50 protein-coding genes and 1 tRNA gene (2 of these 51 cut by a window edge) are annotated in these 57,212 nt (G+C 62.1%); 19 read left to right on the plus strand and 32 right to left on the minus strand.

Going from position 1 to position 57,212, the window contains the following annotated elements; translation table 11 throughout:
* Positions 1-1,038: the 5' portion of an NAD(P)-dependent alcohol dehydrogenase gene (locus I7X12_RS00595; protein WP_198061959.1), read on the minus strand. It extends 3 nt beyond the left edge of the window; the window shows 1,038 of its 1,041 coding nt (coding positions 1-1,038); its start codon is at positions 1,036-1,038; its stop codon lies beyond the left edge, outside the window.
* 112 nt (positions 1,039-1,150) lie between these two features.
* Here I7X12_RS00595 and I7X12_RS00600 point away from each other — a divergent pair, with 112 nt between their 5' ends.
* Together I7X12_RS00600 and I7X12_RS00605 are read left to right on the plus strand one after the other, a co-directional pair.
* The gene (locus tag I7X12_RS00600; RefSeq protein WP_198061960.1) at positions 1,151-1,492 is read left to right on the plus strand and encodes a 2Fe-2S iron-sulfur cluster-binding protein; all 342 of its coding nucleotides are present in this window, start codon (positions 1,151-1,153) and stop codon (positions 1,490-1,492) included.
* A 332-nt stretch (positions 1,493-1,824) separates the two neighbouring features.
* Positions 1,825-4,557 carry a valine--tRNA ligase gene (locus I7X12_RS00605; protein WP_198061961.1) on the plus strand — a complete coding sequence of 911 codons (2,733 nt, stop codon included), beginning with the start codon at positions 1,825-1,827 and terminating at the stop codon, positions 4,555-4,557.
* Between the two features lie 31 nt (positions 4,558-4,588).
* Here the strand turns inward: I7X12_RS00605 and I7X12_RS00610 are convergent, their stop codons facing one another.
* From I7X12_RS00610 to I7X12_RS00620, 3 genes are all read right to left on the minus strand, one after another.
* Positions 4,589-5,434 (minus strand): phytanoyl-CoA dioxygenase family protein, encoded by an 846-nt coding sequence (locus I7X12_RS00610; RefSeq protein ID WP_198061962.1) that lies wholly within the window; start codon positions 5,432-5,434, stop codon positions 4,589-4,591.
* Between the two features lie 93 nt (positions 5,435-5,527).
* Positions 5,528-6,301: a DUF1405 domain-containing protein gene (locus I7X12_RS00615; RefSeq protein ID WP_198061963.1), complete on the minus strand. Its 774-nt coding sequence runs from the start codon at positions 6,299-6,301 to the stop codon at positions 5,528-5,530.
* Positions 6,302-6,373: 72 nt separating this feature from the next.
* Positions 6,374-6,733, minus strand: coding sequence for a hypothetical protein (locus I7X12_RS00620; RefSeq protein WP_198061964.1), 360 nt, complete (start codon positions 6,731-6,733; stop codon positions 6,374-6,376).
* A 124-nt stretch (positions 6,734-6,857) separates the two neighbouring features.
* Between I7X12_RS00620 and pdxS the strand changes: the two genes are divergently transcribed.
* A complete protein-coding gene (pdxS, locus tag I7X12_RS00625) occupies positions 6,858-7,766 on the plus strand; it encodes a pyridoxal 5'-phosphate synthase lyase subunit PdxS (protein WP_198061965.1) in 909 nt (302 codons plus the stop codon).
* A 225-nt stretch (positions 7,767-7,991) separates the two neighbouring features.
* Positions 7,992-9,155 (plus strand): mechanosensitive ion channel family protein, encoded by a 1,164-nt coding sequence (locus I7X12_RS00630; RefSeq protein WP_198061966.1) that lies wholly within the window; start codon positions 7,992-7,994, stop codon positions 9,153-9,155.
* 79 nt (positions 9,156-9,234) lie between these two features.
* Here the strand turns inward: I7X12_RS00630 and I7X12_RS00635 are convergent, their stop codons facing one another.
* Together I7X12_RS00635 and uppS are read right to left on the minus strand one after the other, a co-directional pair.
* Entirely contained in the window at positions 9,235-9,552 is a 318-nt protein-coding gene (locus I7X12_RS00635) for a hypothetical protein (protein ID WP_198061967.1), read from the minus strand.
* Positions 9,553-9,696: 144 nt separating this feature from the next.
* A complete protein-coding gene (gene uppS / locus I7X12_RS00640) occupies positions 9,697-10,623 on the minus strand; it encodes a polyprenyl diphosphate synthase (RefSeq protein ID WP_198061968.1) in 927 nt (308 codons plus the stop codon).
* A gap of 125 nt (positions 10,624-10,748) precedes the next feature.
* On the opposite strand from uppS, the gene I7X12_RS00645 reads away from it, so the two are divergent.
* Positions 10,749-11,672, plus strand: coding sequence for a metallophosphoesterase (locus I7X12_RS00645; protein WP_198061969.1), 924 nt, complete (start codon positions 10,749-10,751; stop codon positions 11,670-11,672).
* A 260-nt stretch (positions 11,673-11,932) separates the two neighbouring features.
* On the opposite strand, the gene I7X12_RS00650 is transcribed toward I7X12_RS00645, so the two are convergent.
* A complete protein-coding gene (locus tag I7X12_RS00650) occupies positions 11,933-13,009 on the minus strand; it encodes a tyrosine-type recombinase/integrase (RefSeq protein ID WP_198061970.1) in 1,077 nt (358 codons plus the stop codon).
* A gap of 249 nt (positions 13,010-13,258) precedes the next feature.
* Between I7X12_RS00650 and I7X12_RS00655 the strand changes: the two genes are divergently transcribed.
* Entirely contained in the window at positions 13,259-13,705 is a 447-nt protein-coding gene (locus I7X12_RS00655) for a winged helix-turn-helix domain-containing protein (RefSeq protein ID WP_198061971.1), read from the plus strand.
* A gap of 26 nt (positions 13,706-13,731) precedes the next feature.
* Here the strand turns inward: I7X12_RS00655 and I7X12_RS00660 are convergent, their stop codons facing one another.
* The 6 genes from I7X12_RS00660 to cmk form a co-directional block, all read right to left on the minus strand.
* On the minus strand, positions 13,732-14,292 hold the full coding sequence (locus tag I7X12_RS00660) for a TATA-box-binding protein (RefSeq protein ID WP_198061972.1): 561 nt from the start codon (positions 14,290-14,292) through the stop codon (positions 13,732-13,734).
* A 48-nt stretch (positions 14,293-14,340) separates the two neighbouring features.
* A complete protein-coding gene (locus I7X12_RS00665; RefSeq protein WP_198061973.1) occupies positions 14,341-17,265 on the minus strand; it encodes an N-6 DNA methylase in 2,925 nt (974 codons plus the stop codon).
* A 164-nt stretch (positions 17,266-17,429) separates the two neighbouring features.
* Positions 17,430-19,271: a hypothetical protein gene (locus tag I7X12_RS00670; protein ID WP_198061974.1), complete on the minus strand. Its 1,842-nt coding sequence runs from the start codon at positions 19,269-19,271 to the stop codon at positions 17,430-17,432.
* A 506-nt stretch (positions 19,272-19,777) separates the two neighbouring features.
* Positions 19,778-19,848 (minus strand) — tRNA-Pro (locus tag I7X12_RS00675).
* A gap of 50 nt (positions 19,849-19,898) precedes the next feature.
* Positions 19,899-20,768: an RNA-guided pseudouridylation complex pseudouridine synthase subunit Cbf5 gene (locus I7X12_RS00680; protein WP_198061975.1), complete on the minus strand. Its 870-nt coding sequence runs from the start codon at positions 20,766-20,768 to the stop codon at positions 19,899-19,901.
* A complete protein-coding gene (gene cmk, locus I7X12_RS00685) occupies positions 20,768-21,346 on the minus strand; it encodes a (d)CMP kinase (protein WP_198061976.1) in 579 nt (192 codons plus the stop codon). The genes I7X12_RS00680 and cmk overlap by 1 nt, the downstream gene beginning before the upstream one ends.
* Positions 21,347-22,292: 946 nt before the next feature.
* Here cmk and I7X12_RS00690 point away from each other — a divergent pair.
* A complete protein-coding gene (locus I7X12_RS00690) occupies positions 22,293-23,543 on the plus strand; it encodes an orc1/cdc6 family replication initiation protein (protein WP_198061977.1) in 1,251 nt (416 codons plus the stop codon).
* Positions 23,544-23,594: 51 nt separating this feature from the next.
* Here I7X12_RS00690 and I7X12_RS00695 read toward each other — a convergent pair whose 3' ends face one another.
* Positions 23,595-24,566, minus strand: coding sequence for a DUF106 domain-containing protein (locus I7X12_RS00695; RefSeq protein WP_198061978.1), 972 nt, complete (start codon positions 24,564-24,566; stop codon positions 23,595-23,597).
* A 65-nt stretch (positions 24,567-24,631) separates the two neighbouring features.
* Positions 24,632-25,276 carry an adenylate kinase gene (locus I7X12_RS00700; protein WP_198061979.1) on the minus strand — a complete coding sequence of 215 codons (645 nt, stop codon included), beginning with the start codon at positions 25,274-25,276 and terminating at the stop codon, positions 24,632-24,634.
* 118 nt (positions 25,277-25,394) lie between these two features.
* On the opposite strand from I7X12_RS00700, the gene I7X12_RS00705 reads away from it, so the two are divergent.
* Positions 25,395-26,090 (plus strand): class I SAM-dependent methyltransferase, encoded by a 696-nt coding sequence (locus I7X12_RS00705; RefSeq protein ID WP_198061980.1) that lies wholly within the window; start codon positions 25,395-25,397, stop codon positions 26,088-26,090.
* A gap of 34 nt (positions 26,091-26,124) precedes the next feature.
* Here the strand turns inward: I7X12_RS00705 and I7X12_RS00710 are convergent, their stop codons facing one another.
* Positions 26,125-27,231: a DUF354 domain-containing protein gene (locus I7X12_RS00710; RefSeq protein WP_198061981.1), complete on the minus strand. Its 1,107-nt coding sequence runs from the start codon at positions 27,229-27,231 to the stop codon at positions 26,125-26,127.
* Positions 27,232-27,567: 336 nt separating this feature from the next.
* On the opposite strand from I7X12_RS00710, the gene wecB reads away from it, so the two are divergent.
* Together wecB and I7X12_RS00720 are read left to right on the plus strand one after the other, a co-directional pair.
* Positions 27,568-28,674, plus strand: coding sequence for a non-hydrolyzing UDP-N-acetylglucosamine 2-epimerase (wecB, locus tag I7X12_RS00715; protein ID WP_198061982.1), 1,107 nt, complete (start codon positions 27,568-27,570; stop codon positions 28,672-28,674).
* 300 nt (positions 28,675-28,974) lie between these two features.
* The gene (locus tag I7X12_RS00720) at positions 28,975-29,943 is read left to right on the plus strand and encodes a glycosyltransferase family 2 protein (RefSeq protein WP_394355620.1); all 969 of its coding nucleotides are present in this window, start codon (positions 28,975-28,977) and stop codon (positions 29,941-29,943) included.
* A 173-nt stretch (positions 29,944-30,116) separates the two neighbouring features.
* On the opposite strand, the gene I7X12_RS00725 is transcribed toward I7X12_RS00720, so the two are convergent.
* Positions 30,117-30,977: a CheF family chemotaxis protein gene (locus I7X12_RS00725; protein WP_198061984.1), complete on the minus strand. Its 861-nt coding sequence runs from the start codon at positions 30,975-30,977 to the stop codon at positions 30,117-30,119.
* Between the two features lie 350 nt (positions 30,978-31,327).
* Here I7X12_RS00725 and I7X12_RS00730 point away from each other — a divergent pair, with 350 nt between their 5' ends.
* Positions 31,328-31,918, plus strand: coding sequence for a metal-dependent hydrolase (locus I7X12_RS00730; protein ID WP_198061985.1), 591 nt, complete (start codon positions 31,328-31,330; stop codon positions 31,916-31,918).
* 39 nt (positions 31,919-31,957) lie between these two features.
* On the opposite strand, the gene I7X12_RS00735 is transcribed toward I7X12_RS00730, so the two are convergent.
* Positions 31,958-32,827 (minus strand): CheF family chemotaxis protein, encoded by an 870-nt coding sequence (locus I7X12_RS00735; protein WP_198061986.1) that lies wholly within the window; start codon positions 32,825-32,827, stop codon positions 31,958-31,960.
* Positions 32,828-33,093: 266 nt separating this feature from the next.
* Between I7X12_RS00735 and I7X12_RS00740 the strand changes: the two genes are divergently transcribed.
* The 3 genes from I7X12_RS00740 to I7X12_RS00750 are packed head-to-tail and all read left to right on the plus strand — an operon-like array spanning position 33,094 to position 35,845.
* Positions 33,094-34,506, plus strand: a complete 1,413-nt coding sequence (locus I7X12_RS00740; RefSeq protein WP_198061987.1) for a sugar transferase — start codon at positions 33,094-33,096, stop codon at positions 34,504-34,506.
* Between the two features lie 44 nt (positions 34,507-34,550).
* Positions 34,551-35,678 (plus strand): glycosyltransferase, encoded by a 1,128-nt coding sequence (locus I7X12_RS00745; protein WP_198061988.1) that lies wholly within the window; start codon positions 34,551-34,553, stop codon positions 35,676-35,678.
* Positions 35,675-35,845, plus strand: coding sequence for a hypothetical protein (locus tag I7X12_RS00750; RefSeq protein WP_198061989.1), 171 nt, complete (start codon positions 35,675-35,677; stop codon positions 35,843-35,845). Before I7X12_RS00745 ends, I7X12_RS00750 begins: the two co-directional genes overlap by 4 nt.
* Before the next feature lie 11 nt (positions 35,846-35,856).
* On the opposite strand, the gene I7X12_RS00755 is transcribed toward I7X12_RS00750, so the two are convergent.
* The 3 genes from I7X12_RS00755 to I7X12_RS00765 form a co-directional block, all read right to left on the minus strand.
* Positions 35,857-36,819 (minus strand): NAD-dependent epimerase/dehydratase family protein, encoded by a 963-nt coding sequence (locus tag I7X12_RS00755; protein WP_198061990.1) that lies wholly within the window; start codon positions 36,817-36,819, stop codon positions 35,857-35,859.
* 157 nt (positions 36,820-36,976) lie between these two features.
* The gene (locus I7X12_RS00760) at positions 36,977-37,951 is read right to left on the minus strand and encodes an NAD-dependent epimerase/dehydratase family protein (protein WP_198061991.1); all 975 of its coding nucleotides are present in this window, start codon (positions 37,949-37,951) and stop codon (positions 36,977-36,979) included.
* A 3-nt stretch (positions 37,952-37,954) separates the two neighbouring features.
* Complete coding sequence (locus I7X12_RS00765; protein ID WP_198061992.1) at positions 37,955-39,139, minus strand: NAD-dependent epimerase/dehydratase family protein; 1,185 nt, start codon at positions 39,137-39,139, stop codon at positions 37,955-37,957.
* Between the two features lie 122 nt (positions 39,140-39,261).
* Between I7X12_RS00765 and I7X12_RS00770 the strand changes: the two genes are divergently transcribed.
* The gene (locus I7X12_RS00770) at positions 39,262-40,464 is read left to right on the plus strand and encodes a hypothetical protein (protein WP_198061993.1); all 1,203 of its coding nucleotides are present in this window, start codon (positions 39,262-39,264) and stop codon (positions 40,462-40,464) included.
* On the opposite strand, the gene I7X12_RS00775 is transcribed toward I7X12_RS00770, so the two are convergent.
* Positions 40,452-41,690 (minus strand): hypothetical protein, encoded by a 1,239-nt coding sequence (locus I7X12_RS00775; protein ID WP_198061994.1) that lies wholly within the window; start codon positions 41,688-41,690, stop codon positions 40,452-40,454. The genes I7X12_RS00770 and I7X12_RS00775 overlap by 13 nt on opposite strands.
* 54 nt (positions 41,691-41,744) lie before the next feature.
* Here I7X12_RS00775 and I7X12_RS00780 point away from each other — a divergent pair, with 54 nt between their 5' ends.
* The gene (locus I7X12_RS00780; RefSeq protein ID WP_198063751.1) at positions 41,745-42,842 is read left to right on the plus strand and encodes a glycosyltransferase; all 1,098 of its coding nucleotides are present in this window, start codon (positions 41,745-41,747) and stop codon (positions 42,840-42,842) included.
* Between the two features lie 34 nt (positions 42,843-42,876).
* Here I7X12_RS00780 and asnB read toward each other — a convergent pair whose 3' ends face one another.
* The 4 genes from asnB to I7X12_RS00800 all read right to left on the minus strand — a co-directional run bounded on the left by asnB (position 42,877) and on the right by I7X12_RS00800 (position 47,745).
* Positions 42,877-44,748, minus strand: a complete 1,872-nt coding sequence (gene asnB / locus I7X12_RS00785) for an asparagine synthase (glutamine-hydrolyzing) (RefSeq protein ID WP_198061995.1) — start codon at positions 44,746-44,748, stop codon at positions 42,877-42,879.
* Positions 44,749-44,787: 39 nt separating this feature from the next.
* A complete protein-coding gene (locus I7X12_RS00790) occupies positions 44,788-45,897 on the minus strand; it encodes a glycosyltransferase family 4 protein (protein ID WP_198061996.1) in 1,110 nt (369 codons plus the stop codon).
* Positions 45,894-46,607: a class I SAM-dependent methyltransferase gene (locus I7X12_RS00795; protein WP_198061997.1), complete on the minus strand. Its 714-nt coding sequence runs from the start codon at positions 46,605-46,607 to the stop codon at positions 45,894-45,896. Before I7X12_RS00795 ends, I7X12_RS00790 begins: the two co-directional genes overlap by 4 nt.
* Positions 46,608-46,707: 100 nt before the next feature.
* A complete protein-coding gene (locus I7X12_RS00800; RefSeq protein WP_198061998.1) occupies positions 46,708-47,745 on the minus strand; it encodes a glycosyltransferase family 4 protein in 1,038 nt (345 codons plus the stop codon).
* Between the two features lie 90 nt (positions 47,746-47,835).
* On the opposite strand from I7X12_RS00800, the gene I7X12_RS00805 reads away from it, so the two are divergent.
* Together I7X12_RS00805 and I7X12_RS00810 are read left to right on the plus strand one after the other, a co-directional pair.
* On the plus strand, positions 47,836-48,678 hold the full coding sequence (locus tag I7X12_RS00805) for a glycosyltransferase domain-containing protein (protein WP_198061999.1): 843 nt from the start codon (positions 47,836-47,838) through the stop codon (positions 48,676-48,678).
* Between the two features lie 59 nt (positions 48,679-48,737).
* Positions 48,738-49,319 carry a methyltransferase domain-containing protein gene (locus I7X12_RS00810; protein WP_198062000.1) on the plus strand — a complete coding sequence of 194 codons (582 nt, stop codon included), beginning with the start codon at positions 48,738-48,740 and terminating at the stop codon, positions 49,317-49,319.
* A 360-nt stretch (positions 49,320-49,679) separates the two neighbouring features.
* On the opposite strand, the gene rfbB is transcribed toward I7X12_RS00810, so the two are convergent.
* The gene (gene rfbB / locus I7X12_RS00815) at positions 49,680-50,603 is read right to left on the minus strand and encodes a dTDP-glucose 4,6-dehydratase (protein ID WP_198062001.1); all 924 of its coding nucleotides are present in this window, start codon (positions 50,601-50,603) and stop codon (positions 49,680-49,682) included.
* Positions 50,604-50,655: 52 nt separating this feature from the next.
* On the opposite strand from rfbB, the gene I7X12_RS00820 reads away from it, so the two are divergent.
* Positions 50,656-51,546: an SDR family oxidoreductase gene (locus I7X12_RS00820; RefSeq protein ID WP_198062002.1), complete on the plus strand. Its 891-nt coding sequence runs from the start codon at positions 50,656-50,658 to the stop codon at positions 51,544-51,546.
* Here I7X12_RS00820 and I7X12_RS20815 read toward each other — a convergent pair.
* From I7X12_RS20815 to glmS, 5 genes are all read right to left on the minus strand, one after another.
* A complete protein-coding gene (locus tag I7X12_RS20815) occupies positions 51,543-51,722 on the minus strand; it encodes a hypothetical protein (protein ID WP_394355621.1) in 180 nt (59 codons plus the stop codon). The two genes, I7X12_RS00820 and I7X12_RS20815, sit on opposite strands and share 4 nt — an antisense overlap.
* Before the next feature lie 2 nt (positions 51,723-51,724).
* Entirely contained in the window at positions 51,725-52,798 is a 1,074-nt protein-coding gene (locus tag I7X12_RS00825) for a glucose-1-phosphate thymidylyltransferase (RefSeq protein ID WP_198062003.1), read from the minus strand.
* 3 nt (positions 52,799-52,801) lie between these two features.
* Positions 52,802-53,266, minus strand: a complete 465-nt coding sequence (locus I7X12_RS00830; RefSeq protein ID WP_198062004.1) for a dTDP-4-dehydrorhamnose 3,5-epimerase family protein — start codon at positions 53,264-53,266, stop codon at positions 52,802-52,804.
* Between the two features lie 248 nt (positions 53,267-53,514).
* Entirely contained in the window at positions 53,515-55,311 is a 1,797-nt protein-coding gene (locus I7X12_RS00835) for an ABC transporter ATP-binding protein (protein ID WP_198062005.1), read from the minus strand.
* Positions 55,312-55,413: 102 nt separating this feature from the next.
* Positions 55,414-57,212, minus strand: the 3' portion of a protein-coding gene (gene glmS / locus I7X12_RS00840) for a glutamine--fructose-6-phosphate transaminase (isomerizing) (protein ID WP_198062006.1). 10 nt of this gene lie beyond the right edge of the window; only the last 1,799 of its 1,809 coding nucleotides appear in the window; the start codon falls outside the window, past its right edge — the gene reads right to left on this strand; the stop codon is at positions 55,414-55,416.

Below are 57,212 nucleotides of genomic sequence, written 5' to 3' on the forward strand. Positions count from 1 at the left end.
CGGTGTGATGACGGCGCGGCCGTCGATCTCGCCGTGTTCGAGCCGCTCGGCGACGGTGTTGATGTCACCGAGGTCGTAGCGACTGGTCGTCAGTTCCACGTCGCCGCGGTCGACGAGCGCGACGAGTTCCTGCAGTTCGGTGTAGCGGCCGACGATGTTGCCCTGGAACGAGAACTCGCCGTTGACGAGCGCCTGGGCTGGCTCGTGGACGTGGCCGCCGTAGCCGATTATCTGGTGGTCGCCGCCGGCGGCGACGATGTCCGGGGCCAGGGCCGTCGTCTCGTCGGCGCCGACGAAATCGAGCACCTGCGCGGCGCCGGTGCCGTCGGTGAAGTCGTCGACGACTGCCGCCACGTCCTCGCTCTCGGGGTCGACTGTGAGCTGGGCGCCCAGGTCGGTCGCGAGCTCGCGAGCGGATTCCTTGAGGTCGACGGCGACGACGTCGGCGGCGGACATCGCGTCGAGACACTGGAGCCCGATGTGGCCGAGCCCGCCGACGCCGATGACGACGGCGGTGTCGCCGGGGGCCAGGTCGCGGACAGACCGCTTCGCGGCGTGGTAGGCGGTGATCCCGGCGTCTGCGTGGGGTGCGATATCGACCGGGTCGACGCCCCCCGGGAGCGGGACGATCGAGCGCTCGCCGGTCAGCAGGTAGTCGGCGAAGCCGCCGTCGACGGTGAGCCCGTTGAAAGACTGGTTCTCGCAGTACATCGTCTCGCCCTCGCGACAGGCTCGGCAGACGCCGCAGGTCTGGACCGGGTGACAGACCACCCGGTCGCCCGGTTCGACCGTCCGCACGTCGTCGCCGACCTCGACGACGGTGCCGGCGTTCTCGTGGCCAAGGGTCATCGGGAGGTCCTGGTCGACGTAGTCGGTCCACATGCCCTCGACGATGTGGTTGTCCGTCTGGCACCAGCCGGCGCCTTCGACCTCGACAAGGACGCCGTCCCCGGAGCCGATCTCGGGGCGGTCGACCTCCTCGACGGTGAGCCCGTTCGCCATGTCGTCGGTGTACTCGTGGAGTCGGGCAGCGCGCATGTCTCGCGGTTGGGCGCTCGAAAGGTTAAATCCACAGTCGGCGAGCGCTACCCGGTCCGAGCGCGACGCTCCGGTCCGAACGGGTAAGCCGGTCGCGCCCCAACGGCGATCCATGCCTACGGTCCGCTACGGCGACCGCGAGATCGACTGCGAGCGGGGCGACGCGCTCCGGGACGTGCTGCTGGACGCGGGGATCGTGCCGCACAACGGCGCCTCGAAACGGGTCAACTGCGGCGGTCACGGCACGTGCGGCACCTGCGCCGTCGCGGTCGACGGCCCGACGAGCGCGCCGACGGCCCGGGAACGCTGGCGGCTGGACTTCCCGCCGCACGACGCGACAGCGGACCTCAGACTCGCCTGTCAGACCCGCGTCGAGGGCGACCTGACTGTCGTGAAGTTTCCGGGCTTCTGGGGACAACACGCGGACGAACCGCCGGTGAGCGAGGGGGACTGAACGGGGCCGCGGCGGACGCGACGCCGCCGAGCAGCCGACGCGATGACGTAAGCGTTATGTTGGCGCCTCGTCCACTCTCTACCGATGACAGGGCCGTTCGACGGGATCGACGCTCGCGTCGCGAACGAGCCCCGGCTCTCGGTAGCCGTCGCCGTACGTGTAGGGGCCCCCTAGCCCCGACACATCTCCATTCTGACCGCGTTCGAACCGCTCGACGACCAGCCGCCAGACACACCGATGTACGATACACCGACACCGACCGACGACACGCATCGACCGACAGCCGCCGCGCTCGGAGCGCGAGCGCGACAGACTCCCGGGAGCGAGTCCCGATGAGCACCGACAGCGACACCGGAGCGACCGACGCCGCGGGAGGCGAGTCCGAGTCCACCGAAACCGAAGAGACGCTCCCCGGAGAGTACGACCCCGCCGACGTCGAGACCAAGTGGCAACAGCGCTGGGTCGAGGCGGACACGTACGCCTACGACCGCGAGGCCGCCGTCGACGCCGACACGGCCTTCAGCATCGATACGCCGCCGCCGACGGTCTCCGGCGACCTCCACATGGGCCACCTCTACCAGTTCACCCTCCAGGACTTCGTCGCCCGCTACCACCGAATGGCCGACCCGGCGGTCTACTTCCCGTTCGGTTACGACGACAACGGCATCGCCTCCGAGCGGCTGACCGAGCGCGAGCTCGGCATCCGTCACCAGAACTTCACCCGCCGCGAGTTCCAGGAGAAGTGTCGCGAGGTCTGCGCCGACTACGAGGACGCCTTCACCGAGGACGTCCAGTCGCTGGCGGTCTCGGTCGACTGGGACAACACCTACAAGACCATCGAGCCGCGCGTCCAGCGCATCTCCCAGCTCTCCTTCATCGATCTGTACGAGCAGGGCCGGGAGTATCGCCAGCGCGCCCCGACGATCTGGTGTCCCGACTGCGAGACGGCCATCTCCCAGGTCGAACAGGAGGACGAGCACAAACACACGAAGTTCAACGACATCGACTTCGAGCTCGTCGAGACGGGCGAGGGCGAAGCCGAGGACGATGCGACGTTCACCATCTCGACGACCCGTCCGGAGCTCCTGCCGGCCTGCGTCTCCGTCTTCGTCCACCCCGACGACGAGGACAACGCCGACCTCGTCGGCGGCACGGCGCGGGTCCCCATCTTCGGTCAGGAGGTCCCCATCATCGAGGACGAGCGGGTCGACCTGGAGACCGGCAGCGGCCTCGTCATGTGCTGTACCTTCGGCGACCAGACCGACATCGAGTGGTACCAGGCCCACGACCTCCCGCTGCGGATCGCCATCGACGAGTCGGGCACGATGACCGACCTCGCCGGCGACTACGAGGGCATGTCCACCGTCGACGCCCGCGCGGCCATCATCGAGGATCTGGACGACGCCGGCGCGCTCGTCGAGAGCCGCGACCACGACCACACCGTCCAGGTCCACGAGCGCTGCGAGACCGAAGTCGAGTACCTCGTCACCGAGCAGTGGTACGTCGAGATGCTCGACAAGACCGACGAGTACCTCGATGCGGGCGAGGCGATGGACTGGTACCCCGAGAAGATGTTCAGCCGCTACCAGCACTGGATCGAGGGCCTGGAGTGGGACTGGTGTATCTCCCGCCAGCGCGACTCCGGCATCCCCATCCCCGTCTGGTACTGCGACGACTGCGGCGAGACGATCATGGCCGCCAAGGAGGATCTCCCGGTCGACCCGCTCGCCGACGACCCGCCGGTCGACGCCTGTCCCGACTGTGGGTCCGCGGAGTTGCGCCCCGAGGAGGACGTCTTCGACACCTGGGCCACCTCGTCGCTGACCCCGCTGGTCAACGCCGGCTGGGACTGGGACGCCGAGGCGGAGGAGTACACGATGGAGCGCCCGGAGCTCTACCAGTACGACCTGCGCCCGCAGGGCCACGACATCATCTCCTTCTGGCTGTTCCACACCGTCGTCAAGTGCTACGAGCACACCGGCGAGGTCCCCTTCGAGAGCGTCATGATCAACGGGATGGTCTTAGACGAGAACCGCGAGGCCATGTCCAAATCGAAGGGCAACGTCATCCCGCCCTCGGAGGTGACCGAGAACTTCCCGGTCGACGCCGCCCGCTACTGGGCCGCCGGCACCTCCATCGGCGACGACTTCCCCTACAAGGAAGGGGACCTCGAAGCCGGCGAGCGCCTGCTCCAGAAGCTCTGGAACGCCTCGCGGCTGATCGACCAGCTCACGCCGGAGCCGGACGCGGTCGAGGAGCCCGACGAATCGGATCTGGCCGCCGTCGACCGCTGGATGCTCGCCGAACTCGACGACGCGGTCGAGTCGCTCACCGAGCAGTTCGAGGCCTACGAGTTCTCGAAGGCGCGCAACGAACTCCGCTCCTTTTTCTGGAACAGCTTCTGCGACGACTACCTGGAGATCGCGAAGCAGCGACTCGACGACGCCGACGGCGGCGCCGACGCCCGCTCGACCGAGTACGCGCTGCTGACGGCCCACCGAACCTTCTTGAAGCTGTTCGCCCCGTTCCTCCCGCACGTCACCGAGGAACTGTGGCAGCGCCTCTACGCGGACGACGGTGAGGATCTGGACTCCATCCACACCACCGACTGGCCGGAGACCCGCGGCTACGAGGCGGATCTGGCGGCCGGCGAGACGGCGATGGAGGTCATCGCCGCGCTGCGCCGCTACAAGACCGACAACGGACTGCCGCTCAACGCCGATCTGGACCGCGTTCAGGTCTACGGCGGGATCGCCGGCTTCGAGAACGCCGTCGCCGAGGCGATGCACGTCGCGGATCTGGAGACGCTGGCGGAGCCGCCCGAGGTCACCACCGAGGTCACCGGCGTCGACCTCGACTACTCGCTGGTCGGCCCCGAATACGGGAGTGAAGTCGGCGACATCGACGCCGCCATCGAGAGCGGTGAGTTCGAAGAAGTCGACGGGAAGTTGCAGGTCGCCGGCGTCGAACTGGACTCGGAGATGTACGAGATCGAAGAGGCGCGGACGTACTCCGGCGACGGCGAGATGATCGAGACCGAGTCGGCCATCCTGATCGTCGGCTGACTACGGGTATTTCGCTTTCCCGTGCGTGGTACTATCTCTTCGAAACGATCGGCTCACTACCCTCGACGAACGGAACGCCGGCCATGGCGGGCCAGTACTCGAAGAGGTTCGCGGCGGCGTCCCGACGAACGTCCTCGACGTCCTCGCGGGCGAAGCGCTCGATGCCGGCCATCCGGACGCGCTCGCCGGTGTTGATCCCGGCCGTGTGGGTCAACAGGCCGTGCCAGAGGACGACCGTGCCGGCCGGCCCCGAGATCTCGTAGGGGTCCCACTGGTCGTGGAGCCGGCGGTCGTAGTCCCACTCGCCCGGTTCCTCCCCCGTCGCGGGCAACTGGGAGTTGTTCGGCTTCCCACCCACGGACTCCAGCGCGTGGTCGGCGAAGTACGCGGCCGCTGCCCGATGCGAGCCGGGCCAGACGGTGAACCCGCCGCCGCGGGGGCCCACGTCGTCGAAGTAGACGGCGGCGCCGAGCTGGAAGGTCGTTACTTCGGGGTTCTCGTCGAAGGCGGCGTAGCCGTCGAGGTGGCCCTCGGCGCGCTTGGGGCCGTGGACCGGGTCGGCCGTGTCCGCGTCGGGGAACTCTAGCGCGACCTGCATCCCGGGGCCGGGCGGTTCGAGGACGCCCTGGCCGACGAGGGCCTCTGCGGCCGGGAACAACGCGTCGGCGAGCGCGGTCAACGGCGCTTCGTCGACGCCTTCCAGAGCCACCTCGTATCCGGCGCCGATCAGCGCCTGGGGGTCGTCGGGGTCGGCGTCCATCGCGTCGACGACCGCCGCGCGAGCGTCGTCGACGGCCTCGGTCGACAGCAGGTCCTCGCGCACGAGGAAGCCGTCGCGCGCGAAGGCCCTGCGCTCCGAGTCGGTGAACGATACCATATCCCAGACAGGGCCGACCCGGGGGAATAGCTTCGGACCGCGGAAGCACGTTCCCGGAGTTCGGGGCGAACGCCCATGCCAGCGGCGGGTCGGTCAGGCCGCGTCGCGTTTGACCTTCTCGACGCGGGTCGCCAGCGCGAGGAAGGTCGCGAGCAGCGTGAGGACGACCGCCCAGGCCGCGGCCAGGTCGTGGGCGGGGACGCTGTGGTCGGGGACCCCGGCCGCGAGGAACGGTTCCGCCCGGAGCCAGGTGTGGTGTGGGCCTTCCAGGATCGGCCAGAAGTAGTCGACCACGTCGTTGAAGCCGTACCACGCGAGCGCGAGTGCGACCGATCCAACCGTGAATCGGGCGTAGCGGTGGATCAGGAACGCCTCGACGGCCATCGCGACGTGGCTGAGGATGAGGAACCAGTAGAGCCAGGCGGCGATGCCGCCGGGGCCGTTGAGCACGAGCTGGACGAACGGCGTCCACAGCCCGAGCTTGATACAGCCGAAGAAGGCCAGCATGTGTAGCGGCCCGGCGTCGATATCGAGCTTCCAGGCGACCAGCGAGAGTCCGATGAACATCGTCGCGACGGGTGAGTCGGGGATGAGCGGGTAGGCGGCCAGCGGCGCGGCGCCGAGTTGCCCCCCGAGCAGCGGCGGGGCGAGGTCGACGGGTTGCCCGGCGTAGTACCAGAAGCCGAAGAGGGTGCCGACGAGGTTGACCAGCGCGATGGGCCACGCGAGTCGGAGGCCCAGGTCCTCCAGCCAGTCGGGCAGCGGCGCGACGTAGGCGGGGAGCCCCTGGGACTCGGGAAGGGCTCCGTCGAAGTAGCGGGCGACGACCCGCTCGATGCGGCGACCCGCGCGGCTGACGGCTGACATGCCCGACCCTGTGGCCCCCGCGCGCAAAACGGTAGCGGTCGGGTCGTCGACGGCTGGGTCCCGTCGGTCGTCTCAGCGGACCTCCGTTCGCAGGTTTCGGACCCGCTCGACTTCGACGTCCAGTTCGTCGAGGGCGTATTCGATCTCCGAGACCGCCGCGCGGAGTATCTTCGTCTCCGACCCGGCGGTGAACTGGAAGATCCCGGTGGCACCGCCGCCGACGAACACCTCGATGCGACAGCCGTCACCGGTCCCGTCGACGATAACGGTCACCTGCATGTTCGAGTTCGTCCGCCAGAACTCGTACTCCTCGGCGACGAGCACGTCGAACCCGCGGCCGTCGTACCGGTGATCCGGTTCGAGCCGGTCGACGACCGCCGTCGCGAGATCCGTCGCGTCCGCGTCCTCGATCTCGTAAGTCCTCCCTTCCATACCCGGAGTTGTTGCACGTGGAACATAACGGTGGTCCCCCGTGTCCGCCCCGCGAGGCCGCCGGCTGGCGTCGGTCTGGGGACGAACGATACTCGTTAAGTGAGTCCGACGCTAAGGCCGGAACATGACCGACGAAACGGACCTGGAGGAACTCCGCCGCGGGACCGACCTGGTCAAGCGCGGGTTCGCCAAGATGCAGAAGGGCGGCGTCATCATGGACGTCGTGAATCGCGAGCAGGCCCGCATCGCCGAGGACGTGGGCGCCGTCGCGGTGATGAACCTCGAAGCCGTCCCCGCCGACATCCGCAAACGCGGCGGCGTCGCCCGCATGGCCGACCCCGCCTCGCTCGAAGCCATCATCGACGAGGTCTCCATCCCCGTCATGGGCAAGTCCCGTATCGGCCACACGAAGGAGGCCCAGATCCTCGAAGCCGCCGGCGCCGACATGGTCGACGAGAGCGAGGTGCTCACGCCGGCCGACGACCGCTATCACATCGACAAGCGCGACTTCACCGCGCCGTTCGTCTGCGGCGCGCGCAACCTCGGCGAGGCGCTCCGGCGTATCGACGAGGGCGCGGCGATGATCCGGACCAAGGGCGAGGCCGGCACGGGCGACGTGAACCAGGCCGTCCACCACCAGCGCAACATCAAGGGTGCCATCCGCAAACTCGAGGGGATGGCCCACGAGGAACGCGAGAAGTGGGCCCGCGAACACGAAGCCCCCGCCGAACTCGTCCACGAGACCGCCGAGATGGGCCGCCTGCCCGTCGTGAACTTCGCCGCCGGTGGTATCGCGACGCCCGCCGACGCCGCGCTGATGATGCACCACGGCTGCGACGGCATCTTCGTCGGCTCTGGTATCTTCGGCGCCGAGGACCCCGAAGCGATGGGGACCGCCGTCGTCGAGGCAGTCAACAACTGGGACGACCCCGAGACGCTCGTCGAGATCACCTCGAACATCGGCGCCGGGATGAAGGGCGACGCCAACGTCGACCTGCCCGAAGAAGAGAAGATGCAAGACCGCGGCGTCTGAACGGCCACGTCCCCCTACTGATTCTCTTCCGACTTCTCGAACCGTTCGAGCGGCCGCGTCGTCGGTCGATCGCAGGTGGAGTCCGACCAGTCCACGGGTCCGCCCGCCGGGGCACCGGGCGCGGCGCTCGACCGACGGCAGGGGTATCCGACCCCGACGTCGGGCCACCACTCGACGGACCGACAAGCGCAACGCCCAAGACTGTCGACTCACGAGTCCCGACGTATGCTACAGGCGACGCCGGTCGACGCCGCCCGGTCGTTCCTCACGGGGTTCGAGACGCTCGGCGCCCGGGTCGGCGTCACCGCGTTGCTCGTCGTCGTCGTCACGGCCTTCGGCTGGCTGCTCCTCCCCCGACTGATCGAGGGAGTCCAGAACTCCGCCCTGCAGTGGGCCGTCAGCGGCGCGATCCTGCGCGCCGCTCAGCTCTCGTTGCTCGTCGGCGGTGGGCTCTCGCTGCTGTACCTCTGGGGGTTCGGCCCGACCCTCTCGACTCTCTCCGAAGAGGTGACCAGCGACTCGGAACTCCGGACGCTCGGGCGAACGCTGGGTTCGGTGGCCGTCTTCTTCGCCGCCTACGCGGTCGCGCGATACCTCTCGAACGCCGTCGCGAACCTCGGTCGACACGCCGACTGGCTGACCGACCACCAGGAGGAGATCCTCTTGCGGACCGCCCAGCTGTTCCTGTTCGGGTTCGCCGGGATCGTCATCCTCGGGATCTGGGACACCAACCTCGGGGGCCTCCTCGTCGGCGCCGGCTTCCTCGGCATCGTCGTCGGCTTCGCCGCCCGCCAGACTCTCGGCTCGCTCATCGCTGGATTCGTCCTCATGTTCTCTCGTCCCTTTACCATCGGCGACTGGGTCGAGATCGGCGGCGAAGAGGGTATCGTCACCGACATCACAATCTTTCACACCAGACTGGAGAACTTCGACGGCGAGTTCGTCATCATCCCCAACGACCGCGTCTCCGACCGACCGATCACGAACCGGAGTCAGAAGGGCCTGTTGCGTATCCGCGTCGACGTGAGCGTCGATTACGAGGCCGACCCCGACCGCGCCAAACAGGTTGCCATCGAGGCCATCTCGAACTGCAGCGAAGTCGTCGACGCTCCGCCGCCGCAGGTGTTCCCCAAGGAGTTCGGCGACTCCGCGGTCGTCCTCGAGATGCGCTTCTGGATCGACCACCCCACCCCGCCGCGCAAGTGGAAGGCCGTCTCGGCGGTCGTCAGCGCCGTCAAGTCCGCCTTCGAAGAGGAGGGGATCAAGATCCCATTCCCCCAGCGGGAACTCACTGGCCGCGCCGAGGCCGGCGGCTTCGACGTTCGCGGCCAACCCGGTTCGAACGGCGCCTCGGAGGACCAACAGGCGGAAGCGCACGGAAACGACTGATACGTCTCGGTCGAGACGGTCGGTCACTGTGGCGCGACAAAACGTTTTCCGACCGAATCGCCCGAAAGCGCAACGGCCGCTAGTCGACGCCGAAGTAGCCTTCGACGACGAGCGCGAAGCCGACGATCCACAGGCCCGCGAGGCCAGTGACCGCGGCCACGTGGAACGCCCACGCGAGGCCGGCCCCGCCGACCAGCGGCGTCGCCATCGCCTCGCCGACCCAGGCGAGCGGCCCTCCCGTCCCCGGCCGAGTCACCGCGACCAGCAACGCCGTCACTACCGCCGGCCCCGCCGCGCCGAGGAGCGCGAGCCCTAACCGGCGACTCGCGCGCGCGACGCTGTGCGGCCGCCTGCCGTGCGTCACGAACGCGTCGGCGTCCGACCCCGAATGTGCCATGATAGATGATGTCACACGTCTGCTCTACTTAAACGTATCGTCACGTGGGTGCGAGTGGCATACGGTCGAATCCGACTGGGGACTACTGGATAGGACGGGTCCGTGAGGTCAGAGAGCGGGACTTTCGGTCGGCGGTTCGTTCGGTCAGTCGGCGGTTCGTTCGAACTCGGCGTCGGTCTCCGACTCGATCGCTTCGCGTTCGGCGCTCGGGAGCGCGTCCTTGAACCGCCGGAGGACGCGTCGGGCGTCGTGTCCCTCGGCGCCGCCGAGCGCCCGTACCAACGCGAGCGCCCGCCGCGCGCGGGTCTTGCGCCAGGACTCCTCGCGGTGTTCGTAGGTCCGGATCGCCCGCAGGAAGTCGACCTTCCGGAACTCCGGCCAGTACGGCGTACAGAAGTAGACCGCCGCCTCGTTGCCGTTGGCGTGCCACGGCAGGAAGTTCGACGTGCGCTCGTCGCCACCGGTTCGGACGATCAGGTCCACGTCGCGGCTCGGTCCCTCGTAGAGCCGCTGTTCGACGGTCTCGACGTCGATTTCCTCGGCGTCGAGTTCGTCTGCGTCGACCGCTCCCGTCACGTCCCGGGCGGCCGAGAGCAACTCCGCGCGACCACCGTACGCCAGCGCGATGTTCAGCTGGAGGTCGTCGTATCCCCCGGTCCGGCGCTCGGCGTAGTCGATCGCTTCGCGGACACGCTCGGGGAGTTTGCCCGTCTCACCGATCGCCCGAATGCACACCTCGGAGTCGTGGACCCGGTCGGCGTCAGCGAACTCCCGAAGCTTCTCACAGAGCAGATCGAACAGCGCTTCGTTCTCCTCCTCGGGCCGCTCGAAGTTCTCCGTCGAGAAAGTGTACAGCGTCAGCTCGTCGACGCCGGTCTCCCGACACCACTCGAGCACTTGCTCTGTCGTCTCTGCGCCCGCGCGATGGCCCTCGGATGCGTCGTCGCCCCGCTGTCGCGCGTATCGCCGGTTGCCGTCCTGGATGACGGCGACGTGACTGGGCGTACCCGACAGCTCCAGTTCGAGCAACCGCTCGTACGCACCGCGTGCCAGCTGCCCCAGTCTCTCCATCTGCTTATGTTCTTTCAGGCCGACGATATGAGTTTTGTGTTTAGAACGAACGGAAGATCCCTCCGAAGCCGTTTTGATGCCCTGTGGTGTATCCATCGGTTGACAGACCGTCGGTCCCGTCCGCCATGATAGACCTCACTCCCGACCACGACGACCCGATGCCTCGCGCCGCACGCGACGGCGTCGGCGCGCTCGACGCCGACAGCCCCCGTATCGTCAGTATCAGCGACATCCACGGCTACCTCGACGCCGCCCGCGCGGCGCTCACAGTCGTCGGCGACCACCCCGACTTCGCCCCGCTCGTCGACGCCGACGAGGACGGCCGGCTCCACTGGGCCGGCGACGACGAGTCGGTACTCGTGTTCAACGGCGATCTGGTCGACCGCGGCCCCGACAACGCCGCCGTGGTCGCCCTCGTCGAACGCCTCGCTCGCGAGGCCCCGCCCGGCCACGTCCGCGTCACGCTCGGCAACCACGAGTGGGGCGTCCTCTTCCGAGACCTGGTCAACTGGGACGCCTGGTTCTCCGGCAGTCGGTCCGACGTGGAGCGCCGACAGCTCTGTGAAGCGATCGTCGACGGCCACCTCGTCGCCGCCTACGACGGCTACGCGTTCACGTACGCCCACGCCGGCCGCGTCAGCGACTACGACACCGCACGGTTGAACGACCGGTTCGCCGAAGCGGCCGGTGATCTCCTCGACGCGATCGGGACCGACGACGACGAGTCGACCCAGAAACGGTTGGTCGAAGACTACCGGGAAGTGCTCGGCATCGGCCGTCGTGGCGGCCGTGCCTTCGGTGCCGGCATCGCCTGGCTCGACTTCAAGTTCCTGAGCGATACGGCGCCACTCCAGGTCGTCGGCCATACACGCCAGGACGAGATCGTCCAGAAGGGTAACGTGATCTGCGAGAACGTGATCCGGGCGAACCTGGAGAACGCGGGTGGGGAGGCTGTGATGGTGGAGACCGAGTCGGAGTTGGTGGCGCTGGAGCGACGTGGGAACGGGAGCGTCCGGAAGCGGACGTTCGAGATCCCCGACGGAGACTGATCGGTCGCGTCGTCGGTCTCGAGTGCCTGCGCTCGACCGGGGCAATGCGGGTCGTCGTGAGTGAACCCCCTCACGACCAAAGCGATAGAACGGAAGGTGACACCGCGCTCGGGCGCGCCGGTTGGATAAGACTCCTCGAGAGAGCGAAACCCTACGGAGAAGCCGCTAGTGGGTATAATGAAGTGGGACCGCCGAGGTGAGCGAGTCGCTTTCGGAGGGAGTCATCCCAACGGTCACAGTGGTGTTCCTGTTCCAGTGGTTCATTCGAGGTAGCTACGTCGCGTTTCCATCCGCTTCAGCAGATCAGGCTGATCGTAGTGAGTGCGAATGACCTCTGGCGTGGCATTCACGCGCTCAGCGAGTACCTCAGGTGGCCAACCTTCGTCACGATGATTTGTGATCGAGCCTGTCCGTATCCGGTGGGGTGAACGAGCTGACGGACAGCGCGACTCATAGCCATGTTCACGGGCTTCGCAATCTTCCGGGTCACGATCGTGCGGGCAAACTCCATATCGGCACGGTTGGGTGATGATATTGAACCGGGAGCGAATCGCTCCCTTCGACATTCGACCCGTTCCCTTCTGACTGGAGAAGAGAGGTTTCCGGCCGAATTCATCTTCTACGTCCGGTCGAGAAACTTCGATGTATTCCCGAAGTAGCTCACCGATCTCTTCGGAAAGGCCAACCGGTCGCTCACCATCTTCCTGATTCTTTAGAGGAGTATCTGAATCCGGACGGTGCCGGAAGTAGATAAACGGAACTTCAACGCTTTCCAGCTCTTCCGGATCGATGTCGTCCTGGTGAGCAAGTCGTTGGAGATCGTCTTCGACGAGATAGCAGTCACGTAGATCTAGCGAGCGTAGCGCGCCGAGGCGTGCGCCCGTGTGCCACGCGAGAGCAAATAGAGCGCGGTCCCGGCTAGCGTATTCGTACCTTCTGAGATTTTCAAGAATATTTTCGGCTCGCTTTGTCGATAATTTCTCTTCATTTGCCCGTTCTGCCTTCGAGAGAGTCGGCACATCCACTTTCGCCGGTAATTCCGGTGGGACAGCCTCAACATCCACACAGAATTCGAGAAAGAGTTTGATAGTCCCGAGTTGATTATTCAACGCGCTCTTGCTGAGATCATCGGCACGGCGGGCTGAATCGTACCGAAAAACATCGCGCCCTGCCAGTTCATTCAGATTTTGGATTCCTTCTTCATCGAGCCAGTCGACGAACTGGCGGACTCGATAAAAGTAGCTTTTTACAGTTTCTTCGGACTTCTCAGCCCGCTGCCGGTCGAGCCACATTTCCATTGCCTCACGAGGGTCGAGAGGTCGGAGATCTTCGCTCATGTATTCACCCCAGGTAACGGGCGGCCGCAGTCGACACAACAGGATTCGAGTATACCCCCTTCCGTCCGAATTTGGCGGGTTTCCAGTGTATCGGGTCGAATCTGTAATTTAGACCGTCTCGTCATATAATACAGCTAAATGGCTGTTACCATAAAGCTATCCCTAATTAGGGAACGTTTTTTGGAGAAGGGCAATCAGTGGGGCTTGAACCGGGGTCACTTTTTAGAGAGAGGGACTGTACTGGAGAATATGGACGACGAACCTGACCGGATAGACTGGCTCACCGACATGGACAAGCAGATATTGGAAGTTCTAAGTAGTGAGCTCATCCTGACCCCCGCAATCATCGCAGAGAACATCGGTCGATCTCGAAAAGGAGTTTCTAACCGTATCAATTCGCTACAGGCAGGTGAGCTAATCGAGAAAATTGACCGCGGCAAGTATCGAATAACCGATGAAGGCCGATCAGTTCTGGAAAGTTTCAACAAAGAGAAGATTCGGGGAATTCGGTTAGATATAACACAGCGAAGGCTAATCGAGGAAGATTTAGGAGTTACCAGAGAGGAATACTTGAGGCAAGCCCGGAAGGAGTACGAGCAGATAAGAAAGGATGAAGATATTGAGGAGCCTTTTGAAGAAGCCTTCGAGCGTGTAGAATCCCGTCTTCGAGAGGATGCAGAAGAAGAATCCAACTAAGTTCACAAATAGCGCTGGATATCTTATTACATATCCAGGTTGATTTTTTCAATAAATACTTCAACTGTCTTTGTGATAGAATCAAGATCGCTGAGTCCGGTGCAGAGAAGTTTTCCACTGGAGAATATGAGAATGACCGCGTTTGACTCAGAGTCACGGTAAATCAGGCCTGGGAACTGCTCCGGTTCATACTCGATGCGTTCCAACCCAAGCTGCAGCGCCAATGCTTCGAGATCCACATTCCTATCGAGCGCCGTTGTTACAACAATATTGCTTACTTCAGACTCAGGTGTAAAATCAAACTTTAGTATATCCTGCATCACTGCATTCACGCGCCCGACTACATTTTCGAAGTGTTCGACAGAATCGACTCCAGTGATTGAGCAACGTCCGGATCGATAGAATGCGACATACGTATCATCCGGAGCAAAATATGTTTGTAGCCAGTGATTCTCTGCGGGTTCATAGGTGGAGTTGGTAATTTCACTTCGGGTAGCCATTGTGTCGGCTAACTCGCCTAGGTCGAGCTCCTGACGATAATGAACCCACCCCACTACGTTGACAACTTCTAAACCCAAGTCATTCATAATAGGATAAGTGTCACCATGAGTATTAACGACGATGGAGAGAGAATCTTATGAGAAATCGTCTAATGTGCTGACTCCGCCCTCATTTTCTCCGCCGAAGTATTCAGATGACCATTCTACTGTAGCATCAAGGTCTTTTAACATGACTTCGGAATCAAATTCACCCTCTAATCGCTGGTGTGTCATCACTTTCCTCATTGTGGATAGCTCTTCAGGAGTGATGGAATCAAGCCCAACTGCATCAAGAACAGCCTGATTCAGCTGTTGTTCTGCATCATCCTCTCCGTTCAATAGAGCATTTGTCGCCGTTTTAATTGACTCTATGTGTTCTTGTTCAAACTCCCGAATATCTGGAACGGGAACGCTCTCTAATTCATACGTCATCAACTGCAATGCGCCGTTCCCCTCTACCCGGCCCCAACATTCGAGTAAAGCTCCGTAGAGGCTCGAATTCATGAGCCCGATGACGACTTTAGAATCAATACCTCCCTTGACATAGACACAGTCTACTGCATTTGTTGTAAGCGCTCTCGCACGATTTGAAACCGTAAAGAGTCTCCATTTGAAGAATTTAGGATGGAATAACTCTGGCGCTTGTTGCTCACCTAAATCGAACCAAACTCCTCTGTTTGCACAGGTGTTTCGTTTATGAATCTCATCATTTTCACCTTCATTAATATACTGGAGTAGAGAATCATATCCATCGCGCTTAAGCGAGGATCGCACGTCTTCTTCTAGTGTCGTATCGGTCCCGAATTTTTTGGTTCGATTTTCCACTTTCGTTACATAGTCATGGACATCAAGAATATATTTATCAGCATCTCCTTGCTCAAATACTTCCGAGTCCATTCCTTTAATGCTCTTTACTACTGGTGACAAGAATCGCTTGTCAATACCTCTTCTCTCTGCTTCATCTTGATCCAGAATAAAGAATTTATTAGCGCCTGTAACCGGCCCACGAGATATGTCTACAAAATTACTAAGGGGGACAAAGTCATCTCGCTCAATAAGGTTAATTAATTTGAGTGGAGCATTCAAGTAGTAGTTGATTTTTTTCGGGCCTGTATCGTGAAGGTATTCTTGTCGAACTCCTAGCATACGATAGTTCGGGCGTTCACGAATGTCTATTGGTTCCTGATCGAGCGACATACCAAACGTCACAGTTTCATAAAGATCGACAGGTTCCATCTCTTCTTGAACACGAATGAATTTCGTTACGGTTTCTCGTCGAGTTTCTTCATCCTCACACCGCTCAATTAGCAATAAGCAGGTATCTACAAATGCATCTTCGAACGCTCGTTCTGCAAATCCGACAACCGCATGGATTTGGTAATGGTCAAATAGGAACTGCTGGAAATCCATTCCATATCGGACACTCAACCATTTCGGCGGAATGACGAACCCGAGCCGTCCTCCGTCTCTGAGGAATTGCGTAGCATGTGTAACGAAGTATACGTACGCATCGCTTTTCTTACTGAGTTTCTTCGACCCATCAAGATAGGGTGATGCATTTTCTGGACCGAACCGTGAAAGATGCGCTCTGAATGCGTCTTTATCAGGTATGTCACGGTTCCGGATATACGGCGGGTTTCCGACGATCCCGTCGAAGTACCCGACTTCCCCAGTATCCCGGTTATCTAGCCGCGCAGATGTCAGCATTTTCGAGTCTGGTTCGATGGCGAAGAATGAGGCGTGGTAAGCGTGTAGTGTATCAATTTCCTCTTCGATGTTTTGACTCGCAAGGTTCAACGCAGTGAGATGCAGCGGGAATTTATTGATATCTACAGCGGTGATCGAGTCAAGAATGTCTTGATGCGTGGCGTCCGGGTAGTCACGTTTCAAGTCGGTGTATACTTCGACGGGGAATGTTCCACTACCAGACGCTGGGTCAAGGATTTCAGGAAGATCGTATTCTGCTTGTGCGTCGAGAACCCATTCCGAGACGGCATCAGCGATCGTCGGTGGTGTGTAGTACTGACCGAGCTTTTTACGTTCAGTTTTCGGAATAAGTTCTTCGAATACGTCACCTAGAAGATCTTCGTCGATTCCAGAAATTTCGCGTTGCTCAATGTTTTCAGCGAGTGATTGGATATTCTGTAGTGTTTTCTTATTGTGTGGGAACTGTTCGAACAAATCGCTATTTCGGAAGATCGGTTCGTAGTCGATCTTTTCCATGATTTCGTCGAATCGCCGGCGGATGTGTTCATCGAGAAAATCGAGACTAGAAACACCGACGAGTGATTGAAGTTTGTTCCCATCGCTTGGTTTGATTGGATCTGGTGTTTGTTCACGGACGACTTCGTAGAACAGAATTTTATTCGTTAACAGGTACGCATATTGTTTCGCGGCGGTTTCTAACTGTTCATCCGTTGGTAGAGCGGTGAAGTCGTTTTCTCGAACCCAGCCGTCAAACAGATTGATGAATTTCTCATTACTTTTGTATTTTTGCTGAGCGAGCTCTTTGTATGCCGGCCAAATCGTTGAGTGGAATGTTCGGAGTAACCCAACAACTTGTTCTTTCTTTTCCTGTTCAGGAAGTTTCCCATGCTGATAGAGATGATCAACGCCGGAGAGGAGTTGCGGAACGAATCCGTCAAGTTCCGGGTCAGAGAGGTTGATCGGGCGGAGGTTTGCGTAGTTGTAAGGGACGTTCTGTAGAGTGATTTCTCCGTCGTAGTTGAAGAGGTAAAAGTCATTACTATTACACGTTGCGAAAAAGTCAGCGCCGATGTCTCGCGTGTAGTCGCGTGCCTGTTTTATTACGTCTTTATCATATGGGGAGATATCGTCTCGTTTGACCTCGATAACGAGACTACCAGTAAGGTTACTATCAATATGAATGTCTGCCTGTCGCCCCTCAACATCCTTCTCAATAGTGACCTCCGAGAACTTTGTATCATTATTCTCAACATATCGATAAAGGGCTGAGTAGAGGAGACTATGGAATTTTTGTTCTTTTGGTGTATCAGACATGGATTGTGGTTAGAAATCAGATGTACAAAAAGGTCAGCAATAGCAGGTCCAAACTCACACGACTAATACCGCACATATGGCCTGTATCTCGTTCACCAAAGATAATTAACAATTCACAAGTGTTCGATTGAGGATGCATCTTAATCTTCTGCACTGACCATGACCTAAGACCACACATCAATGATTGGTGGGTCCTTGTCCCGATTTACGACTGGCATATCGTTACCGTCATCAATGCAGTCCTCTACGATTTCGAGGTTTTGCTGGCGATCGCCCAACTCGTCGCTTGGAAGGTCCCAATACGCATACGCGCCGATATAGTCGACGATACACTGGAACGCGGTTTCTTCTGGGAGCGTTGAACGCACCTGCGGCTGTTCCACATCCAAGATTGTCCGCTCTATAGCGGCATCGAGATCATCGAGGTCATCCCACTGCTGACGCGCGAGAGCATCCCGTATCTCTCCTTCGCTCGCTTTTTGTACAGAGTCAAGTGAACACCAACGGACGGCTTCGCGCACGTCAGGATCCTGCGTATGATCGTTCGTGTCTATCCCTTTCGTGATCGCTTTCGAGCAGGACCAGAAGCGCCGGTTCGTCGCCCAGTATAGTGCGAGCTTCCATGTCGCCGCTTTGTCAGCGTACGACTCCCGGTCGTCATCGCCCGCCTCGAAAGACTCCGTGGCGTCGAGTAGCGAACCGAATGTCGCACTCAGATATTTGCCTAAGTATGCGCCAGCAGTCGATTCCATTTCGTGGCTGTCGTCACCAAACTCGATCAACTCGTGTGACCGGGTCCGTTCGCGTACCCAGTCTTCACCGTTATCGTGGTCGCCGAAACGGTACCAGTCAACGAAACCTTCGTCACTCTGAAATTCCGGTTCTAGATCGTCGAGGTCGTCGCGATACGTCAGGGGGTACACGTCGACGATCTCGCCCTGTCCGTAGTCGGCCCACTTTGCGGCAATCTCCTGTTTGTCGCATAACCATGGTAGTCCGTCGGAGTCTCGTTCTGGTACGTCGAAGAACAGCACGTGTAGGTGCGGATAGCCCTTCTCAGTGAACTCCAGCGCCTTAATATAGTCCGGACGCTCTCGTGGCCGCCCAGTAACGTCGTCGGAGAGATCAGGCCGCCAGCCTGGGACGATGGAGTCGCGGGTGTCGGCTTTGGTTGCCGGGTCAGAGTCAAAATACGATAGCAGACGGTTGAAATTTTCGTTGATGGTATCGATGCCGTCGAGTAGTGACGCTTGGCGCTTCGGATCAGTCGTTAGAGTTACCAATACCGCATTGTCTGCATGGTCGTATCCGTACTCCAGTGCATCATTGAATCGTGCGAACTGCTTGGAAACGCGGCCTTGGTCGTTAAACCGAGTCTTGTAGTCCTTCGTCATCCGTCGGGTCGTCTCGCCGCCAGTGCGATCTACGAAGTGAACATCGAATAGCAGTTTGTAGTCCTTGATGCGATTGAGATAGGATGTAAAACCGTCTTTCAGTAACTCGCGTACGGTATCGTCTACAGAGTCTACGCAAGAGAGGTAATTTCGGAGGAATTCCCGGTCGTACGTTAGACCCTCTGTCTGAGCTGTTTGAGTAATGCCTTCTGTAATCAAGTCAAGAAGGCCCAGGGTGGGGGTTACGAAGAGAACCCCTGATGACCGGGATTTCCGCACGTAGGGGTCATCTGGCTCTTCAAGATCGTTGATGAACCGATATGCAAACTGGTAGTCCGGATCAGAGCCTTCGACACGTTCGCAGTTCTCTGGAGTGACACCCTTCACAGCATACGAGACGACGTGAGACAGCGGTGTACCCTCAGGATGGGCCGCTATGAACTTCGCTATGCGTACGCGCTCCTCGTCGCGTTCGGTCAGAGAACCGTCTATGAGCTGACCGTAGCCGAGGAGGTCGCGCTCCTCCAGGAGGTCCGCTAAGACGGGAGTGTTACATCTGTCAGTAAGTTCGAGCCCGCCCAGGTGCCCTGGCGGGTCGACACGACTCCTCATCGATGGGACCCCGCACAGGGAGAAACAGCGTTGGTCGGACAGGTGAACGCGGTAACGATTCCCCTCCCCCTTCGGGGTCGGGGGAGACGCTCAGGCTTCCGGGTCGCCCCACAAGGGGGCGCTTCCGGCTGGTCGAGCAGGTGCGGACCGCGATGGGCGCTCGCGGTCCGGTCCGGGCTGCTCGCTTCGCTGCGCTGCCGGGCAAACCTGTTCTCCTGTTCCCTCGCTTTCGGTGGTCTGTGAAGGCTGCCGAAGCAGGACGAAAACCACTCACTCGCGCCAGCCCCCGTGAAGGGGACTGCCGCGAGGTCGACGAGCAGCGAAAAGACCGACTCACCTTCAGAATGGGTGGGTCGGTAGGTGGGTTGGTAAGACCAGTTAGTGAAACTCTTAGACTGAGAAAATCGGGTATTTAAATAGTCGCTTAATTTCTTTCCACTTTTGGAAGTAAATTGGACGCTCGCACATCTAAGACCGTAACTGTGGGCATGTGATGAAACGCAGGATGGGACCGCCGAGATTCGAACTCAGGTCCGACGCACCCCATGCGCCGAGGATACCGCTACCCCACGGTCCCGCGTATCGGCAGACGAGCCTCCCCTGATTAAGCCCTTCGCTTTCGGTCGGTCAGACCAGCACGCGTTCGAGATCGAGTACCACACCGCTGTCGGCCTCGGGGTCGCCCGCGAGCGTCGCGAGACAGACCGCGGCGTCGTCGGGAGTGTAGCAGGCGACCAGGTCGCCGCGGAACACGTCGTCGACATCGAGCAGACCGGGCGCGTAGACGGGCGCGCCCTCGGCGACCTGTCGAGCGGCCGACTCGGCGACGATCGCGCTCGGCAGGTCGACGAGCGCCCGCTCGGCGGGCTGGACGACCTCGCGGAGCGGGTCGGTGTCGCCCTCGTCGGCCCACGCGAGCGCGTCGACGAGGTCGTGCAGCGACACCAGCTCCCGGTCGTCGAACGACCCCGTGGTTGACCGACGGAGGTGGCCCATGTGCGCGCCGGTCCCCAGGGCGAGCCCGAGGTCGTGACACAGCTTCCGGATGTAGGTCCCGCTCTCGCAGCGGATCCGAAGCAGCGCCCGTCGGTCTTCGACCTCTAGCGCGTCGAGGGCGTAGATCTCCCGCGAGCGCAGCCGGCGGACGACCGCGCTCTTCTTCGGCGGTTTCTGATAGATCTCGCCTTCGAACTCCGCGAGGACCGAGGACAGATCGGCGGGCGTGGGGCCGTGGAGTTCGAGCACGGCGATATACTCCTTGTCGCTGTCGTCGAACACCTGGGCCATCCGGGTCGCGTCGCCGAGCAGCATCGGCAGACAGCCGGTGACCTTCGGGTCGAGGGTGCCGGCGTGGGCGGCGCGGTCGACGCCGGCCATGTCCCGAACCCAGGCGGCGACCTGGTGGGCCGACGGCCCGGGCGGTTTGTCGAGGTTGACGACGCCGAATTCGAGCAGATCGTCGACCGACCGGTCGTCGGGCGGGCCGCGAAGGGACATCAGAAGTCGTAGTCCACGCCGGTGACCGGGGCTCGGCCCTCGTCCTCGCTGGGGTCGTAGGACTCGACGGCGGCGAGGACGATCTCCAGCTCCGCGGCGGGACTCCACCGGGAGGTGTTGAGCACGAGGTCGTAGATCGAGCGGTCGTCGATCTCGATGCCGTAGTACTCGGCATAGCGCTTGGCCTCACTCTCGGCTCTGGCGGTCGTCTCCTCGCGGGCGGTCTCGACGGACTTGTCCTCGCGGTCGGCGATTCGCTCGGCGCGCACGTCCATCGGGGCGTCGAGCCAGATCCGCAGGTCGGCGTGGTCGCCGGCCATCCATCCGGCGAGGCGCGATTCGAGGACGAGGTCGTCGTTCTCGTCTGCGATCTCGCGGAGCCGACGGTCGAGATCGCGGTCGACCTGGTCGTCTTCCTCGGCGAGTTCGTTGAACGCGACCAGCGACACGTCCCGCTCGTCGGCCATCTCGCGGAAGATATCGCCGCCACTGACGTGGTCCACCTCCAGCGCGTTCGCCAGTGCCGCGGCGAACGTGCTCTTGCCACTTCCGGCCGGGCCGGAAACGGTTATCAACATACCTCGATTCCGTTCGGTCCGTAAATAGAGGTTGCGGAACCGCTCGTTTCGACCCACTGAGTCCGCACGTCCCGTGCCGGTCTCACCAGGAGATCATATCTCAGGGGAGACACACACCTGATTCCGAGTTAGTGGAGCCGGAGCGGGTGGTGGGCGTCGCTACGCCCCGGGAACTAACTCGGAATCCGGTGTGTCTAGACTAGTTACTAGGTTCTAGAACGAACGAGAACGAGACGAAACGAGCACGCGAACGGGAGCTGGTGACCTCCAAAAGTCGTTCACCCCGCTAACACGTCGCAAGTCCGGAGCCGGTTCGGACGCGCTCTCAGTTAGGCGCTCTCGCCGGCCGACTAACTCGGAATCAGGTGTGTGTGCCACTGTGTGTCCCGAGCCACAACTAACTCGGAATCCGGTGTCCCGGGTCATCGCCCGGTGATCGACCCACTACGACGGGAACTAACTCGGAATTAGGTGTCCCAGTGCCTATCTCGGGGTCGGAACCAACGTTTGAGCGGAGATGATGCCACCGGTCACCAGCGAGGTTCCACCGATCGCCGCGGGACTCGAAGGGCCGGACCGACTGGTAGGCCGGGCGGCTCGTCGGAAGTGGTCCAGAAACGCCTGAAACTGCCGAACTAACTCGGAATCGGGTGTGTCACTCCGAGACGATACCTGTCCGAATTCGGTCGGTTTCACTCGCGGGCGGCGTTCTCGAACGGTATCGCGCGGGAGACCGCGTCGAGGGCCCGTCGTCGGGCGGCGGTGGGCGGTGAGGGAACAGTGGGGCCGGCGCTACGTCGGCGGCGGTAACTCGGAATCGAGTGGGGTCGACCGGCTTCGGAGTTACGAGCGAACGACGTGTGGCCCCTATCTGGCCGCTGGTGGGCCGCAACTAACTCGGAGTGCAGTGGAAACGCTTTTCCACGGGGCAACGAACGGACAACCCATGCAGGAGCACGGCGACGGGTCGGCGGAGGCGGGCGACGAGCTGTTTCAGGCCGTCGAGGAGGGCGGCGGCGACACGATCTTCGCGAACCGCGAGCTGCTCAACATCGACCACGTCCCCGACGAGGCGCGGATCGTCGGCCGCGACGAACACATCCGCGACCTGGCCAACGAGGTCGGCCCCGCGGTGACGGGCTCGCCGCCCAACTCGGTGATCCTCTACGGGAAGACCGGCTCGGGCAAGTCCCTCGTCGCCAACCACGTCATGGAACGGGCGCGGACGGAGTCCCAACGGCGCTCCAATCGCCTGGCGACCGTTACCGTCGACTGCGCCCAGGCCAAGGGCGAGGCCGACGCCGTCCAGACCATCGCGACCGGGATCAACGCGCCCGCGACCGGCGTCGACATCCCGACCCGGGGCATCTCGACCAACGAATACTACAACCGCCTCTGGGAGATCCTCGATCGGGAGTACGACGCCGCGCTCATCACCCTCGACGAGGTCGACCGACTCGACGACGACAACGTCCTGATGTTGCTCTCGCGCGCCCGCGAGGCCGGGAAAGTCGACGTGCCCATCGGCATCATCTCCATCTCGAACAAGGTGAACTTCCGCGAGCAGATGACCGAGCGGGTCAAGTCCAGTCTGGGCCACAACGAGTTCATCTTCGACCCTTACGACGGCGAACAGCTCCGACAGATCCTCGAAAACCGGCGCGACGCCTTCTGCGACGACGTGCTCGACGCGGGCGTCATCCCCAAGACCGCGGCGCTGGCCGCCCAGCGCCACGGCGACGCGCGCAAGGCCATTCGACTCCTCCGACACGCCGGCGACTACGCCAAGAACAACGGATTAGACGAAGTGACCGAGGACCACCTCGAACGCGCCCAGGAGCAGGCCGAGGTCGAACGACTCAAGGAGCTCATCGCCGGCCTGCCGCCCCACAGCAAGTACGTCCTCTACGCGCTGGCCAACCTCACCGCCAACACCGGCCCCGAGGAGGACTGGTTCCGAACCACCGTCATCTACGACGTCTACCAGAAAGTCTGCCAGGCCGAGGGCGCCGACGACCTCACGACCGACTCGATCCGCGGGCTGCTCAGCGAACTCGCCTTCCTCGAAGTCACCGAGTCCAACCAGGAACACGGCGGCATGGGCAAGGGGACCTACAAGGAACACCGCCTGCTGTGGGAGCCCAGCGTCGTCTTCAAGATGGATCCGGACCCGGCGCAGGTCGACGTAGACCGGTAACCGGCCGACAGAAGCGGTGCGTAACGACCGACGAGCGAGTCAAAGTTCGTTCTACGACGTCGACGGCGTGGTCTGGACGTCCAGCGCCTTGCGGACGATCTGGGTGAAGCTCATCGAGCAGACGAAATACCAGACGATCCACGCCCACATCGGGCCGATGCGCTCGTTCCAGGTGGCGATCTCGCCGATGAGCGGGAGGATCATCACCGGGCCGGCGCCGGCGACCATCTCCGGCGTCTGGACCATGAAGTAGATCCAGAGGAACACGGGGATGTTGACGAGCATGATCCACACCATCGGGCGGAACTGCTCTTTGAACATGCCGAGCTGGTCGCCCATCGCCTCCATCTGCTCCTCCTGGATCTCTTCGAGGGCCTCGTCGTCGCCGCGCTCTTTGGCGTCCTTGCGGCGCTCCTGAATCTCCTGCATGCGCTCCTGGTACTCGCCCATCTTGTCCATGTTCATCAGCTTGCCCTGCAGCACCGTCGAGCTGAAGCCGGTGAACGTCGCGAGCACGAGGATCATGATGTAGAAGGGCAACACGTCCGCGAGCGGGCCGAGCCCGAGGTCGATCACGCCGCCGACGGTGTTGCGGATCGGCGCCTGCGAGTAGCCGAGGAAGAGGGCGATCGTCGCGACCGCCGCCATCTTGTCCCAGCGGGACCACCCACCTTCGTCGTCGTCCGCGGCCGAGCCGTTCGATGCGGACGAACTCGACCCGCTCGACGTCGACGAGCCGCTGCTCGAGGACGTACTCGTCGACCCGGTGTCGTCGGGCGCGTCGTCGCCGAGCGCGTCGCGGACGCCTTCGGGGTCGTCGACGACGAAGCCCTCGCCGTCGACGTCGACGAGGATGCCCTGTTCGATGAGCCGCCCCCACTCGCCGCTCGTGATGTCGTCGCTGACATCGCCCCACTGGACGGTGCCCTGGTCGTCGGCGACCGCGAGCACGCGCGCCATCGCGTCGGCCATCGACTGGCTCTCCTCTGCCAGCGACGCCGCCTTTTCTGCCGTCCGTGCCATTGCTATCTATCTCTGTCCTCGGTCGTTATCAACCTTTAATCCTCCCGATCGCTTCCCGGGCGAGGTCACGCCTCGGCCTCGACGGCCGCCTTCACGGCTTCCCAGACCTCGTCGGGCGACTGGTCGCCGTCGATCTCGACGTAGCCGTCGTGGTCGGCGTACAGCTCCAGCACCGGCTCGGTGTTGTCGTGGTAGACCGACAGCCGGTTGCGCACCGACTCCTCGTCGTCGTCCTCGCGCTGGTAGAGGTCGCCGCCACACTCGTCGCAGACGCCCGCTTCCTCGGGCTGATTGAACTCGACGTGGTAGTTCGTCCCACAGTCCTCGCAGACCCGACGACCGGTGAGCCGGTCGACAAGCTCCTCCTCGGGTACGTCGAGGACGAGGACGACGTCCAGATCCGTCATCTCGCGCAGGGCTTCGGCCTGGTCGCCGTTGCGCGGATAGCCGTCGAGGACGAACCCCTCGCGGCCGTCGAGCGCCTCGCCGACCATCGCGTCGACGACGACGTCGGGCACCAGGTCGCCCCGGTCCATGTACTCGCCGGGCGTGTCGTACTCGGTGTCCATGTCGCTGATGTCCATCTCCTTGTTCGCCCGTAGCGCGTCACCCGTCGTGACGTGCTCGACGTCGAACTCGTCGGCGAGACGCCCGCTCTGCGTACCTTTGCCGGCGCCCGGCGGACCGAGGATCAGGATCTTCGGATTCATACCGCCGGCTTCGGTGCACCGCCGCTTTATAGTGTCGTTCTCGTCGGCGGCGTCGACCGGTCGTCACCCCTGCGGCCGTCGGCAGGCTTACCGTCCCGGCGATCCCAGCCCCGTCCGTATGGACGAACGCGTCCGGCGCACGGTCGAGACCTACGAGCGCGTCGCCGACGAGTACGCCGACCGGCACGGCGACCGCTCGGTCGTCGCCGACATCGTCGAGGCGTTCGTGACAGCGGTCGACGGGGCGGCGACCGACTCGGCGCGCGTCGACCCGGCGACCCCTGGTGGTGAACCGGACCCCGCCGGCCCGCCGCGGGTCCTCGACGTGGGCTGTGGCCCGGGCTGGGAGTCCGCGGCGTTCGCCGAGGCCGACTTCGACACCGTCCCCTTCGACCTGACGCGGTCGTTCCTCGACCGGGCTCGCGAGTGCGTCCCCGACGGGACGCCCGTCCGCGGTGACATGCGCGCGCTCCCGTTCGCCGACGGCGGCTTCGACGGCCTGTGGGCCTGCGCATCATTACTGCACGTGCCCGAGCGCGACGTCCCCGCCACCCTCGCCGAGTTCGAACGGGTGCTCGCCGACGGCGGCGTCGCACTCGTCTCGCTCGAAGCCGTTGGCGGTCCGGGCGAAGAGATAGACGCGAGCCCCTACGACGACGACCGCCGCCACTTCGAGCGCTACGACCCCGACCGCGCTCGCGACCTGTTCGAGACCGCTGGGTTCGAGGTCGTCTCCGTCGCGACCGACGACGGCGGGAGCGACGACGATGCCGACGCCGGGGACGACTGGGTCGCCGTCACCGCCCGCGTGTGACCGGTCGGGCCGGTCGAAAGACGGGCCCCGAGAGTCAGTCCGAAGACGCCGACGTGTCGAAGGTGACCCCACCGATCGAACGAGCCGAGAGCGCGCCGCTCCCGGAGACCGACCCGCTCGTCGCGACGTCGACGACGATGTCGGTGAGGTTCGCCTTCGTCGAGAGGTACTCTCGGCGGCGCCGACGCCACCGCGATTTGGCGTCGTCGTCGGCGACGAGGCGCTCGGCCGTCGAGAGTACGTCGTCGAAATCGGCGAGGTTGCGGACGAGGTCGGCCCGTTCCAGTTCGAGGAAGTTGCCCATGTCGTCTTCGCCGACGAAGGAGTTCGATCGGACGACGGGGGTCCCGAGCAGCGCGGCCTCCGTGACGATCGTCTGCGTGTCGGCGACGAGCAGGGCCGACTCCCTGATCGCGTCGTGCATGAGCGCCGGGTGGACGTCGAACTCGCGGGCGGGCAGCGCCGAGAGGTCCATCTCGCCGCCCTCGTCGGAGACGAAGACGGTCACCTCCTCGGCGAGGCGCTCGACCAGTTCGGCCCGCTCGTCGGGCGCGAAGCCACCCTTCCCCACGTCGTGGTGGGAGCCGAACGCGTTGAACCGGACGATCGCGTATCGCTCGTCGGAGTCGAGCCCGAACCGCTCGCGGACGTCCGCTCGCGGCGTGTACTCCTCTGGGTGGAGGTACGCGCACTCTTTGAACCCGGCGAAAGTGAAGTGGTCGTCGCCGAGGTCCTTGCGGAACGCGTCGGGCGTGACGACCGCGTCGGCGAACGGCTGGGAGATCAGGTGGTCGACCGACGTAGGCTCCGAGTCGAGGATGAGGATCGTCGGCGTTCGCGTGACGAGCCCGGTGTGTGCCGAGTACGACCCCATCCCGAAGATCAGGTCGGGATCGTACTCGCGAGCCAGTCGGAGCATCCGGGCGTAGTGGCGCGGCAGCTGCCGAACCAGCGACCCCTTCGTGGTGTCACAGCGGCCGTACACCTCGTAGGAGAGGTCGTACCACTCTAACAGTTCGACCGTACAGCCGTAGTCGCGAGCGAGGACGAGCACGGAGTGGCCTCGCGCTTCGAGCCGTTCGACCGCGTTGCGATACAGGTGGACGTGGGCGGGCGTGTTCGTGAAAACCAGATATCTCATGGATGGTCGCTCCGGCGTCCTGCCGAGCGTTCACCCCCTGGTTCCGACGGTCTTCCTATAGTTATGGATCGCTTGACAGGTGTGAAACGGACGTATAATCGCCGCCGAGCGAGTCACGACTCGCGGCCACGACAACTTCGAAACGGCGGGTTCGCGGGCGGCAGATCAGCCATCGAGCAGCGCGATGGCGGCTGTGACGGGTCGTCTCGATCGATCGATCTGTCACCGGTCCGGAGTCCAGACGACGGCCGGCTCGGAGATGGCGGGCTCGCCGGGGACGAGCGGTCGTTTAGGCGGAGTATATTGATGGAACTCCGGGGTGGTCTTCGCCGTAGCATGAAGGTGCTCTCTGTCGTCGGGGCGCGACCGCAGTTCGTCAAGGAGTTCGCGCTCGGCCGAGCACTGGGCGACGACCACGAGGAGGTACTGCTCCACACCGGCCAACACTACGACGCGGAGCTGTCGGCGGTGTTTTTCGACGAACTGGGTATCCCCGAGCCGGACTATCAGCTGGGGGTTGGCTCCGACACCCACGGCCGCCAGACGGCCGAGTGCGTCGTGGGCGTCGAGGAGGCGATCGAATCCGAGTCCCCCGACTGCGTGCTGGTGTACGGGGACACGAACTCGACGCTGGGGGCCGCGGTCGCCGCGTCGAAGTCCGCGCCAGAGCTGGTCCACGTCGAGTCGGGACTCCGGAGTTACGACCGCGAGATGCCCGAGGAGGTCAACAGAGTACTCACGGATCACGCCGCGGACGTGCTGTTCGCCCCCTCCGAGCGGGCCGCCGAGACCCTCCGCGAGGAGGGGATCCCGGACGAGCGCGTCCACGTCGTCGGCGACGTACAGTACGACGCGATACTGGCCGCGCGGGAGCACGCGCGGAGCGTGTCGACAGTCCTCGACGATATCGGGCTCTCGCCCGGCGAGTTCGTCCTCGCGACGGTGCATCGACCGCGCAACACCGACGACCCGGAGCGGCTGACGGCGATCCTCGACGCCCTCGCGAGCGCCGACAGTGAGGTCGTCGTGCCGGTGCATCCGCGGACCGAGGACCGACTGCGCGGGTACGGCCACTGGGAGGAGTACGCCGAACGGCTCCGGCTCGTCGACCCCGTCGGCTACCTCGATTTCGTCCGGTTGCTGGACGCCGCAGCGCGCGTCGCGACCGACTCCGGCGGCGTCCAGAAGGAGGCGTTCTTCCTCGACACGTTCTGTCTGACCCTCCGCGAGGAGACCGAGTGGGTCGAGACGGTCGAGTGCGGGTGGAACGCCCTCGTCGGCGCCGACCCCGACCGGATCGCGACCGGGCTGGCCGCACCGACGCCCGGCGGCTCGAAACCGTCGCTGTACGGCGATGGGACGGCCGCGACGCGGATCGTAGACGTCCTCGAAGCCCGCCTGACGCCGGACGAGGTCGACCCGAACCCGATTCGCGACCGGTGACCGCGGCATCGACTCGGACGGACCACCTTCGCCGCTCGAACGGCTACCACCGCCCGAACGACCGTCGCCGACCTGGCGCCGATCCGTCTCCGCTCTGACTGCCCGAGCATCGTCCGCACGGACGCCCCCCTCAACCCCGCTCTGGCGACGGCTTCTCCCCGAATCGTCGTGTGACGATGGCGTCCAACAGACCGACGGTAGCGGGCTTTTTACCCGTCAGATCCTCACCCTATGCGCTCCATTACCAAGTGGATATCAGCGCGATACTCGGGCGGGATGTACGAAGGGAAGACCGTCGGTGTGGTGGTCCCAGCCCACAACGAAGCGGAGTTCGTCGGGGAGGTGATCACGACGATCCCCGAGTTCGTCGACCGAATTTTCGTGATAGACGACTGTTCGTCCGACGCGACGTGGGAGCGGATACAGCGCGTGGCCGAGCGGGTGAACGCGTCCCCGAACGTCGCGAAGGCCGACGGCGGACAGGTCCGGCCCCGAGTGGTTCCCCACCGTCACGAGACCAACGAGGGCGTGGGCGGTGCGATAAAGACGGGCTACGAGTTCGCGGTGGAGGAGGGGCTGGACGTGGTCGCCGTGATGAACGGCGACGGCCAGATGGACCCCGACATCCTCGACGAGATCGTCGAGCCAGTCGTATCGGGGCGGGCGGACTACTCGAAGGGGAACCGCCTCTACTCCGCCGAGCACTACCGTGGGATGTCCCGGTGGCGGTTCACCGGCAACGCGATACTGACGTTCACGACCAAGATCGCCAGCGGATACTGGAAGATGACCGACCCGCAGAACGGCTACACGGCGATCTCACGGGAGGCACTGGAAGCGCTGGACATCGACGACCTCTACGACGACTACGGCTTTCTTAACGACCTCATCGTGAAACTGAACGTCCACGGGTTCCGGATCGCCGACGTGGAGATGCGAGCGGTGTACGGTGACGAGGAGAGCGGGATCGAGTACAGCTCGTTCGTCCCGAAGCTATCGAAGCTCCTGCTGGTTCGATTCCTCTGGCGGCTCAAAGCCAGGTACCTCGTCACGGACTTCCACCCCCTGGTCTTCCTCTACGGGCTCGGGCCGCTCGGCGTGGTCGCCGGACTCGCGTCGATCGGCTGGGCTGCCCTCGACGGCGGATTGACCGTTCTCTCGGCTCAGATCGGGATCTTGGTCGTCCTGTTTAGCTGTTTCGTCACCGTGGTGGCGATGGCGATGGACGTGGAACACGACGACGCCATGGAACGAAATCCCCGCTTCTGACCGCGACTCCGATCCGACCGCGACTCCGACCCGACCGCGACTCCGATCCGACCGCGACTCCGACCCGACCGCGACTCCGACCCGACCGCGACTCCGACCCGACCGCGACTCCGACCCGACCGCGACTCCGACCCGACCGCGACTCCGACCCGACCGCGACTCCGACCCGACAGCTACTGCTCGCCCATCCGTTCGCCGGCGACCGAGCGTCCGCGTGCGGTCATCTCCACCTCGGTGCGCTCGCGGACCACCTCGATCACGTCGAGTTCGATGAGTCGGTCGTAGATCGCCTCGATGTCTTCGACCTCGCTGTCGACGAAATCGGGGATCTCGAACGGTGAGACACCGGAGTGAAGGGCCATGACGACCTGCTCCTCGACGGGTCCCAGATCGAGGTCGGCGCGGTTGCGCTCGACGCCCTCTTCGAGCACCTGCCAGAGGACAGAGAGGTCGTACTCGCCGCCGGTGATGTGGGTCTCGACGCTGATCTCCCCCTGGCTGTGTTCGACCTCGATGACACGTCGCTGCTCGCCGGCGGCTTGGCGTTCGTCCTCCTCGACCTCGCCGATGTCGTCGCGCTCGATGACGACGCGCTCACCGTCGGCCAGCGCCAGGCGGATGTCGTCGTCGGTGATGCGGATGCGGGCTTTCGTCCAGTCGGTGCCCTGGACGACGCCCCCCTCGACGGCGGGGTGGTCGACGAACAGCACCTCGCCGTTGAGACAGGCGTGATAGAAGTCCGTCTCGAACTCGTCGTGGTCGGCGCCCGAGACCAGCACCACGTCGTCGCCGACGGTGAGGCCGAGGTAGCTCGCCACGCCGGCGGCCCGCTGGTTCACGTCGTAGCGCTCGCCGATCTCGTCGATCTCGGCGAGCGGGACGGTGAGCTTCCCGTCGGCGACGAGCACCAGCCGCTCGGTGGTCAGGACGATCCGACAGGACTGCCAGCCGGCGTCGTCGCGCTGGCGCCCTTCGGCGACGGGCTGCATGTACCGTCCCTGCATGTCCGTCACTTTCTTCTCCGAGTTGCTCATGGGGGATCGACCGCGATTGGCGGGAGTTCCCGGCCGCCCACAATAGGCATTGCGGGCCGATTATCGGCTGTGGAACTGTGCGACCGCGCCGACGGTCGCCGTTCGTTCGTCGGCCCAGGTCGACAGCAGCGCCCAGCGGGGGCCACCTGCTTCGACACGACGACGCGAGACAGGCGGTCTCGAACGGAGAAAGGTGTGGATAACAATACGATCGACGGCGAAAGGTGCCCGCGTGAAGACGGTCTCAACGGCGTATCACGGGATGGGTGCGGAGCGACCGGTCGACGCCGCCATCGACGACAGCTCGCGACGGACCCGGACCGCCGACCGGCCGTCGACGGGACGCTGAGATGTGGCCCTGGGAGCACCTCTCGGTCGGGTACCTGTTGTACTCCGTCGTGACGCGGACGCTGTACCGCCGACCACCGGGCGACCTCGGTACCGTCGCCGTCGTCCTCGGGACGCAGTTCCCGGACCTGGTCGACAAACCCGGCGGCTGGGTGTTCGGCGTCCTCCCCAGCGGGACTTCAGTCGCGCACTCGGCGTTCGTCGCCGTCCCGGTGAGCCTCCTCGTCGTCGCGGTCGCCCGCCGGCGCGGCGCCCCCGAACCCGGTGTCGCGTTCGCCGTCGGATACCTCACTCACCTGGCGGGGGACGTGTTCTTCTCCGTGCTCATCGGCGGGGGGCCGGCGTTCGGCGCCGTCCTCTGGCCCCTCGGTGAGGAACCCGCCGGCGGAACCGTCTCCGTCCTCGCGCTCGTCTCGCGGCTGTTGGCCCGCTGGGTCGAGTACCTGGCCAGCCCCGCCGGCATCGGCTACGTCCTCTTCGAGGTCGGGCTGTTGGCGGTCGCGGTCGCGGTCTGGGTCCGCGACGGGACGCCGGGGCCCGGTGCGCTCGGCCGCGCCCGGCGGCTCTGGGAACGGCGGACCGAACGGGGGTAGTGAATCGGCGGAGGGGCTGATCCGGGCCGACGGCGACTGTCACTGCTCGCTCATCGCTTCGCTCGCGAGGTTCCGCCCGTGGGCGTTGAGCGACACCTCGGTGCGCACGCGGACTTCGTCGACGGCGTCCATCTCCAGCAGCTTCCCGTAGATCTCCTCGACCTCCTCGACACTGATGCCGACGAAGTCGCTCATCTCGAAGGGTGAAACGCCCGAGTACAGGGCCATCAACACCTGGTTCTCGGTCTCGGTGAGTTCGTACTCCTCGCTTCCACGGTCGGAGACGACGGCCTCGAACAGGTGGGTCAGCGCGCGGCAGTGGGCGTCGGTGCCCGAGAAGTGCGTCTCGACGCTGCGGCCCTCCTCGTCGGTGTGTTCGAGCTGGACGACCCGGCGCTGGGCGCCCATGACGCCCTGGCTGGCCGTCTCGACGGTGCCCACGTCCGCCACCGGGAACGAGGTGCTGCCCCCGCCGGGCAGGGCGAGCCTGACGGTGTCGTCGGCGAAGCGAAAGCGGGCCTTCGACCACTCGGTGTCCTGGACGACGCCGCCGACGACCGCCGGATGTTTGACGAGGATGACCTCGGCGTCCAGCGCCGCCCGACAGTACTCTCGGTCGAAGGCCTCGACGTCGGGGGCGTCGACGAGGAGCGCGTGGTTGCCGGCCCGGAGTGCGGTTGCGCCGTCGGCGGGGAATCCCTCGGGGACGACGCTCTCGGAGTCGTCGACGAGTTCGACGGCGTCGTGGGGGAACGACTGGTTGCCGTCGGCGTCGACGAACACCAGCCGCTCGCTGGTGAGGACGACCCGCGAGGAGCGCCAGCGCGGCTCCGCGACGGTCTCGCCGTCCCTGACGACGAACGCGTAATCGCCCGACGTGTCCAGAAGTTTCGCTTCGTCCCCGCTCATGGCGCGACTGTACGGTGGTTGTGGCTCCGACGTATATAACTTCCACTGGGTGCGACGGCCGACGCCGACCGAGCGAACGGTCACTCCCTCCGTGGGACGAGACCGGCCGGACCGTGCCGGACTACGACCGGTGAATCGACGAACTCGTGGGTCTCTGAGCGCTCTCCACCCATTCGGGCCGGCCTCGGTCCGGGAGCTGGGGACGGTGTGCTCCGGGGAGAGTCGCGACACAGCGTTTATATCGGTTTGTTCGAGAATACAGGACGATGAACTCGCGGTGGCAGTATCGCGTCGCGAGCGTCGGGGCGACGCTGGTCCTGACGCTCGGTGCGCTCGCCGTCGCGAACCACCCGTTGGTCCAGGACCTGTTCGCGCTGGTCCCCTACTTCGGGCGGCCGGCGCCGGCGGTCCTCGCCGGCCCGAAACGCACCGTCGCGGTCCTGACGACCGTCGGTGTCGTGGCCGGTGCGATGTGGCCCGTGTTCAAACCCCGTCCGCGGCGGATCCTCGACACGATCCTCCTGACCCAGAAGCGGGTCCTGCTGGCGATGGTCGGCCTCGCCGCGCTGGGCTACTACAACTACACCTACAGGCTCCCGCGGTCGACGCTGATGATCGTGACGGGCCTGCTGTTCGTCGGCCTCCCGGTGGCGATGGTGGCGATCCGACGGCGGCCGTCGGGCAGCGAGCGGGCCGTCGTCGTCGGTGACGACCCCGAGACGATGGCGGACGTGCTGGCGACGACGGACCTCGACGTAGTCGGCTACGTCTCGCCGCTGGCCGGTCGAGGCGGCCGTTCGAGTGACGCCGGGGCCGGCCACACCGACGGCGGCGTCGTCGTCGGAGCGGAACCGCTCGCGGACCTGGAGTGTCTGGGCGGACTCGCGCGACTCGAAGAGGTGCTGGTCGCCTACGATATCGATACGGCGGTGCTGGCGTTCGGTGACGCCGACCGCGTGTCGTTTTTCGGCACGCTCGACAGTTGCTACGAGCACGGCGTCGTCGCGAAGGCTCACCGCGACCACGCCGACAACGTGCTCACCGAACGCGCCCCGGACGAGACGCTCGTCGACATCGACCTGGAACCCTGGGACACCCAGGACTACATCGTCAAGCGGGTCTTCGACGTGGCCTTCGCCGCCACGGGCCTCCTCGCGCTCTCGCCGGTCATCGCCGGCATCGCGGTGGCGATCAGACTCGACAGTCGGGGCCCGATTCTCTACAGCCAGGAGCGGACCGCGGAGTTCGGCGGTACCTTCCGGATCTACAAGTTCCGGAGCATGTTCCCCGATAGCGAGGACGTCACGCCGGTCGACGACGACGACAACGACGCGATCACTCGCGTCGGTCGGTTCCTGCGGACGACCCATCTCGACGAGATCCCACAGCTGTGGACGATTCTCGTCGGGCGGATGAGCGTCGTCGGTCCGCGGGCGGTCTGGACCGACGAGGAGAGGTACCTGGAGGAGACCACCGACCGCTGGCGCAAGCGCTGGTTCGTCAAACCCGGACTCACCGGGTTCGCCCAGATCAGCGGCGCCTCCAGCACCGACCCGGAGACGAAGCTCCGCTACGACTTGGAGTACATCCGCCGCCAGTCGTTCTGGCTGGACGTCCGCATCGTCATCCGACAGTGCTGGATGGTCCTGACCGACCTCGTCTCCGTCCTCCGCGACTGATCGAACAGTACACCTAACATCGACGGGGTGGAGGTGAGAGACGAATGCGTATCCTCCGGGCCGCACAGAAGGTCTATCCCGACGTCAAGGGGGGTGGCCCCTACCACGTCCACGCGATGAGCCGCGACCAGGCCGCGATGGGGCACGACGTGACGGTGCTGACGGTCGACGCCGACGAGGGAGGAGACGAAGCCGAGACCGAAGATCGCCCACACGTCGAGGAGCGCGAGGGGTACACGGTCGTCCGCTATCCCGCGACGGCCGAACCGCTCGGCAACGCTGTCTCTGCCGGCGTCGCGCAGTTCCTCCGCCGTGCCGGCGAGTACGACGTGGTCCACGCTCACTCGCACCTCTACTTCTCGACCAATCTGGCGGCGATCGCCCGTCGGCTGTCGGAGACGCCGCTGGCGGTCACGAACCACGGCCTGTACTCCCAGACCGCGCCGAAGTGGGTCTTCGACGGCTATCTCCGGACCGTCGGTCGGTGGACGTTCGACAGCGCGGACGTGGCCTTTTGTTACACCGACGAGGACCGGGATCGGCTCCGTGAACTCGGAGTTTCGGTACCGGTCGCCGTCGTCTCCAACGGGATCGATACGGATCGATTCACTCCGTGCGGACCGGAAGACGAACGCGTCACCGGCGATCCAGCGGTCCTCTTCGTCGGTCGACTGGTCGAGGGCAAGCGCCCGTCGGACGCGCTCGCGGCGTTCGAACGGCTCCGAGAGCGAGCGCCGGACGCCGGGCTCACGGTCTGTGGCGACGGGCCGCTTCGAGAGAGACTGGAGCGGTCGGTCCGCGAGCGGGGTCTGGACGAGGCGGTGGAGTTCCTCGGTCACGTCGCCTACGAGGAGATGCCGGCGGTCTACCGGGCGGCGGACGCGCTCGTGCTGTCCAGCGAGGCCGAGGGGCTACCGCGGACGGTGTTGGAAGCGATGGCGACCGACGTGCCCGTCGTCACCAGCGCGCTCGACCAGCTCACCGGCGTCGTCGACGGCGGCGGTGAGACGGTCCCAGTCGGCGACATTACCGGGTTCGCGGACGCGTTGGAGACGGTGACCGCGGAATCCGGTGCGTACGCGCCACGTGCGGTCGTCGAAGGCGAATACGACTGGGCGACGACCGTCGAGCGAACGACCGAACGGTGCCGAGCGATCGCGGAGGACGGATGAAGCCGTCCGGTCGTGCGGTCGCGGTGCTCTGCGGGCTCTGGCTCACCGTTAGCGTCGTCGCGACGCTGTGGTCGCGGCCGGAGGAAGCGTTCGCGTTCGGGAGTTTCTGTGTCGCGGTTGCCGCGATCGTCCCGCTGGCCTGGCGCGTGACGGATCCGAACGAGTAGGGAGACGGTAACTACGCGCGAAACAGCTCGTGAATACTGTCTTCGACCGAATTCTCGACCGACCATCCTAACTCCTCGCGAGCGCGAGTCGTATCCACCTCGAACTCGCTGACGAGCGTCTCGTCGCGCGGGTTCTCCAGCAGTTCGATATCCGGTTCGAAGTCGATCTCCTCGGCGGCGATATCCCGGACGATCTCGGCGACGGTCGTGATACCGGGGTCCTCGTCGCTGGCGATCTCGTACTTCTCGACGCCCGTCTCGCCGGCGTCGAGCTGGTCGACCAGCCGCTCGGCGCTGCGGACGTACGCGTGGGCCACGTCCACGACGTGGACGTAGTTGCGCGCCTGGTCGCCGGGCTCGTAGACGGTCAGGTTCTCACCGTCCTTCGCGCGGCCGACGAAGAAGTTGATGACCGTGCCCTTGGAGACGGTCTGGCCGTCGATCTGGTGTTCACCGTACAGATTCGACTTGAGGAACAGGTGCGCGGGGAACTCGCCCTCGGCGAAGGTCTCGATGGCGCGCTCGCTGAGCAGCTTCGTCCGGCCGTACCAGTTCATCGGGTCGCGCGGGTGGTCGGCGGTGATCGGGAAGTCGACGGGGTCGCCCAGCACCGCCATCGAGTAGGGGAAGACGAGCGCCGCGCCGGTCTTCCGACAGAACCACGCGACGTTGTTCGTCCCCTGAACGTTGACCTCGTAGGCCAGGTCCCGGTTCTCCTCGCAGTCGTCGACGCCCGAGACCGCCGCGAGGTGCATCACGATATCCGCTCCGTCCAGCGCCTCTTCCAGCCGGTCGCGGTCGCGCACGTCGACGTGCTCGACGCTCACGTCCCCTATCTCCCGTACGTCACCGAGGTAGAAGTTGTCGAGTGCGGTGATCTCCCAGTCGGGGTGGGCCTGCTGGAGTTCGGAAACGACGCGACTGCCGATGAATCCCGCCGCGCCAGTGACGGCGACGGTACGTTGGTCTGTCATAGTTCGTGTGTCCTGTCTATCGAGTGATATCGGTCGTCGGTTGCTGTTCGGCGGGCGATACGCGTAGTATTACGTCGGATCGAAACCGACGTAATATCCGTTACGCTGGAACGAAGCGGCGTACCGCGAAGGGCTGTTCCGGTGGGGACGCGGGCGGTCATCGATCGGAGTCGACCGTACCGACGGCCGAGCGCGCGTTCACGTCCGAATCGCGGAACCGCCCAGCCAGATCGCGGACGCCCTCGCGGAGGGTGTGTTCGGTCTCGAAGCCCGTCCCGCCCAGCCGGTCGAAGTTGACGTGATACGAGGGGCCTGGGTGTTCGTCTTCGAGGTAGGTGATGTCGACGGGGCCAACCTCGTCGCGGACGACCTCGGCGATCTCCTCGATCCGGTAGTTCCCGTCGTTCGAGCCGACGTTGTACACCAGCTCGTCCCACGCGTCAGGCTCGCGGACGGCCGCCTCGTACGCTCGCGCGGCGTCGTCGACGTGGACGAACGGGCGCCAGTTCGAGCCGTCGCCGTAGACGGTGAGCGGCCGTCCCGTCACTGCGCGGAAGACGAAGTGATTCACCACGAGGTTGAACCGGACCGCCGGCGAGTAGCCGAAGTTCGTGGCCATCCGCAGGGCGGTGCCGGTCATGTCGTACTCCTCGCAGTACTCTGCCAGCAGGTCTTCCGACTGGTACTTCGTCTCGGCGTAGGGGTTGATCGGGTCGGGGTCGACGGACTCGTCGATGTCCGTGCTCGTCGCGCGGCCGTAGATGTTACACGAGGAGGCGAAGACGACGTGGTCGACGCCGAGCTTGCCCGCGGCGGTCAGGACGTTCTCGGTGCCGTCGTAGTTGACGGCGAAGGTCTCCTCGCGGCGGTCGTGGGTGCTCGCCGCGCCCGTGATGGCGGCGAGGTGGACCACTCGATCGACGTCGCGCATCGCGCTCTCGACGTCGCCGTACTCGCGCACGTCGCCCCGGCGGAAGTCCAGCCCGTCGTCGAAACAGCCGAACAAGGCGCGGGGCGACCCGGAGACGAGGCTGTCCAGGACGACCACGCGGTCGACGTCGTCGTCGGCCTGCAGCTTCGGGACGAGGTGGCTGCCGATGTAGCCACACCCGCCGGTGACGAGCACGTCCACGGCTTACTCCTCTGCGTCCCAGTCGTCGAGGACGCCCGGGAGGAAGCGGTCCTCGTGGGCCGCGATGGTGTCGGCCTGCTCGGTGAGCGACTCGAACACGTCACGGATGCCGCTCTCGAAGTCCTGGGCCTGCTCGCCGATGAGGTCAGCGTAGCGGTCGTCCTCGATCTCCATCTTGTGGGTCTCGTCCTCGTCGCGCGGGTTCTCGAAGTGCTCGACCGCGACGTCGAGGTCGAACTCCGAGCCGACGCCCGCGATGGTCTCGGCGATCTCGACGATGGAGATCGCGCGGGTGACCTGGTTGTACACCGTCAGATCGTCCGGGCGCTCCTCGTGGTCCTGCAAGGCGAGGTTCGCCAGACCCTCGACGGCGTCCTCCAGCGAGATGAACGGCTTGCGCTGCTCGCCCTTGCCGTAGACGGTGACCGGGTACCCCGCGACGGCCTGAGCGGCGAATCGGTGAGCCACGGTCCCGAAGTAGTAGTCGAAGTCGAAGCGGGTCTTGAGCGCGTCGTACTCGCGGGTCTCCTCGGTCTCGGTGCCGTACGTGATGGCCGTGCGCACGTCCGAGATCGGGATGTCGAACTGCTGGTGGGCCAGCCGCATGTTGGCGGCGTCGTGGCTCTTGGTGAGGTGGTACCACGAGCCCGCCATCGCCGGGAACGGCACCTCGTCGCGCTCGTCCTGGTTCTCCATGGCCGCACCGCCCTCGGGGATCGGGAACTCGGGCGCACCGTAGACGCCAGTGGTGGTGGTCTCGATGAAGTGGGTGTCGGTGAGGTCGTGCTCTTCGAGGCCCCACAGCAGGTTCCGCGTGGACTGCATGTTGTTGTGCTGGGTGTAGTTGGCCCGCTCGCCGTTGATCTGCGAATACGGCGCGGAGGGCTGTGCGGCCGCGTGGACGACGACTTCCGGTTCGTGGACGGCCAGCAGCTCGTCGACGAACGACTTCTCGACGAGGTCGCCCTCGACGAAGGACATGTTGCCGATGCCGAAGACCTCCTCGGCCGCGTCGAGGCGCTGGTCGATGCCCGCGATGGGCGTCGCGCTCTTCGAGCCGACCTCCTCGACCCACTCGCGGCGGGCGAAGTTGTCGACGAGCAGCACGCGGTCGTCCGTCCGATTCGCGATGCGCAGGGCGGTCGGCCAGCCGATGTAGCCATCGGCGCCGGTGACGAGGATCGTCATTGAGTTACTCAGATTGTGAGTAACCTCGAAGCGTTATATGTTTTTTCATCGGACGGAGTAGAAAAGACACCAGGCTGTCGAGGAGAAATATTCATTGTGGAAGGAACGAGCGTAGGATTCGTATGTCGGACGGAGGGCCGATCGTTCCGAGTCGGCGGGTCAAATGGGGCGTCTTGCTGGTGTTTTGTGTTCCGCTGGTTGTTGTGGCGGTCCGTCTCGGATGGCGCCCGCTTGCCGCCTGGCAGTCGGCTGGGTTCGATCAATCCAGCGACCCCGACAATATCGTCCGCGCGGCGCTTCTGGTCGCCGACACTAGAAACATATACGCGACTGTCGATCCACCGCTACGGTATCTCCCCCTCGCAACGGTGTTCGCGATCGTTGATCCCACGGCCGGCACGGCTGCACGTATCACACAGATCTTCGCGACAGGCGCTAGCTTCGTCGCGCTCCCGCTGACGGTTGTGGGACTGTTTTGGCGCGTCGCCGACTGGCGGACCGGATTCCTCACTCTTCTCAGCTTCGGAGCCTGGCGTGCGCTTGGGATTACGGAGAACGCGTACTACGATGGATTCTGGCATTACGCGTTCGTGTTGCCGCTGGTCTTTCTCGTCCTCGTTTCGATTCACGAAACCATCCAGAGTCCATCGGGGCAGCGTCGTACGGAGACACTCGCTGCAGTTACAGGGATCGGTATCGGACTTATCGGGCTCCAGCAGTACGTGTTCGCTGGTTTCGTCGCTGCTACGGCAACCGTCGCGTTCCTTTCCAATCGATGCTACCGGGAACTGCTCGTCGTGGGTGTTGTAGGCGCACTGGCCGGGACGCCATTATTATTCGTCTCCCGCGAGGCCCGGACGTTCGTCGCAGACTCCGCCGTCAGTCGGCTCGGAATCGGTCAGTGGACCGTATCGACGGTCTTGGCCGGAGTCGGAGACGTATTCACGACATCGGCCTACCTCATGTTGTTCGCGGCCGTCGTCGCTACGGGTTGCTGGCTCGCGATCAGTCCCCGTCGGGTTTCCGAGACGCTCGTCGTCGAGAGTGCTCTTGCAGTGTTCGGAACAGTCGGTGTCGTGTGTACGCTACTGGTCGAACCACGATGGTTCGCACAGTTGGCGGCGTACGTGTTTCAGTACCTGTTTCTTGGAACCGTCGTCCAACAGTCGCTCGCGTTCGCGAAGGCAAATCGGTTCCCCTTGTGGGGACAGATCGCCGGCGCGTTCGAGAACCCATCGTCACCTCGACAATACGGTTTCTGGACACTCGTCTGGCTCGTGTTCACTCTGATAGTCTTGTTCGCGATTCCGTCTCAGGCTCCCTGACGGGCGCTCCCGATCTGCAGTCTAGCGATGGCTTCCACGAGGGGCTGCCACCGCTGTTCGATGACCGGTGCCGCGAGGACGACCAGCAGCACGACGAACGGGATCCGGTGGCGGACGGTCGTTCCGAAGTTCGCGTCGACGAGTCCGTACCCCATCGTACCCCCGACGAGCACCAGACCGAGGAGCGCACCGACGGGTGTCGACCAGTCGCGAGCGCGGAGCGAGCGCGCGGCGGCGACGGTCAGGAAGACCAGCAGCGGGAGCTCGAGGAGTGCTACGAGATCGAACACTCCGTCGACGTGGGTCGGGAACGGGGCATACAGGAAGTACATCGCACGGACGGGCGCAGCGAGAAACACGTCCACCCACGACTCGTACTGAAACGGCGTGAGATAGGCCGCGCCGCCCACACCCCGGACCCGAAGTTGGTAGTTCAGCGTGCCCAGGTCGTATCGGCGCGCGAACGGGACGACACCGATCAAACCCGTCGCGCCGACACCGGCGACCAGCGACGGAACCGACACTGTTCGGTCTGTGTACCGCTGTACGGCGAACACGACGATCCCGAGCAGGGCCCCCACGAAGACGAGTCCAGCCAGTTCTACCCGAATCAGTGCGAGGGCACCGACGACCGGAACGGCTGCGAGTCCGAGCAGGGGTCGGCCGGTCAGCGCTCGGGCACCTAGCGCGAGCGCCGTGACGAACAGCGCGAGCGCCAGCGTGTCACGCATCGGGATACTCAGGAACAGCACGGAGAGCGGGAGGAAGAGCACGAGCGTTCTGACGCCGTCGAGGTCGTCGAGCGTCGGGTACAGTGAGTGTGCGAGGGCGGCGACCGGGAGCGGGATCAGGACCGCGAGCAGCGAGTTGAACACTGCGACGACGAGCACGTCGGGTTGGAACACCGTGTAGAGTCCCGCCTGAACCCACCCGAAGGCGATTGTCGAGGTGCTCCCGTCGGGCTGCTGCCAGGCGAGCAGGGCCATCGCAGTCTCGTGGTAGGTGCCGATGTCCCAGTTGTAGGGGAGGTATTGGAGCGCAGCGACGCCGGCAGTGACGTGACCGACGAACGCGGCAGATGCCGTCGCAGTGTATACCCGGTTACCGACCGCTCGGCAGACCGCCGCCAACAACAGCGATGCCGCGACGAGCACAGCGAACACGCCCGGTGCTTCCCGGTCGAACAGTAAATAGGCCCGGCTCGAGGAAGCGGAGCCAGTAGACATAATATCGGAGGCGACAGAGGAGCCTTCGTGTCGAACGGATCCGCCGATGACCCCGTGACGGTCTGGTTCCTCATCGGGCGGCTCGATGTCGGCGGCGCCGAGCGAACGCTTCTCGACCTCGTCTCCGGGCTGGGCGAGCGGTTCGACCCGACGATCTGGACGATCGAGTCCGGCGGGCCGTTGGCCGACGAGGTGCCGTCGGACGTATCGGTCCGATCACTCGACGCCGGGTCGAAGTTCGACGCGCCCGCGGTGGCCAAGTTCGTCCGCACGCTCCGGCGTGAGCGGCCAGCTCTTCTCCAGTCGTTCCTGTTCTTCGACAACACGCTCGCCCGGTTGGCCGGACTCACCAGTCGGGAGACAGTCGTCATAACCGGCGTCCGGGCGGTCCCCAACGACCGGCCGCGCCACCGGATGCTCGTCGACCGACTGACGATGCCGCTATCGGACGCTGTGGTCTCGAACTCTGCTGCGGGCGCCGAGTGGGTCGTTGACCAGGGCGCGTCGGCCGCACGGGTTTCGGTAATCCGCAACGGCCGAGACACGAGTCGGTACGATCAGATGGCACCCGACAGCTACCGCGAACGACTCGGGATTCCGCCGGGACCTATCGTCGGGACTATCGGGCGGCTCATCGAACGGAAGGGCCACCACGACCTGCTCGACGCGTGGCCGACGATTCGGGCGACCCACGACGACGCACAGCTGGTCGTCGTCGGAGACGGCCCCGAACGGGAGGCCCTACACCGGCACGCCCAACGCGTCGGCTGCCGCGACTCCGTCCACTTCCTCGGCCGTCGGGACGACGTGCCTCTACTGTTGGATCTGTTCGATGTATTCGCGTTCCCGTCGCATTTCGAGGGGCTTCCCGGTGCGCTTCTCGAAGCGATGTGCGCCGGGCTCCCCATTGTCACGACGCCCGTCGACGGCTGTTCCGAGTTGGTCCTCGACGGCGAACACGGGACCCATGTCCCGGTGAGTGCCCCCGACGCGCTGGCGAACGCGATCGTCGAGTATCTCTCCGGTCCTGACATAGCGCGGACGCACGGGCGTGCAGCGAAACGGCGGGCGAACGCGGATTTCAGCCTCGAGGCGATGGTCGACGCGTTCGAGTCACTATACGATGAACTACTCGCTGAGGAGCGGACGTAACGATCGTTTTGAAGTCGACAAACTCTCGACGGACTCATAGGGGCGGGTCGATAAACTGGTCGAACCACTCTTCGAGGACGACCAGATCCCAGAGCCGAAACCCGTGGTCGGCGCCGTCGAGGTGGTCCTCGAACAGACGGGATATCCCCGGGCCGTCGAACCGGTCGCGGCGACCGAGGCTATCGAGCCGGTCGCGAGCGAAACCACGGAGTTCGGTCCGGAACCACTCGTCGACTGGGACGCTGAAGCCCTGTTTGTCTCGGGACGTGACCGACGAAGGGAGCGTGTCGGCGAAGGCTCGTTTCAGGATCAGTTTCCCGGACGACCGCCGACGCTTCTGTGCGGCTGGGATCCGTGCGGCGAACTCGACGAGTTCGTGGTCGAGAAACGGTGACCGGACCTCTAGCGAGTGGGCCATGCTCGCCCGGTCGACTTTCACGAGCAGGTCGTCCGGCAGGTACGTCTGGAAGTCGACATGCAACAGTCGATCGAGTCGAGTCGGCCCGTCCGCGGCGGTGAACGCCTGGTCAAGATGGGCAAGTTCGTCCTGAACGGGTTCGTCTCGCTGCCCATGGCCGTCCCAGACCGCCGCCACCTCTTCGCCCAAGCCGTGGCAGATGAACGTCGCATACCGGCCGGTCGGGTCGCGGCTGGCCGTTTCGAGCAGCGTCTTCGGATACCTGATGGCCGGGTGGTGCTCGAATTGTGACGGGGTCGTATCAAGGGCGCCGACGCCAACTCTTCGAGCGGGCGACGGGAGCTGCGAGAGCCACCCAGCGATCTGGTCCCACCAGTAGCGGTCGTACCCCGCGAAGTTCTCGTCGCCGGCGTCACCACCGAGGACGACAGTCACGTCGTCGCTCGCTGCCTGCGAAACGTAGTAGGTCGGGAGTGCCGACGGGTCACCGAACGGCATCTCGTACTCGGCGACTAACTGGGGGAGCACCCCCGCCGCGTCGGGCGTGGCGGTGTATTCGTGATGGTCCGTCCCGTACGCTTCCGAGACGGTCCGGGCATGCGAGAGCTCGTCGTACGCCGCCTCGTCGAACCCGACAGAATACGTCTTCACGGGATCGTCGGCGATATCCGACATCAGCGCGGTCACGATGGACGAGTCGACGCCACCCGAAAGGAACACGCCCAGCGGCACGTCACTGCGCATCCGGAGACGCGTCACCTCCCGGAGTTTCGACCGGAGTCGATCGGCGAGTCGATCCGGTGAAGCCGACGACTGCTCGGTGAACGACAGTGACCAGTACTGCTCGCGCGTGATCCCGTCGGCGTTGACGACGGCATACTCCGCCGGGCGCAACTGCTCGATCCCTTCAAATCCGGTGGCGGGGTGGGGGACGTACTGGTAGGTGAGGAACTGTCGGATCGCGTCATAGTCCGGTTCGACCGGGACGCTCTCGTCGGAGGTTATCGCACCGATCGTCGACCCAAACCAGGTCGTGTCGCCCTCGGTACTGAGATACAGCGGCTTCTGTCCGAGCCGGTCCCGCGCCAGGAACAATCGTTCGCGTTCCTCGTCGTAAATCCCGAACGCGAACATCCCGCGGAGGTACTGGAGACAGTCGGTCCCATACTCCTCGTAGAGGTGGAGGAGGACCTCGGTATCTGTCTCCGACTGGAACCGGTAGTCGTCGACGCGCTCACGGAGCTCTCGGTAGTTGTAGATCTCGCCGTTGAAAACGATGTGGACGGTGTCGTCGGTGTTCGCCATCGGCTGGCGACCGGCTGGGGAGGGATCGAGGATTGCGAGGCGACAGTGGGCCAAGACGGCTGGTCCGTTCGCGTAGATCCCGGAGGCGTCGGGGCCTCGGTGGGTCATCCGATCGGTCATGCGTTCGGCAACGGCCGTGTCAGGTCGGTCCGAGAACGACACTTTTCCGCCGATACCGCACATTATCCATCTCAAACAGTATCGTAGTCCTAACGTTGTCGATCAGTCGAGGCCATCTAACACCGCTGCGTAGTTCGACACCAGCGTTTCGACAGTATACTCGGTCTCAAAGGCCGCGCGGCACTGCTCGGTGACGGCCGCTCTAAAGTCCTCGTCGACGACGATCCGTCTCACTTGTTCGGCAAGCTTCTCCATCGATCCGTCGGCAAAGCCAGTCCACTCGACATCGATGTCGATGAACCGGCTGGGATCAACATCAAGGCTTGCGACTGCAGTTTCGGCACGCCAGGCCTCCAAAAACGTGTTCGGGAATCCCTCGACCGCCGCGGTGTTCACGTATGCGAGCGCCCGATCGTAGTAGTCGTGTATCTCTCCGGGTGGGACCGTGCCGACGTACTTTAGATTCGGAGTGTCCTCGATGCGTGCCGTCAGTCGCTGTCTGTAAGCATCAGGCGCCTCCCAAGGTCCGATCATCGTAAACTGAATTTCAGGACATGCGGACGCGAGGTCGACGAACAAATGCGGACGCTTCTCGTCGGGTTCCAGCCGCCCGACCCAGAGAACGAACTCCCGCTTCGATTGAGCCATGACCTCTTCGGCTGCAGGGTAGCCGTTCGGGACAACAATTGACGTGGTACCATACTCCTCAGCGACGACACGTTGCTGGCGGTTCGTCTGCGCGATAATGGCGTCCGCATGAGTGAGCGCAGCCCGGTAGAGTCGTCCGAACGGACCGCTAACGTACCGCTCGGGGGTCTCGATGTGACCGTCGCTCGCAACGTGATAAACCCATTTCCCGCCTAATAATCGCGCCAGTGCCCGGACAACGCTGGCGAGCCGCGGGTTCCCACGGGAAACATAAATATCCGCATCGGCAGCCCGCATCGCCGCCGCCAGCCGTCGGAGCTGTCCGGCCTGCTCTATCGGGTTTGCCACAGTTTCCGGTGTGTACGCCCGGTGGAGGGTCACGCCGTCGTGGACGACGCGTGACGGCTGTCCATAGTCACCTACTATCATGTGGACATCGTATCTCTCGGCCAGTTCCCGACTCAAGAGGTAGAACTGGCGCTGTGCACCGCCGCCAGCTATCTCCGGGTCGTCGACGAAGTAGCCGTACGCCGACAGTGAGACGAAACAGAGCCGCGTACTCATCGCTTACACCCGCGGCTCGGCTCACGACACTCGTACGCCGCGTGCGGATACAATAACTCGAACAGCCACCCGGCTGGCGGGAACCGAGTGAGTAGCGTAATCAGGAGCAGGAGCTTCGCAAACACCTTCGTCCCTTTCCCCAGTGTGTAGACTAGGTCGTCGACATCTCCAAGGAAGATCGGTCGGTACGCCACTTTCTGACGGGGCGTCACGTACTCGACCGATTCGAAGTGCGCGTGCACTGCTCGGCGTGCAATAACCGGCGACAGGTTATAGACGTAGTCTCTGTAGTAGCGTTCTTGATCCGAGTCGAGGAGAGACTGTGCGAGACGGAGACCGAGCGGCCGCGGCAGAAGCGAGTAGTACCCGGGCGGGCTGTGTGGCCGGTCCGGAAACAACCGGTTCGGTAAGTCGAGGAAGGCCGCGCCCTCCGGTTTCAGCACGCGGCTAATCTCGGCGACGAACGCCCTAGTCTGTGGGATGTATTCGAACACCTGGCAACAGGAGACGTAGTCGAACGTGTCCGCCTGGAACGGGAGCGGGAACCCGTCGGCCCGGACGTACGCCAGTCCCTTGTGTATAGGCTGGAGTTCGATGTTGACCGCGACGACGTTCGCGTCTATGTGGGCGGCTTTGTTTCCGTGTTTACTCCCAGGGTCGAAAACTCGATCGTCCGGGACAACTCGGGAGTCGATATCCCGTCGTAGCATTTTATTCCACATATTACCGTATCAGTAATTGTATATTCTGCCCAAATTACATGAGAGGAACTATATTATTTTATTTAACATCTCCAATTTCAGGTCACTTTCATTGTGGAGATGAAAGGATTGACCGAAGTTCTTCGGCCCGTTGATCTGTCCAGAAATGGTTCTCTTCGATTGATTCGACAGCACTCTCGGCAAACCGCTCACGACGCTTTCGGTTTTCAATTAGGTCCGAGAGACAGTCGAACCACTCTGAATCATCAGCCGGACAGTATCCATTTGACCCATCTTCAACGATCGAGGATAACATCCCGACTGGCGAGGCAACAACAGGGACCCCCATCGCTAGGCACTGAACAACGGACGTGTACCCACCTTTTCCGCGGGTCCATTCATCGTCTGTAAGGGGCCGGATCGCGATATCGAATTCAGAGACAAGGGCCAATTCTTCGTCAAGCGACCATTCCTGGTAGAACACGTCTTTTCCGACGCGTTTCTCGAATGGGACCTGCTCGTTTCCCGCAGTCACGACGTGCAACTCAACCTCTGGATAAGTTTCGAGAAGTTCGGAAATCACGTTTTCACGTTGTTCCAAATACCACAGGTTCTCAGGATTCCCGATCCAGCCAAGAATGACAGTGTCGTCGGTTCTATGCTCCTCTAAACGTGCTTTAGTGTACTCGTCTCTAGGGACCGAAGTCGGAAGGGTATGAATATTATCAGTGTAATCTCGGGCGTATTCCGTGAGAATAGGACTACCAGTTATAACCGTTGAAGCCGCCTTTAGCATCTCGTTTAACATCCGGGTCCGATTTGAGGTGTCTGTCTGCTCCCACGGAGCCGACGTATAAATCGCATCGTCAAAGTCATAGATAACTTTACAAAACCGATTAAGTATCGTAACAAACCGAGAGGGAAGGAGCAACTTTTGAATATAGATAATATCGTACACCAACGCGGATAAAAGTAAATACGTAGTATATGCCGGCTTATCAACCTTCGAAAACTCAGTAAAATGCCGGTCCTTGCGGAGGTCAACGCGTGTCTCGAACGAGAGATAGGGGAGATAATTCAAAATACGATAGCGAGTACTCGCTGTCTGCTCGTCACCAAAGGCGACAAACAAGACACGGAGTGTCATACGCCAGTAAATGATGGTCGTTATCAAAGGCATTACGACTCCGCAGACTGAAAGGGATGATGCCGAAGCTGCAAAGGAGCATACTAAAAGATGCCCTCTAAAGATATTGTAGTATATAAAGCCATATTCGATGATTATGACATTCTCACTGATCCGGAAGTAACGTCAAACAATATTAAGTACGTCTGCTTCACTGACGATGAGAAACTAGAGTCTGTAGTGTGGGATATCAGGGTCCTCAAGGATGCTACCACTTCTCCAAACATTCATAATAGACGCCTAAAAATGAAACCCCACGAGTTGTTTCCAGAGTTTGAATATAGTGTATATCTTGATGGGAATATTCATATTGTCGGAAATATTGAAACCCTGATTAAGAGAACGATGACAGACGGTCCACTCGCGGCACCAAGTCACCCGTCTCGAGAGAGTGTGGCGGAAGAAGCCAGAAAGTGTATCGATGCTGGACTGGCTCCTAAGAACCGTGTCAATGAGCAACTTAAACGGTACCGACAGCTGGGGTTCCCCGACGAGGAGGGGCTTACCGAGAATTCGGTACTAATACGAGAGCACAATGATTCTGATGTTGTTAGTGTGATGGAAGACTGGTGGCAAGAACTCGGTACTGAGACCGAAAGGGATCAGCTGAGTCTCCAATACACGCTCTGGAAGAACGACGTAGAGTGCACCAGACTACCAGTAGATGCCCGGTGGTCTAGTCACTTCCGTCGGTATCCCCATACGCCAGACGATTGGCGTAAGTTGTTCTGGCGGTCTTGGATAGACATATATCTCCATCGAGGACGAGGTAGCTACCGGAATATGTTCAATTCAATATTGTACTATACAGTCATATGCAGCAATATCGTTCTACAAGACGGCCCCCTAGAATTATTAAGGCGGACGGAAAATTTTATTAGAGAACGAGTATAGTGTTCTATATACGAATTCTATGAACTGGTTTCATAATGGCTTAGCATTTGGCTTGATCAATGAGTAACCACAAGAAGTCGCTCAACATTGGGGCAGGTAAGAGGTCACATGCTGATATAGACCTTGATATATCTCCACTAGATGGAATTGACGTACTTGGAGATATGCATCAATTGCCGTTTGATGATAACACATTTTCAGAAGTCTATCTAGAACACGTACTAGAGCACTCAGTAGATGTGCTTGCGGTACTGAACGAAATTCACCGGATCTCAAAAGAAGAAGCGCTAGTGTACATACGCGTTCCCCACGGACTCACGATCCGAGGTATTCGGGATCCGACTCATGAACAGTATTTTTCGCTCAGGTCAATAGAACATTTTTGCACAGACAACAACCTACTCCCAAGTTGGTACTTCGATAAAAGGTTCTCACTCGTCAGCGCCGAACTCAAGACAAAACAGCCGAATAAAATGACGGACGGGGGAAAGCTACAAGATGTAATTAGAAGAGTTGGGTATATATTCAATAGGGCAGTTTCAATAGTTGCAAACAAGGAACCGGAAGTGTTTGAGCCGATCGTCTCGCTCACATCGTATATTGATATTGAGTGGAATCTCAAAGTCATATGTAAAAAGTGATCGCACGTTTGAATTCTTTTCCCTACTTCATAGAGATTTATTTCGGTTATAACGGCTCTGTTGAATAGCGGTATTGGTCGAAGTGGTCAAAATTTGAGTCAGCTTGTTAATGGCTGACGCTAGAGTTGCCAAGATCACTATCGTCTCATTGTGCCTCAGAGGCCGCTATTCAACGCGGCAGTTATAGCGGAATTTGAATCAACGGGAACGCTGTCTCGTGCTAGCCAGACTGCTACCCGGTGTGAATGGAAGCGGTTTGAATACATGATTGTGTATTATAATTAGTTAATATATTATAGCTGCTGATTCTCCAATTACTTATAAGTAAATACTAAGCCACATAGTATAAATATTTTTATACTATTCAATATAATGATCGTGTGTCAATTTAAGTGCGTCTTCGAACGAGTATCTTGGTTCCCAACCCAGTGCCTCAATCTTCTCAGTGTTCAACGCATATCGCTGGTCGTGGCCGGCCCGGTCGTCAACGAACTCGATCAGTTCTTCCGATGCACCGACAGTATCGAGAATCGCTTCGGTGACTTCGAGATTTGTCCTCTCCGTTCGGGTCCCGATATTGTACACTTCGCCGAGATCACCGGTCCGCAGGACTAGATCGATCGCTCGACAGTTGTCATCGACGTAAATCCATTCGCGAACGTTTGATCCGTCACCGTATACAGGCAATGGCTGGCCTGCACTGGCACGTTGGATGAACTTCGGGACGAGTTTCTCCGGGTGTTGTCGCGGCCCAAAGTTGTTGCATGAGCGTGTGACGATGACAGGGACATCGTGGGTCGCTTGGAAGCTTTGTGCGAGTAGGTCTGCCCCAGCTTTCGTCGCAGCGTAGGGGTTTCGGGGATGAAGAGGGTCCTCCTCCGTGAATTGTCCGTTGAGCGTCTGTCCATACACTTCGTCGGTCGAGATCTGCAGGAACCGATCGAGGTCTGTGTCTTTGGCAGCATCCAAGAGCGTCTGAGTCCCCTGTACGTTTGTCGCGACGAACGGCTTTGCTCCCTCGATGGACCGGTCAACGTGAGACTCTGCCGCAAAGTTGACGACAGCATCGACATCGTTAATGAGATCTGCCACGAGATTAATGTCGCGAATACTTCCTTCGACAAATTCATGTCTTGGGTGGTCGAGAACTCCATTAAGGTTCTGTCGGGACCCGGCGTAGGTCAACGCGTCCAACGTGACGACAATGTCGTCACGTTCATTGAGTAGGTAGTGTACAAAGTTCGAACCGATGAATCCAGCACCGCCAGTCACTAAAACTCGCATACGAGTTTCTTAGCGACAGTACTTATTTATATTATTGCCTGGATCCTGCAGTATGAACCTGCTGGTAGTCGGTGCGAACGGCCTACTTGGCAGTAACGTAATACGTGTGGGGTTGGAGAGGGGATGGAATGTCAGTGGAACGTACAACTCGGTGCGACCAAGATTCGATATTCCCCTATTACAGTTCGATCTCGAGGAATATGAGTTATTTAATCAAGTAATCGTAGAACACGAACCAGATGTAGTAGTTAATTGTGCAGCAATGACGGATGTCAACACATGTGAGATTGAATCAAAGAAAGCTAATTTACTCAACGGCGAGGCACCGGGTGGAATAGCTGCAGATTGCAAGACATACGGCATTGACTTTGTGCATGTCTCAACTGATTACGTCTTCAATGGCGAAGCCGATCAACCGTACGACGAAATTGCGTCGCCCGACCCGCTACAGGCGTACGGGAAATCGAAGCTAGCAGGCGAACAGGCTGTGAACCTGGAGTACCCGACCGCCCTTGTAGCACGTCTATCGTTCGTCTGGGGAATACACCGAAATACGGGAGCGCTTGCGGGCTTTCCATCATGGGTGCGCACGAAGATAAATTCCGAAGAACCGGTTTCACTGTACACGGATCAGTGGGTGACGCCAACGCGCGCCGGACAGGCGGCGGAGACGCTGCTTGATCTCGTTGAGAAGGACAGAGACAAATATTATCACATGGCCTGCCAGTCTTGTGTGACACCGTATGAGTTCGGCGCCGTCATTGCTGATCAGATGGGGAAGAACACGGACCTCCTAAGTGAGGGATCAGTGGACGAAACTGATCAGGTGGCACCTCGACCGACGTATACCTGTATGGATGTTGATAGAGTTGAGGATGCGCTCGGAAGGGAACAACCGACATTACAGGACGATGTTGATGCTGTTTGGGATAGAGTCAGCTAGAGTCTATAGCGATCCATGTGCTCAAGAAAGTATTCTTGGGCCTCCTTGGGAAGGTTGTCGAAACGGATAATTGCCTGACAGTCCAACCCAGGACACTTCATTACCCGATTCGATTCGAGTTCGTTCGCTGCGATCACGGTTCCACAGGACGGACAGGTGTATGTTATGATCCGCATTCCTAAAGCCAGAGTTGGGAGTTCTCCCCGACCACTAGACGTTGACCCTCCGGAAGTAGTTTTGCCGCACCCTCAACGGTCACGTTTTGACCAAGCAGGCTGTCGACGATTCGACCCGAAGTAGTGATCTGTGAGTCTCCGATGACAACGCTGTTCTCGATATGGATTTCCTGAAGCGTGGTATTTGGACCAATAGATGTGTACGGTCCCACGTAGGTCCCGTTCTTGATCGTGGTGTTCTCGGCGACGGAGACTGGACCTCGGACGACTGCACCCTCTTTTATTGTCGATGACTCCGCGAGTTCGATGCACCCCTGCGTTTCGGCGCCCGCTTCCACGATACCGCTGGTGACGAGCTCCCGCTCTTCGAGGACGAGCCGGTTGGCCTCCAGAATATCTTTGGGTTTACCAGTATCTTTCCACCACCCGGTAACGGTGTGTGAGTCGATGGCATAACCACCCTCAAGCAGAGCCTGAATCGCGTCGGTGATCTCCAGTTCACCTCGCCAAGACGGTTTCAGGCGTTCGATAACATCGAATACCTCTGGCGAGAAAACGTACATACCGATGAGTGCAAGATTTGTCGGGGGTTCGTCGGGTTTTTCAATGAGTGCTGTAACGTTTCCTTGACTGTCGATATCCGCGATGCCGAACTGCTCAGGGTTCTCCACTTTTTGAAGCGCGATTCCGGCACCGTACTTACCGTTCTTAAAACTCTCGACGAGTTCCACGACACCGTCTTTGAGAATGTTATCGCCGAGATACACCACAAAGTCATCATCACCGACAAAATCTTGAGCACAACCTGTGGCGTGCGCGATTCCAAGTGGATTACCTTGAATGATATACGTAATCTCGACGCCGTAGCTGGACCCGTCCCCGAGGAGATCTTGAATCTCTACACGACCTTTGTTGCCGAGAACTATCCCGATCTCAGTTATACCCGCATCCCTGAGGTCCTCAACGGCATACTCAAGTACTGGCTTGTTCGCGACGGGGACCAGTTGCTTCGGACCAGTGTGTGTGATCGGCCGGAGTCGAGAACCAGTTCCGCCGGACAACAGAACACCTTTCATTGATTATCCACTCACCTCTTCGTCCCAATCTAAAGGGATTCTATCCGTGTCGTATGGTAGGCGTTCCTCGTCCGGGTTGTCATAATCGTAGAGGGTCGTCGGGAAGTTAAGCAAAAAGGCGGGTTCGTCCCCGATCGCTTTGAACCCGTGCCAGCAGTCTCCCGGGATCCGGACGACCTGCTGGCTGTGTTCTCCTATGATGAACGTCTCCAACTCCCCTTGGGTCGGAGAACCGTCTCGGTCGTCGTAGATCCCGATTTTAATCCGGCCGTTCGGACAGACGAAGTGGTCGATCTGACCGTAGTTGTGTCGGTGCCAGGCCCTGGTAATCCCCGGATACGTCATAGAGTAGTACGACATGGCTGGTTCTGGATCATATTCATCCCAGTCTCTCCGGAATACTTCGACCAGATGCCCGCGCTCGTCAGCATTCACTTTCAATTCTCGAGCCTCAACGCCGTCGATCATATATTGACAATAATCATATTACACTCATCCCCTTTTCGGTGCCTATCTGGGTGCTGTCTTTCTCTCTACCCAGCGCACTTGATCCCGAACCGGTTCTTGCTGTGACCACCCATTCATAGTGATTACTGCGAATAGTTTTCTGGATGGTCTCGATAGACGCCTGTTCTGCGGTTCACACCACGGACACCATCGTCACAGAGGTAAAGAATCGCAGTAATCACTATCAGGGTCGGGTTCGGCATATCGGTTCAATTGCTCTGTGCCTGAGTTACATATAGATCCGCGTACGTCCCGTCGTCTTCAACTAGCTCGGTGTGCGTCCCCGTCTCCGAGATCTCACCATCCTCGACTGTGTAGATCCGATCCGCGTTCACGATCGTCGACAACCGGTGGGCGATCACGAACATCGCGTAGTCACGGTCCATCGCCTCGATGGCTTGATGAACCGTTTCTTCGATGTTGGAGTCCAGATCGCTCGTCGCTTCGTCCAGCACGAGGAAGTCGGCGTCTTTCAGTAGTGCCCGCGCCAGTGCTACTCGCTGTTTCTGGCCACCAGACAACCGAACACCATCATCGCCCAATTGCGTCTCGTAGCCGTTCGGGAGGTCGTTCAGGAACTCCGTAACTTGGGCGATCTCGCAGACGCGTTCGATCTCCCGGCGACTCGCTTGCCGGTCAGCTACAGTCACGTTCGCCCGGAGGGTATCGTTGAAGATGTAGGGATGTTGGCGAACAACCGACACGCGCTCGCGCCATTCGTCCACATCCATCTCGTCTATCGGCCGGCCGTCGGCCAGGATCCGGCCATCATCGGGTTCGTACATCCGAGTCAGCAACGAGACGACTGTCGACTTACCGGCGCCGGAGGGGCCAACGAACGCGACGAACTCGCCGCGGTCGGCCGAGAACGAGAGGCCATCGAAAATCTGCTCACCGGTGTCGTAGGAGAACTCCACGCCCTGGAAATCTACCGTGTCGACGGGATTCGGGACTGGAGCGTCATCGCCTACCGACTCCCGACGCGCGTCAAGTTCATCGATGAATGACTGGGTCCGAGCGAGGTGCGGCAGGTCACTCTCGATCTGATAGACGATGTTGTTGAGCGTGCTGACCCGAGGTGCAAGCCGAAACATCGCAAACAGGAACACACCGAGCGAGGCCAGGGACATCGAGGCGATTGCGAGCGCGGCGTAGATCAACACGAACACCGTGATCGCAGTGAGCAACTGGTAGATGTTGTCCAATGCGGCCTCATTACGCCGAAGTTTGATCTGTGACCCGGCAACCTGGTCGGCCGCGGCGTGAAAATCCGAGAACAGTTCGCCGGTCATCCCAAACAACTTCACGTCGCGAACCCCCTGGGTCCCAGCCTGAGCGGCAGTCTGTAGCCGTTCGTTGGCTTCAGCGACGCGGCTGCCGATGTCGTATCCCGACTCGACCACCGACCGGAGCACGAACGTGATCAGACCGAGCACGATCGCTGCGGCGACAGTCAAGCCTGGCGCGAGGTACAGTGCGACGCCGAGGTATATCAGGCTGAGCAACCCTTGCTCGACGAACCGAATTATCCGCTGTATTACCCGCCCAGCGTAGCTCGCCTGCGTGACGATCGCGTTCAGGATCTCGTCGGATCCCTGCTGGTCGAAATAGCTGACCTCGGCGTCAAGCGCCCTCTCGAAGGACATCGTCTGTAGCTCCCTGACGTAATCGGTCCGTAGCGCTGCTCTGAGCCAGTGAACGAGAAAGCTCGACGTGTACCGCAACGTCATCACGACTGCGACGCCGACCACGACAGTCTCCAAGGTCAGCGGCAGTCCGACGACCTCGTAGGCGGTAACGAACACACGTAGGATCCCGTCGGCCGACTCCACAGCGGCCGGGTCGCGTGCGAGTTCGATGATCGGCAGCAGGAAACTCAGTCCGATCCCTTCGAGCACCGCGGCGAAGAAACTGACGAGGAGGATACCGGTAGAGAAGGCAGGCCTGTACAGGGCCACGCGGTACAGCGCCCGCAGTTTGTCTCGAATGGGGAGTTCGTCGCTCATCGATAGTTGGAGCGTCTGTATGTGGTCGAATGCAGTTAATAAGCGATGTGATTGTGCCGTTTGAATCCACTCGGCAACCGCCATAGACCTCTCAGAGACCGGCTACTCGACCGTCACGCTCTTGGCCAGGTTCCGCGGCTTGTCGATCGACCGTCCGAGCTTGTCCGCCACGTGGTACGACACCAGCTGCAACTGCACGTTGGCCAACACGGCAGCCGCTTGCGGATGCGTCTCGGGCACCTCTAACACCGCATCGGCGTACCGACCCACGTCGGACTGCCCGTCCGTAACCGCAACCACCGGAGCGTCCCGAGCTTCCACTTCCTTCACGTTCCCGATGGTCTTGCGGGCCATCTCCCCGTCGCCGGTAACGACCGCGAACACGGGCGTCTCTCCCGTCACCAGCGCCAGCGGCCCGTGCTTCAACTCTCCGGCGGCGAACCCTTCGGCGTGCTTGTAGGTGATCTCCTTCATTTTCAGCGCGCCCTCGAGCGCCACGGGGTACTGCAGGCCGCGGCCGATGAAGAAGTAGGCGTCGCTGTCGACGTACTCGCCGGCCACGGACTCCGCGCGCGAATCGTCTAGGATCGCCTGGATGTTGCTGGGCAGGTCGCGCAACGCGCCGATGACCTCACGCACGTCGTCCACCCGCGTCGTCCCCAGAGAAAAGAGGTTCAGAGCGACCAGCTGCGACGCGAACGTCTTCGACGCCGCGACGCCGATCTCCGGGCCGGCCCTGATATACAGCGCGTGGTCGCACTCCCGCGCCGCGGTCGACCCCACGGTGTTCGTCACGGCGAGCGTCCGCGCGCCACGCTTGCGCGCCTCCCGGAGCGCCGAGAGCGTGTCGGCGGTCTCGCCGCTCTGGGTCACACCGACCACGAGCGCGTCGCCGATCGGCGGCGGCGAGGTGGCGTACTCGCTAGCGAGGAACGCGTGGGCCGGGATCCCCGCGTCGCGCAGCAACTGCGCGCCGTAGAGCGCGGCGTGATAGGAGGTCCCGCAGGCGACGAACTGGACGCCCGTGGGCGACAGATCCCCGAGGTCGCCGATATCGACCTGGGCGGTCATCTCGTCGACGCGCCCGCGGAGACACTGCCGGATAGCCCGCGGTTGCTCGTGGATCTCCTTGAGCATGAAGTGGTCGTAGCCGCTCTTGCCGGTCTCCTCGGGGTCCCAGTCGACGGTGTCGACGTCCTTGTCGACCGTCGTCCCGTCGACGTCCGAGACACGCCACCCCTCGGCCGAGAGCGTCGCGAACTCGCCGTCGGCGAGGTACACCACCCGGTCGGTGAAGTCACGGAAGGCAGGCACGTCGCTGGCGAGGTAGTACGCGGGCTCGCTCTCCGCGTCACCATCGTCGATCCCGAGCACGAGCGGCGAGTCGTTGCGCGCGGCGTAGATGGTGTCGTCGCCCGAGACGACGACGGCGACCGCGTAGCTCCCCTCGAGCCGCGAGATGGCTTCGCGGACGGCGGCTTCGTTGTCCAGCCCGTCGGCCAGCGCGTCCTCGACGAGGTGGGGGACGACTTCGGTGTCGGTGTCGCTCTTGAACGTGTGGCCCGCGGTGGCGAGCTCGTCGCGGAGCGACTGGTAGTTCTCGATGATGCCGTTGTGGACGACGGCCACGTCGCCCGTACAGTCGAGGTGCGGGTGGGCGTTTGCGTCGGTGGGCGGACCGTGGGTCGACCAGCGGGTGTGACCGATGCCGGCCGCGCCGTCGATGGACCGGGATTCGAGCGCGCGCTTCAGGTCGTCGATCTCCCCGGATTTCTTGCAGACGTCGACGCGCTCGCCCGAGAGGGCGACGCCCGCCGAGTCGTAGCCGCGGTACTCCAGTTTCGAGAGGCCGTGGACGAGCACGTCCAGTGTCTCGTCTTCACGGCCCACACAGCCGATGA

Origin of the sequence: Halosimplex litoreum, from assembly GCF_016065055.1 — an archaeon.
Lineage (GTDB): Archaea > Halobacteriota > Halobacteria > Halobacteriales > Haloarculaceae > Halosimplex > Halosimplex litoreum.

Bases quoted from the DNA above. Each gene is read 5' to 3' on its own strand.
- I7X12_RS00635 (WP_198061967.1), bottom strand. From the start codon at position 9,552: ATGGCACATTCGGGGTCGGACGCCGACGCGTTCGTGACGCACGGCAGG.
- I7X12_RS00775 (WP_198061994.1), bottom strand. From the start codon at position 41,690: ATGTCTACTGGCTCCGCTTCCTCGAGCCGGGCCTATTTACTGTTCGAC.
- I7X12_RS00825 (WP_198062003.1), bottom strand. From the start codon at position 52,798: ATGAAAGGTGTTCTGTTGTCCGGCGGAACTGGTTCTCGACTCCGGCCG.
- I7X12_RS00740 (WP_198061987.1), top strand. From the start codon at position 33,094: ATGAACTCGCGGTGGCAGTATCGCGTCGCGAGCGTCGGGGCGACGCTG.
- pdxS (WP_198061965.1), top strand. From the start codon at position 6,858: ATGACCGACGAAACGGACCTGGAGGAACTCCGCCGCGGGACCGACCTG.
- I7X12_RS00795 (WP_198061997.1), bottom strand. From the start codon at position 46,607: ATGCTACGACGGGATATCGACTCCCGAGTTGTCCCGGACGATCGAGTT.
- rfbB (WP_198062001.1), bottom strand. From the start codon at position 50,603: ATGCGAGTTTTAGTGACTGGCGGTGCTGGATTCATCGGTTCGAACTTT.
- wecB (WP_198061982.1), top strand. From the start codon at position 27,568: ATGAAGGTGCTCTCTGTCGTCGGGGCGCGACCGCAGTTCGTCAAGGAG.
- I7X12_RS00705 (WP_198061980.1), top strand. From the start codon at position 25,395: ATGGACGAACGCGTCCGGCGCACGGTCGAGACCTACGAGCGCGTCGCC.
- I7X12_RS00655 (WP_198061971.1), top strand. From the start codon at position 13,259: ATGGACGACGAACCTGACCGGATAGACTGGCTCACCGACATGGACAAG.
- I7X12_RS00710 (WP_198061981.1), bottom strand. From the start codon at position 27,231: ATGAGATATCTGGTTTTCACGAACACGCCCGCCCACGTCCACCTGTAT.
- I7X12_RS00680 (WP_198061975.1), bottom strand. From the start codon at position 20,768: ATGTCCCTTCGCGGCCCGCCCGACGACCGGTCGGTCGACGATCTGCTC.
- I7X12_RS00670 (WP_198061974.1), bottom strand. From the start codon at position 19,271: ATGAGGAGTCGTGTCGACCCGCCAGGGCACCTGGGCGGGCTCGAACTT.
- I7X12_RS00645 (WP_198061969.1), top strand. From the start codon at position 10,749: ATGATAGACCTCACTCCCGACCACGACGACCCGATGCCTCGCGCCGCA.
- I7X12_RS00615 (WP_198061963.1), bottom strand. From the start codon at position 6,301: ATGTCAGCCGTCAGCCGCGCGGGTCGCCGCATCGAGCGGGTCGTCGCC.
- I7X12_RS00770 (WP_198061993.1), top strand. From the start codon at position 39,262: ATGTCGGACGGAGGGCCGATCGTTCCGAGTCGGCGGGTCAAATGGGGC.
- I7X12_RS00695 (WP_198061978.1), bottom strand. From the start codon at position 24,566: ATGGCACGGACGGCAGAAAAGGCGGCGTCGCTGGCAGAGGAGAGCCAG.
- I7X12_RS00630 (WP_198061966.1), top strand. From the start codon at position 7,992: ATGCTACAGGCGACGCCGGTCGACGCCGCCCGGTCGTTCCTCACGGGG.
- I7X12_RS00725 (WP_198061984.1), bottom strand. From the start codon at position 30,977: ATGAGCAACTCGGAGAAGAAAGTGACGGACATGCAGGGACGGTACATG.
- I7X12_RS00735 (WP_198061986.1), bottom strand. From the start codon at position 32,827: ATGAGCGGGGACGAAGCGAAACTTCTGGACACGTCGGGCGATTACGCG.
- I7X12_RS20815 (WP_394355621.1), bottom strand. From the start codon at position 51,722: ATGCGGATCATAACATACACCTGTCCGTCCTGTGGAACCGTGATCGCA.
- I7X12_RS00790 (WP_198061996.1), bottom strand. From the start codon at position 45,897: ATGAGTACGCGGCTCTGTTTCGTCTCACTGTCGGCGTACGGCTACTTC.
- I7X12_RS00600 (WP_198061960.1), top strand. From the start codon at position 1,151: ATGCCTACGGTCCGCTACGGCGACCGCGAGATCGACTGCGAGCGGGGC.
- I7X12_RS00755 (WP_198061990.1), bottom strand. From the start codon at position 36,819: ATGACAGACCAACGTACCGTCGCCGTCACTGGCGCGGCGGGATTCATC.
- I7X12_RS00805 (WP_198061999.1), top strand. From the start codon at position 47,836: ATGCCCTCTAAAGATATTGTAGTATATAAAGCCATATTCGATGATTAT.
- I7X12_RS00605 (WP_198061961.1), top strand. From the start codon at position 1,825: ATGAGCACCGACAGCGACACCGGAGCGACCGACGCCGCGGGAGGCGAG.
- I7X12_RS00700 (WP_198061979.1), bottom strand. From the start codon at position 25,276: ATGAATCCGAAGATCCTGATCCTCGGTCCGCCGGGCGCCGGCAAAGGT.
- I7X12_RS00730 (WP_198061985.1), top strand. From the start codon at position 31,328: ATGTGGCCCTGGGAGCACCTCTCGGTCGGGTACCTGTTGTACTCCGTC.
- I7X12_RS00650 (WP_198061970.1), bottom strand. From the start codon at position 13,009: ATGAGCGAAGATCTCCGACCTCTCGACCCTCGTGAGGCAATGGAAATG.
- I7X12_RS00620 (WP_198061964.1), bottom strand. From the start codon at position 6,733: ATGGAAGGGAGGACTTACGAGATCGAGGACGCGGACGCGACGGATCTC.
- I7X12_RS00745 (WP_198061988.1), top strand. From the start codon at position 34,551: ATGCGTATCCTCCGGGCCGCACAGAAGGTCTATCCCGACGTCAAGGGG.
- I7X12_RS00765 (WP_198061992.1), bottom strand. From the start codon at position 39,139: ATGACGATCCTCGTCACCGGCGCCGATGGCTACATCGGCTGGCCGACC.
- I7X12_RS00660 (WP_198061972.1), bottom strand. From the start codon at position 14,292: ATGAATGACTTGGGTTTAGAAGTTGTCAACGTAGTGGGGTGGGTTCAT.
- I7X12_RS00610 (WP_198061962.1), bottom strand. From the start codon at position 5,434: ATGGTATCGTTCACCGACTCGGAGCGCAGGGCCTTCGCGCGCGACGGC.
- I7X12_RS00835 (WP_198062005.1), bottom strand. From the start codon at position 55,311: ATGAGCGACGAACTCCCCATTCGAGACAAACTGCGGGCGCTGTACCGC.
- I7X12_RS00800 (WP_198061998.1), bottom strand. From the start codon at position 47,745: ATGACACTCCGTGTCTTGTTTGTCGCCTTTGGTGACGAGCAGACAGCG.
- asnB (WP_198061995.1), bottom strand. From the start codon at position 44,748: ATGTGCGGTATCGGCGGAAAAGTGTCGTTCTCGGACCGACCTGACACG.
- I7X12_RS00810 (WP_198062000.1), top strand. From the start codon at position 48,738: ATGAGTAACCACAAGAAGTCGCTCAACATTGGGGCAGGTAAGAGGTCA.
- I7X12_RS00665 (WP_198061973.1), bottom strand. From the start codon at position 17,265: ATGTCTGATACACCAAAAGAACAAAAATTCCATAGTCTCCTCTACTCA.
- I7X12_RS00820 (WP_198062002.1), top strand. From the start codon at position 50,656: ATGAACCTGCTGGTAGTCGGTGCGAACGGCCTACTTGGCAGTAACGTA.
- cmk (WP_198061976.1), bottom strand. From the start codon at position 21,346: ATGTTGATAACCGTTTCCGGCCCGGCCGGAAGTGGCAAGAGCACGTTC.
- I7X12_RS00690 (WP_198061977.1), top strand. From the start codon at position 22,293: ATGCAGGAGCACGGCGACGGGTCGGCGGAGGCGGGCGACGAGCTGTTT.
- I7X12_RS00750 (WP_198061989.1), top strand. From the start codon at position 35,675: ATGAAGCCGTCCGGTCGTGCGGTCGCGGTGCTCTGCGGGCTCTGGCTC.
- uppS (WP_198061968.1), bottom strand. From the start codon at position 10,623: ATGGAGAGACTGGGGCAGCTGGCACGCGGTGCGTACGAGCGGTTGCTC.
- I7X12_RS00830 (WP_198062004.1), bottom strand. From the start codon at position 53,266: ATGATCGACGGCGTTGAGGCTCGAGAATTGAAAGTGAATGCTGACGAG.